This window comes from Acinetobacter gandensis (assembly GCF_001678755.1).
GTDB lineage: Bacteria > Pseudomonadota > Gammaproteobacteria > Pseudomonadales > Moraxellaceae > Acinetobacter > Acinetobacter gandensis.
In genome coordinates, this window is the sequence record NZ_LZDS01000006.1 from 1 (window position 1) to 57671 (window position 57671).

57 protein-coding genes (1 of these 57 running past the window's edge) are annotated in these 57671 nt (G+C 39.0%); 25 read left to right on the forward strand and 32 right to left on the reverse strand.

Annotation, left to right across the window (positions count from 1 at the left end):
- On the reverse strand, positions 1-176 hold a 176-nt coding region (locus A9J31_RS03595), incomplete at its 3' end, for a transposase (protein WP_155857596.1).
- A 303-nt stretch (positions 177-479) separates the two neighbouring features.
- On the opposite strand from A9J31_RS03595, the gene A9J31_RS03600 reads away from it, so the two are divergent.
- Positions 480-893, forward strand: a complete 414-nt coding sequence (locus tag A9J31_RS03600; RefSeq protein WP_067762598.1) for a hypothetical protein — start codon at positions 480-482, stop codon at positions 891-893.
- Positions 894-1094: 201 nt separating this feature from the next.
- Here the strand turns inward: A9J31_RS03600 and A9J31_RS03605 are convergent, their stop codons facing one another.
- Entirely contained in the window at positions 1095-1634 is a 540-nt protein-coding gene (locus tag A9J31_RS03605) for an Mpo1 family 2-hydroxy fatty acid dioxygenase (protein ID WP_067762599.1), read from the reverse strand.
- A gap of 101 nt (positions 1635-1735) precedes the next feature.
- Here A9J31_RS03605 and A9J31_RS03610 point away from each other — a divergent pair, with 101 nt between their 5' ends.
- Positions 1736-2443, forward strand: coding sequence for a Crp/Fnr family transcriptional regulator (locus tag A9J31_RS03610; protein WP_067762600.1), 708 nt, complete (start codon positions 1736-1738; stop codon positions 2441-2443).
- Positions 2444-2539: 96 nt separating this feature from the next.
- Here A9J31_RS03610 and A9J31_RS15695 read toward each other — a convergent pair whose 3' ends face one another.
- On the reverse strand, positions 2540-2710 hold the full coding sequence (locus tag A9J31_RS15695; RefSeq protein ID WP_167348717.1) for a hypothetical protein: 171 nt from the start codon (positions 2708-2710) through the stop codon (positions 2540-2542).
- A 347-nt stretch (positions 2711-3057) separates the two neighbouring features.
- Positions 3058-3537 (reverse strand): hypothetical protein, encoded by a 480-nt coding sequence (locus A9J31_RS03615; RefSeq protein ID WP_067762601.1) that lies wholly within the window; start codon positions 3535-3537, stop codon positions 3058-3060.
- A gap of 103 nt (positions 3538-3640) precedes the next feature.
- Between A9J31_RS03615 and A9J31_RS03620 the strand changes: the two genes are divergently transcribed.
- The 5 genes from A9J31_RS03620 (at position 3641) to dapC (ending at position 10064) form a co-directional block, all read left to right on the forward strand.
- Positions 3641-4393, forward strand: coding sequence for an AzlC family ABC transporter permease (locus A9J31_RS03620; RefSeq protein ID WP_067762602.1), 753 nt, complete (start codon positions 3641-3643; stop codon positions 4391-4393).
- Positions 4390-4737 carry an L-valine transporter subunit YgaH gene (gene ygaH, locus A9J31_RS03625; protein WP_067762603.1) on the forward strand — a complete coding sequence of 116 codons (348 nt, stop codon included), beginning with the start codon at positions 4390-4392 and terminating at the stop codon, positions 4735-4737. The genes A9J31_RS03620 and ygaH overlap by 4 nt, the downstream gene beginning before the upstream one ends.
- Before the next feature lie 222 nt (positions 4738-4959).
- A complete protein-coding gene (purT, locus tag A9J31_RS03630; protein ID WP_171256654.1) occupies positions 4960-6174 on the forward strand; it encodes a formate-dependent phosphoribosylglycinamide formyltransferase in 1215 nt (404 codons plus the stop codon).
- A gap of 29 nt (positions 6175-6203) precedes the next feature.
- A complete protein-coding gene (glnD, locus tag A9J31_RS03635; protein ID WP_067762605.1) occupies positions 6204-8870 on the forward strand; it encodes a [protein-PII] uridylyltransferase in 2667 nt (888 codons plus the stop codon).
- 24 nt (positions 8871-8894) lie between these two features.
- Positions 8895-10064, forward strand: a complete 1170-nt coding sequence (gene dapC, locus A9J31_RS03640) for a succinyldiaminopimelate transaminase (RefSeq protein ID WP_067762606.1) — start codon at positions 8895-8897, stop codon at positions 10062-10064.
- A gap of 81 nt (positions 10065-10145) precedes the next feature.
- Here dapC and A9J31_RS03645 read toward each other — a convergent pair whose 3' ends face one another.
- From A9J31_RS03645 to msrB, 4 genes are all read right to left on the reverse strand, one after another.
- The gene (locus A9J31_RS03645; protein WP_067762607.1) at positions 10146-12335 is read right to left on the reverse strand and encodes a TonB-dependent receptor; all 2190 of its coding nucleotides are present in this window, start codon (positions 12333-12335) and stop codon (positions 10146-10148) included.
- A 292-nt stretch (positions 12336-12627) separates the two neighbouring features.
- A complete protein-coding gene (locus A9J31_RS03650; RefSeq protein WP_067762608.1) occupies positions 12628-13104 on the reverse strand; it encodes a hypothetical protein in 477 nt (158 codons plus the stop codon).
- A 94-nt stretch (positions 13105-13198) separates the two neighbouring features.
- Entirely contained in the window at positions 13199-13684 is a 486-nt protein-coding gene (locus A9J31_RS03655; protein ID WP_067762609.1) for a glutathione peroxidase, read from the reverse strand.
- Positions 13681-14100 carry a peptide-methionine (R)-S-oxide reductase MsrB gene (gene msrB / locus A9J31_RS03660; protein ID WP_067762610.1) on the reverse strand — a complete coding sequence of 140 codons (420 nt, stop codon included), beginning with the start codon at positions 14098-14100 and terminating at the stop codon, positions 13681-13683. The genes A9J31_RS03655 and msrB overlap by 4 nt, the downstream gene beginning before the upstream one ends.
- A 228-nt stretch (positions 14101-14328) precedes the next feature.
- Here msrB and A9J31_RS03665 point away from each other — a divergent pair, with 228 nt between their 5' ends.
- Positions 14329-15759 carry a pyridoxal phosphate-dependent aminotransferase gene (locus A9J31_RS03665; RefSeq protein WP_067762611.1) on the forward strand — a complete coding sequence of 477 codons (1431 nt, stop codon included), beginning with the start codon at positions 14329-14331 and terminating at the stop codon, positions 15757-15759.
- 186 nt (positions 15760-15945) lie between these two features.
- The gene (locus tag A9J31_RS03670) at positions 15946-17124 is read left to right on the forward strand and encodes a YbfB/YjiJ family MFS transporter (RefSeq protein WP_067762612.1); all 1179 of its coding nucleotides are present in this window, start codon (positions 15946-15948) and stop codon (positions 17122-17124) included.
- A 279-nt stretch (positions 17125-17403) separates the two neighbouring features.
- On the opposite strand, the gene A9J31_RS15545 is transcribed toward A9J31_RS03670, so the two are convergent.
- Positions 17404-17565, reverse strand: a complete 162-nt coding sequence (locus A9J31_RS15545) for a hypothetical protein (RefSeq protein ID WP_155857597.1) — start codon at positions 17563-17565, stop codon at positions 17404-17406.
- 345 nt (positions 17566-17910) lie between these two features.
- Entirely contained in the window at positions 17911-19164 is a 1254-nt protein-coding gene (icd, locus tag A9J31_RS03675; RefSeq protein WP_067762613.1) for an NADP-dependent isocitrate dehydrogenase, read from the reverse strand.
- Between the two features lie 194 nt (positions 19165-19358).
- Between icd and A9J31_RS03680 the strand changes: the two genes are divergently transcribed.
- Both A9J31_RS03680 and A9J31_RS03685 read left to right on the forward strand, forming a co-directional pair.
- Complete coding sequence (locus A9J31_RS03680; RefSeq protein ID WP_067762614.1) at positions 19359-20147, forward strand: rRNA large subunit pseudouridine synthase E; 789 nt, start codon at positions 19359-19361, stop codon at positions 20145-20147.
- 154 nt (positions 20148-20301) lie between these two features.
- Positions 20302-21330 carry an ELM1/GtrOC1 family putative glycosyltransferase gene (locus A9J31_RS03685; protein WP_067762615.1) on the forward strand — a complete coding sequence of 343 codons (1029 nt, stop codon included), beginning with the start codon at positions 20302-20304 and terminating at the stop codon, positions 21328-21330.
- A gap of 62 nt (positions 21331-21392) precedes the next feature.
- Here the strand turns inward: A9J31_RS03685 and A9J31_RS03690 are convergent, their stop codons facing one another.
- Positions 21393-23096 carry a M61 family metallopeptidase gene (locus A9J31_RS03690; protein ID WP_067762616.1) on the reverse strand — a complete coding sequence of 568 codons (1704 nt, stop codon included), beginning with the start codon at positions 23094-23096 and terminating at the stop codon, positions 21393-21395.
- A gap of 180 nt (positions 23097-23276) precedes the next feature.
- On the opposite strand from A9J31_RS03690, the gene A9J31_RS03695 reads away from it, so the two are divergent.
- From A9J31_RS03695 to slyD, 3 genes are all read left to right on the forward strand, one after another.
- A complete protein-coding gene (locus A9J31_RS03695) occupies positions 23277-24590 on the forward strand; it encodes a D-alanyl-D-alanine carboxypeptidase PBP6B (protein ID WP_067762617.1) in 1314 nt (437 codons plus the stop codon).
- A 101-nt stretch (positions 24591-24691) separates the two neighbouring features.
- Positions 24692-25993 carry an NAD(P)/FAD-dependent oxidoreductase gene (locus A9J31_RS03700; protein ID WP_067762618.1) on the forward strand — a complete coding sequence of 434 codons (1302 nt, stop codon included), beginning with the start codon at positions 24692-24694 and terminating at the stop codon, positions 25991-25993.
- A 136-nt stretch (positions 25994-26129) separates the two neighbouring features.
- A complete protein-coding gene (slyD, locus tag A9J31_RS03705) occupies positions 26130-26612 on the forward strand; it encodes a peptidylprolyl isomerase (RefSeq protein WP_067762619.1) in 483 nt (160 codons plus the stop codon).
- Positions 26613-26745: 133 nt separating this feature from the next.
- Here the strand turns inward: slyD and A9J31_RS03710 are convergent, their stop codons facing one another.
- The 6 genes from A9J31_RS03710 to A9J31_RS03735 all read right to left on the reverse strand — a co-directional run bounded on the left by A9J31_RS03710 (position 26746) and on the right by A9J31_RS03735 (position 32394).
- On the reverse strand, positions 26746-27525 hold the full coding sequence (locus A9J31_RS03710) for a M48 family metallopeptidase (protein WP_067762620.1): 780 nt from the start codon (positions 27523-27525) through the stop codon (positions 26746-26748).
- Positions 27526-27635: 110 nt separating this feature from the next.
- Positions 27636-27947: a hypothetical protein gene (locus A9J31_RS03715; protein WP_067762621.1), complete on the reverse strand. Its 312-nt coding sequence runs from the start codon at positions 27945-27947 to the stop codon at positions 27636-27638.
- 110 nt (positions 27948-28057) lie between these two features.
- Positions 28058-28861, reverse strand: coding sequence for a M48 family metallopeptidase (locus A9J31_RS03720; protein ID WP_067762622.1), 804 nt, complete (start codon positions 28859-28861; stop codon positions 28058-28060).
- A 203-nt stretch (positions 28862-29064) separates the two neighbouring features.
- Positions 29065-30384 carry an adenylosuccinate synthase gene (locus A9J31_RS03725; protein ID WP_067762623.1) on the reverse strand — a complete coding sequence of 440 codons (1320 nt, stop codon included), beginning with the start codon at positions 30382-30384 and terminating at the stop codon, positions 29065-29067.
- A gap of 64 nt (positions 30385-30448) precedes the next feature.
- The gene (locus A9J31_RS03730) at positions 30449-31615 is read right to left on the reverse strand and encodes an ATP phosphoribosyltransferase regulatory subunit (protein WP_067762624.1); all 1167 of its coding nucleotides are present in this window, start codon (positions 31613-31615) and stop codon (positions 30449-30451) included.
- Positions 31616-31938: 323 nt separating this feature from the next.
- Positions 31939-32394: an Lrp/AsnC family transcriptional regulator gene (locus A9J31_RS03735; protein ID WP_067762625.1), complete on the reverse strand. Its 456-nt coding sequence runs from the start codon at positions 32392-32394 to the stop codon at positions 31939-31941.
- A gap of 144 nt (positions 32395-32538) precedes the next feature.
- Here A9J31_RS03735 and A9J31_RS03740 point away from each other — a divergent pair, with 144 nt between their 5' ends.
- Both A9J31_RS03740 and A9J31_RS03745 read left to right on the forward strand, forming a co-directional pair.
- Positions 32539-33285, forward strand: a complete 747-nt coding sequence (locus A9J31_RS03740; RefSeq protein ID WP_067762626.1) for an AzlC family ABC transporter permease — start codon at positions 32539-32541, stop codon at positions 33283-33285.
- The gene (locus tag A9J31_RS03745) at positions 33282-33581 is read left to right on the forward strand and encodes an AzlD family protein (protein ID WP_067762627.1); all 300 of its coding nucleotides are present in this window, start codon (positions 33282-33284) and stop codon (positions 33579-33581) included. Before A9J31_RS03740 ends, A9J31_RS03745 begins: the two co-directional genes overlap by 4 nt.
- A gap of 88 nt (positions 33582-33669) precedes the next feature.
- On the opposite strand, the gene A9J31_RS03750 is transcribed toward A9J31_RS03745, so the two are convergent.
- Positions 33670-33966, reverse strand: a complete 297-nt coding sequence (locus A9J31_RS03750; protein ID WP_067762668.1) for a hypothetical protein — start codon at positions 33964-33966, stop codon at positions 33670-33672.
- Between the two features lie 195 nt (positions 33967-34161).
- The gene (gene gap, locus A9J31_RS03755; protein ID WP_067762628.1) at positions 34162-35190 is read right to left on the reverse strand and encodes a type I glyceraldehyde-3-phosphate dehydrogenase; all 1029 of its coding nucleotides are present in this window, start codon (positions 35188-35190) and stop codon (positions 34162-34164) included.
- Positions 35191-35365: 175 nt separating this feature from the next.
- Here gap and A9J31_RS03760 point away from each other — a divergent pair, with 175 nt between their 5' ends.
- From A9J31_RS03760 to csrA, 4 genes are all read left to right on the forward strand, one after another.
- The gene (locus A9J31_RS03760; protein WP_067762629.1) at positions 35366-36181 is read left to right on the forward strand and encodes a hypothetical protein; all 816 of its coding nucleotides are present in this window, start codon (positions 35366-35368) and stop codon (positions 36179-36181) included.
- Positions 36182-36531: 350 nt separating this feature from the next.
- Positions 36532-39225, forward strand: coding sequence for an alanine--tRNA ligase (alaS, locus tag A9J31_RS03770; protein ID WP_171256655.1), 2694 nt, complete (start codon positions 36532-36534; stop codon positions 39223-39225).
- Between the two features lie 350 nt (positions 39226-39575).
- The gene (locus tag A9J31_RS03775) at positions 39576-40856 is read left to right on the forward strand and encodes an aspartate kinase (RefSeq protein ID WP_067762632.1); all 1281 of its coding nucleotides are present in this window, start codon (positions 39576-39578) and stop codon (positions 40854-40856) included.
- 254 nt (positions 40857-41110) lie between these two features.
- Positions 41111-41365 (forward strand): carbon storage regulator CsrA, encoded by a 255-nt coding sequence (gene csrA / locus A9J31_RS03780; protein ID WP_067762633.1) that lies wholly within the window; start codon positions 41111-41113, stop codon positions 41363-41365.
- 89 nt (positions 41366-41454) lie between these two features.
- Here csrA and rnhB read toward each other — a convergent pair whose 3' ends face one another.
- Together rnhB and A9J31_RS03790 are read right to left on the reverse strand one after the other, a co-directional pair.
- On the reverse strand, positions 41455-42027 hold the full coding sequence (rnhB, locus tag A9J31_RS03785) for a ribonuclease HII (RefSeq protein WP_067762634.1): 573 nt from the start codon (positions 42025-42027) through the stop codon (positions 41455-41457).
- Positions 42028-42104: 77 nt separating this feature from the next.
- Complete coding sequence (locus A9J31_RS03790; RefSeq protein WP_067762635.1) at positions 42105-42491, reverse strand: hypothetical protein; 387 nt, start codon at positions 42489-42491, stop codon at positions 42105-42107.
- A gap of 212 nt (positions 42492-42703) precedes the next feature.
- On the opposite strand from A9J31_RS03790, the gene A9J31_RS03795 reads away from it, so the two are divergent.
- Positions 42704-43258: a cytochrome b gene (locus A9J31_RS03795; protein WP_067762669.1), complete on the forward strand. Its 555-nt coding sequence runs from the start codon at positions 42704-42706 to the stop codon at positions 43256-43258.
- 71 nt (positions 43259-43329) lie between these two features.
- Here A9J31_RS03795 and A9J31_RS03800 read toward each other — a convergent pair whose 3' ends face one another.
- The 5 genes from A9J31_RS03800 to yaaA form a co-directional block, all read right to left on the reverse strand.
- On the reverse strand, positions 43330-43698 hold the full coding sequence (locus A9J31_RS03800; RefSeq protein WP_067762636.1) for a hypothetical protein: 369 nt from the start codon (positions 43696-43698) through the stop codon (positions 43330-43332).
- A gap of 66 nt (positions 43699-43764) precedes the next feature.
- The gene (locus A9J31_RS03805; protein WP_067762637.1) at positions 43765-44766 is read right to left on the reverse strand and encodes an adenosine deaminase; all 1002 of its coding nucleotides are present in this window, start codon (positions 44764-44766) and stop codon (positions 43765-43767) included.
- An 80-nt stretch (positions 44767-44846) separates the two neighbouring features.
- Positions 44847-46169, reverse strand: a complete 1323-nt coding sequence (locus tag A9J31_RS03810; RefSeq protein ID WP_067762638.1) for an NCS2 family permease — start codon at positions 46167-46169, stop codon at positions 44847-44849.
- A gap of 386 nt (positions 46170-46555) precedes the next feature.
- Positions 46556-46759 (reverse strand): hypothetical protein, encoded by a 204-nt coding sequence (locus A9J31_RS03815; protein ID WP_067762639.1) that lies wholly within the window; start codon positions 46757-46759, stop codon positions 46556-46558.
- Positions 46760-47220: 461 nt separating this feature from the next.
- A complete protein-coding gene (gene yaaA / locus A9J31_RS03820) occupies positions 47221-48000 on the reverse strand; it encodes a peroxide stress protein YaaA (RefSeq protein ID WP_067762640.1) in 780 nt (259 codons plus the stop codon).
- A 125-nt stretch (positions 48001-48125) separates the two neighbouring features.
- Here yaaA and A9J31_RS03825 point away from each other — a divergent pair, with 125 nt between their 5' ends.
- The 3 genes from A9J31_RS03825 (at position 48126) to A9J31_RS03835 (ending at position 49528) form a co-directional block, all read left to right on the forward strand.
- Complete coding sequence (locus tag A9J31_RS03825; RefSeq protein WP_067762641.1) at positions 48126-48752, forward strand: alpha/beta hydrolase; 627 nt, start codon at positions 48126-48128, stop codon at positions 48750-48752.
- Between the two features lie 253 nt (positions 48753-49005).
- Entirely contained in the window at positions 49006-49197 is a 192-nt protein-coding gene (locus A9J31_RS03830) for a hypothetical protein (RefSeq protein ID WP_067762642.1), read from the forward strand.
- Positions 49181-49528 (forward strand): hypothetical protein, encoded by a 348-nt coding sequence (locus A9J31_RS03835; RefSeq protein WP_150923059.1) that lies wholly within the window; start codon positions 49181-49183, stop codon positions 49526-49528. Before A9J31_RS03830 ends, A9J31_RS03835 begins: the two co-directional genes overlap by 17 nt.
- Positions 49529-49593: 65 nt before the next feature.
- On the opposite strand, the gene A9J31_RS03840 is transcribed toward A9J31_RS03835, so the two are convergent.
- From A9J31_RS03840 to pheA, 4 genes are all read right to left on the reverse strand, one after another.
- Positions 49594-49965, reverse strand: a complete 372-nt coding sequence (locus tag A9J31_RS03840; RefSeq protein ID WP_067762644.1) for a hypothetical protein — start codon at positions 49963-49965, stop codon at positions 49594-49596.
- A 115-nt stretch (positions 49966-50080) separates the two neighbouring features.
- Positions 50081-52330: a bifunctional prephenate dehydrogenase/3-phosphoshikimate 1-carboxyvinyltransferase gene (locus tag A9J31_RS03845; RefSeq protein WP_067762645.1), complete on the reverse strand. Its 2250-nt coding sequence runs from the start codon at positions 52328-52330 to the stop codon at positions 50081-50083.
- 3 nt (positions 52331-52333) lie between these two features.
- Positions 52334-53425 carry a histidinol-phosphate transaminase gene (hisC, locus tag A9J31_RS03850; protein WP_067762646.1) on the reverse strand — a complete coding sequence of 364 codons (1092 nt, stop codon included), beginning with the start codon at positions 53423-53425 and terminating at the stop codon, positions 52334-52336.
- 69 nt (positions 53426-53494) lie between these two features.
- A complete protein-coding gene (pheA, locus tag A9J31_RS03855) occupies positions 53495-54604 on the reverse strand; it encodes a prephenate dehydratase (RefSeq protein WP_067762647.1) in 1110 nt (369 codons plus the stop codon).
- Positions 54605-55108: 504 nt separating this feature from the next.
- On the opposite strand from pheA, the gene A9J31_RS03860 reads away from it, so the two are divergent.
- Positions 55109-55645 carry a DJ-1/PfpI family protein gene (locus A9J31_RS03860; RefSeq protein ID WP_067762648.1) on the forward strand — a complete coding sequence of 179 codons (537 nt, stop codon included), beginning with the start codon at positions 55109-55111 and terminating at the stop codon, positions 55643-55645.
- Between the two features lie 91 nt (positions 55646-55736).
- Here the strand turns inward: A9J31_RS03860 and A9J31_RS03865 are convergent, their stop codons facing one another.
- Positions 55737-56879: an acyl-CoA dehydrogenase family protein gene (locus tag A9J31_RS03865; protein WP_067762649.1), complete on the reverse strand. Its 1143-nt coding sequence runs from the start codon at positions 56877-56879 to the stop codon at positions 55737-55739.
- Between the two features lie 172 nt (positions 56880-57051).
- Positions 57052-57671, reverse strand: partial view of a dicarboxylate/amino acid:cation symporter gene (locus A9J31_RS03870; protein ID WP_067762650.1) — the end only. 721 nt of this gene lie beyond the right edge of the window; only the last 620 of its 1341 coding nucleotides appear in the window; its start codon lies off the right edge, out of view — the gene reads right to left on this strand; the stop codon is at positions 57052-57054.

The following is a 57671-nucleotide window of genomic DNA, read 5'->3' on the forward strand; positions in this document are numbered from 1 at the left end:
ATAGAATTTGGTTTTCCAAAGCTAGCAGGTAAATCCCGCCATGGGCAGCCTGTACGGATTCTATAAAGAATAGCTTCAATAAAATTTCGAAGATTTTGTTTGAGATAAATACGAAAATTACGGAAAATGTTTTCTAACTTAGACCAGTGTTGATCAGTCAACATTGTACGAGGCATAGCGAGGAGTAGATTTGGTTTGGCGATTAAATTCTACTTTCTCGCTATTTTTTTTGCACAGTAAATGTCAACAGACCCTAATTTTAAATATGTCATTTATCACTAGTTGCTATTAGGTATTTATTAATTTGTTTGAATCTTAATTGTAGATTAAAAACTTAAAAGCATCTTAAAAACAAAATTATAAAGACAAAGCCACTATCATTTTTTGCTGATGTACAACAACCCAAATATTTATTTTATGAGCGAAACATTTTAAATTCTTTTACAGGCGCTAATGCCTGTTTTCAAAGAAAAATAGCAATGAAAAAAATCAGTACCATCCTAACAGCAGGTATCTTCACAATGCTTAGCGCTACAGCCTTTGCATGTCCTCAAGGCACGACATTAACAGGAGGCACAGGGGCAAATCACAAGAGCGGAACTTGCATCACTGTTTCTAAAGATACTAAACATCAAGCCCATGTAGCACAGCACGCTGCAAAAGTTGCCAACCACGATGCAAAAGCGGCAAAGCATGATGCTAAAAAAGCTGATCAACTTGCACATAGCAAATCACTAAAAGATGAAAAAATGGTGAAACAAGATGCAGCTAAAGCCCATAAAATGGCACAACAAGCCAACAAGGAAGCGAAAACATCTGAAGTAGCAACAAAAGCAAAAGTAGATACGCACAAAATCGCAACTGAACAACATAAAGCAGCCATTAAATCCTAATTCTACTTGGCTTGCCCATTTGACTCATTCAAAGGTATAGCCGGTTTATACAACATGACTCAGAATTGCAAAAACAAAAATTGACTGTAAAAAAGCCGGTAAATACCGGCTTTTTTAAATGTATGTGTATGTATAGATTGAAAGCATTTATCACATAGATAATTTTATCCACATAATGCTTTTACTCTTGTATATCTAATCTTATGGATGTGCAGATTGTAACGATTTAGCATCCATTTCTGCACGTTGCTTACGCGCTTGAGTTAACATGCGTTGTTCAAGTTCTTTACGGAAGCCCATTAAAAATACTAATTCCGCCAATACAAACAGTGGACCAATCGCTAGACCAATGACATCATCCATAAAAGCTGGTTTTTTCTTTTCATAAAAATGGCCAATAAATTGGATTACCCAACCGACAAAGAACAAGCCAACACTCCAGCCTAACCAAGCACCCAAAGACATCTTAGCGATCATCAACGATAAAGGATAAACAGCAGCAAAGATCACTAACATGATAAAACCAAAGACTTTATCTAAACGCAAGTAATACACCACACTGGCAATAATCAGCACTAAGGCGATTGTAATTTCAAAACCCTCAACTGTGATACCTAGACGCGCCGTTAAACACATAATTGAAAAGACAATCAGCGGAATACCAACAAAATGTGTTAATACATTTTTATGGTCAAGATGATATGCCGCATACTGACTTAATAAAGTTTCTAATTTACTCATGAGACCACTCCTTGTTCACTTTCTCATTTCACTATATAAAATGCAGAACAATAAAGTTGTCAGCCAGCTGACAAATGCAGTCGTAAAAATAAGGATATGATGTGCTCAATGCCCAACAACTCACGCAATTAAAGAATAATTATTGGTTCGCTGGCCTAGCTGAATATTTTCAACACTATATTATTCAACATGCTCTCGTTTTCGAAAAAGACAAAGAGCAACGTATTTTCCTGTCTGGCGATCCTTTTGATGGCATCTATGCAGTGCTCGATGGTGCCATACGTTTAGGCCATATTGATATACATGGTAAGGAAGCCGTAGCTGCGATTGCTGAACCAATTATGTGGTTTGGCGAAATATCCCTAGTGGATAAATTGCCCCGCTCTCACGATGCGATTCCCACTCGTAAATCCACTATTTTGCAACTTCCAGCACATGCTATACAGCAACTACTCGAGCAATACCCCGAATTTTGGTATCACATTGCTCAATTGACCAGTCAAAAACTGCGTTATGCCTTTATGGAACTCATTTCTTTACAAACACAAAACTTAAGCCAGCGTCTAGCACAGCGTTTAATGTATATGCTGAATGGTTATGGCAACCACCTCGAAATACAACAACGCACTATTCAAATTTCACAGGAACAATTGGCGCAACTTTTGATGTGCTCACGACAAAGTATAAATCAAGAATTGCAACAGCTTGAGAAAATGAATGTGCTTAAAGTTGCTTTTAAGAAAATTGATATTTTAGATCTGCAACAACTGCATCAGATTGCTCATGCACTTCCTGCGCATGATCACTGATACCGAGTAGTTTTGGTGCAACTTAACGCACCATTATTTATCGTTATATTTGTTATGCTTCTATATGGAACATTCTTTTTGGTTCATGCAGACACATTAAGATAATAATTTGCACACATCTACACTATCAAAACCATTAGTACATGCAGCAACTTCTTGGCTCACAACATGTGAGTTTGTATCTTTAGTAACTTCATTAGTTTTTTGGATATTTTGACATGCTGTTAATGCCATCATCATACTGATTACAACGAATACTTTTTTCATCTTAATACTCTTTCTTAATTAAATAATTTACTTTTACACACCTTGCTTTATGAGTACTATTTTTACACATTTTATCAAATAGTGATAATTTTCAATTTTTATCACATTATTGTTATTTTGTATTATTAATATTCTAAACATCTAAGTTAAAGATAAATTTTCGCAGTAAATATTATAAAATTGATAATAAATCAATACCTTAAATTAATAAGAGAAAACTATTTCAAGTATTTACCTATTTAAAAACGCCTAAGCAATGGCAAACTTAGCGAATGTTTTTAAAGGTTATTTTTTAATTAAAAAAAGCAGCGGATGAGATTCCACTGCTTTTTTAGGATTATAAAAATTTAAACACCTACTTTTTTCGGATCCGTGTTACCCAGCGCTGGGTTATCTATTGCATCCTTACATTGTGCTTTGTCACGCTCATAATCTGCTTGCTTTTGCGCTACAGACGAACTGTTGTCTATCGTTTCACGCGCCCAGATTTCTAAACTGGTCAATGCTTTACGACACAGTGCATATTTACCTTCTGTCACGGAGTCGGTCATTTTCACATTGATACGCCAATCTGTACTTAGCTTACGTGCTGGCTTTCGTACTTTTTCTTCAATTTGATCAATTTGCTTTGCATAAACAATCGGATCGACGTCATTTATAAATTTCCATGCTTCACCAGCATAAATAGTTGCATCATTTGTGAGCTTTGGTGCGGGCTTAATTTCCGCCTTGGGTTCATTCGTATTGTCATTGCCACAGGCCTGTAACAACACTGTACTGCACAATAATGAAACAATCAGCATCCCACGCATATTCAACCTCTGCATATCAGGCTCGTATCAATAAACATATTCGGCAATATGCTAGTAAATTCACGTACAATACTCAATCATCATTTGACCTGTTGTTCAACTCTTTCAAAGGTGTGTCGTGTCTGAACACAATATTCCGGTAGTTAAGCCTGCGGGTTTTTGGCAAGGCGCTAAAGATAGTCAGGCGATTATTTTTACCTATCTTCCTGTTTCTTTTGCTTTTGGTGTCTCTGCGACTCAGTTTGGTTTCAGTGCGTGGGAAGCTTTATTTCTTTCTTGCTCAATGTATGCCGGCGCGAGTCAATTTTTAGTGGTTGCACTTTTAGGCAGTGGGACTTCTATCTGGATGACCGCACTGACCGTGATTGCCCTCGATATTCGCCATCTATTGTATGGCCCTGCTTTGCAAAATTTAATTCAAGATCGACTCAATCTTAAAAAGACTGCGGTTTGGTCTTGGGGTCTCACCGACGAAGTTTTCGCTTCAGGCATGATCAAACTGTCACAGCGCCGTCAAGAATGGTCTGAGTCATGGATGTTAGGGCTGAGTTTATTTAGCTGGCTGTCGTGGGCAACAGGCTCTTTCTTGGGTGGTTTATTCGCTGATCAAGTCAGCAACCTTCCACAATTTTTACAAGCAGCGCTCGACTTTTTACTTCCTGCATTGTTCCTCAGCTTCTTGCTCGCTGCATTTGAGAAAAAACATACATTTGTGGTTGCAGTAACGATTATTGTCTCTGCGATTGCCTGTTACTTTATTGATTTATCTGCGGCAATTTTCATTGGTATTTCATCCGGTATTTTTGCTGGATTGTTTAAACATTACATTCTTAAACAACCAGACCCAGAACACATGGGAGAAGCTTCATGAATCTCGAAATCATTCTGGTTGGCATATTAGTCGGTATAGCAAACTTTGCTTCTCGTTTTGGGCCATTTTATGTCATTCAGAAGTTCCAGCAAGGTTCACAAAAGCGTGGCGCTTTATGGCTCAAAATCGCTTTGGGCTCGATTGGTATTGCCGCAATTAGTTCAATGTTGGTGGTTGCAACCTTACCGCCTCTGCTTGAGACACCAAATAAAAGCTTTGCCATGTTGGTTGGATTTGCTGTGCTTGCAGGCTTGTATTTCAAGTTTAAAAAAATTGTACCTGCTACGCTAACTGCGGCACTGACATATGGCTTAGTCTATACCTATATACCTTTTCATTTCTAAGACAAATCAACATATCGTCAATAGAATAAAGCCTAAAGTTCAGATTTTCTTTAGGCTTACTTTCACTAAACTGAATTCACACTACGCCATAATATTTAAAAGTCTATTTTCAAATACAACGATATAAAAAAAATTGTTGGACAATATCATTTATTTATGTGAATGAAATCTAAACTCGGCAAACAGTTCTGCTATGCTAAAACCCCATAAAATCAAGCATGGATGATTTACATGAGCGTAACTATTGGTACTCCACTTCAGTCTTCAGCTTTTAAAGTCTTACTGTTAGGTTCTGGTGAACTTGGTAAAGAAGTTGTGATTTCACTACAACGCTTAGGTGTCGAAGTTCATGCTGCTGATCGTTATGACCATGCGCCCGCTATGCAGGTTGCACATTTTTCCCATACCTTAAATATGGCCGATCCTGAAGCATTAAAAGCCTTAATTACGCAAGTAAAACCGAATTTAATCGTTCCAGAAATTGAAGCTATTGCAACACAAGTTTTGGTCGAAATAGAAGAACAAAATATTGCAACTGTGATTCCTTCTGCTAAAGCTGTCAACTTGACCATGAACCGCGAAGGTATTCGTCGTCTTGCTGCAGAAGAGCTAGGCTTACCGACTTCTGCTTATCGCTTTGCAAGTACATTAGATGCTTTTCGTGCTGCCTGTGACGACATCGGCTATCCCAACTTTGTAAAGCCAGTTATGTCTTCTTCAGGAAAAGGACAATCTCGAGTAAAGAGTTTCGGTGAAGTTGATGCTGCTTGGGAATATGCACAAACCGGTGGTCGCGTGAATCAAGGCACGGTGATTGTTGAATCACAAATTGATTTTGATTTTGAAATTACCCTACTTACCGTTCGTGCTAAAAATGCCGAAACTGGTGAAATTGAAACCTCATACTGCGACCCAATTGGTCATCGTCAAGATGCTGGCGACTATGTCGAAAGTTGGCAACCTCAGGCCATGACACCTGTGGCACTTGAAGAAGCAAAACGTATTGCCAATAAAGTAACCATTGCTTTAGGCGGCTGTGGCATATTTGGCGTGGAACTGTTTGTCAAAGGCGATAAAGTATGGTTTAGTGAAGTATCACCTCGTCCACACGATACCGGTTTAGTCACCCTTGCATCTCAATTCCAAAGTGAATTTGAATTACATGCACGGGCTATTCTTGGCTTACCTGTCAACACAGCTCGTCACAGTACCGCTGCCAGCGCGGTTATTTATGCAGGCGTGGATGATAAAAATTTATCCTTTAATGGCTTAAATCTTGCATTGGCTAACCCCAACACCGATTTACGTCTTTTTGGTAAACCAGAAGGCTTTAAACGCCGCCGTATGGGGGTAGCAACAGCACGTGCCGAAACAACCGATCAAGCACGCGAACTTGCTCAACATACTGCGCAACAAGTTAGTGTTCAACAAAACTAAGTTTGTAACACCATAACGGACCACTGTTCATGATTAATACGCTTCCTCTGCTGAATTACATTAAAAGTAACCACGACATTCAGGCCATCAACCAATGGCGAACAGATGTTGAAAATCAGCTTCAGGAATGTTTTGAAAATGGACAGTCCATTCGTGACGTGATTTTGGCACGTTCAAATCTGATTGATGAAGCATTAAAATTTCTTTGGACACATGCTGAATTAGAAAATACAGACTTAGGCTTATTTGCAGTCGGTGGTTATGGCCGCCGCGAAATGCTGCCTTATTCTGATGTCGATATTATGATTTTGTCAGAAGATGAAATCAGTCCAGAACAAGAAAAACTCATCTCAACCTTTATTTCATCACTTTGGGATGTCGGCAATTTCAAACCGGGCATTAGTGTTCGTACCATTAACGACTGCGTTGCTCAAGCGACTAATGATTTAACTGTTGCAACAGCCTTAATTGAAGCACGGTTAATTGTCGGTAATGAGCATTTAGCCAAATGGCCACGTCGTATCGTATCGCAAACATGGACTGACAAAACCTTCTTTGATGCCAAAATGCAAGAGCAAGCCAAACGCTATGCTCAACACAACAATACCGAAAGCAATTTAGAGCCCGATATTAAAAATGCACCAGGTGGTATTCGTGACATTAACCAAATTGGCTGGATTGCGAAGCGCCATTTCCGTGTTAACCGCATTTACGACCTTGTACATTTAGGTTTTATTTCTGAATTCGAACTAGGTGTACTTGAAGAAACTGAAAGTTTCCTCTGGGAAATTCGTCATCATCTACATCGTTTGACCAAGCGTGATGAAAACCGCTTATTGTTCGATTATCAACGCGATATTGCGGCTATGTTTGGCTATCACCGCGAAGAAGGTAAATCGCCAAATTACCCAATCGAACAATTCATGAAACGTTACTACCGTAGTGCCCAGCAGGTTTCAACGCTTAATGAAATGCTGTTGGCCTATTTCAATGAATCGGTGATTACTCCTCGTCTGCCTGACTACGAACGTAAAATTGAAGAAATTAACGAGAACTTTAAATTGGTGGATGGCAAACTCGCTGTTCAACACCATAAAATTTTCTCAGAAAATCCAAGCGCAATTTTAGAAATTTTTTATTTATTAGCGAATCGTCCTGAAATTGAAGGCATTCGAGCACGTACCTTACGCCTACTGACATTGGCTGCAAAACGCATCGATCAAAATTATCGCGATAATCCTGCGCATCAAGCTTTATTTATGGCAATCATTCGCTCACCATATCGCTTGTATGACACGATGGTTGCCATGAAACGCTATGGCGTATTAGGCAACTATATTCCTGCCTTTGGGCAAATTATGGGCCTGATGCAATATGACTTGTTCCATATCTACACGGTCGATGCTCACACACTATTATTACTGCGTAATCTAAATCGTTTTAAAGAACCTGAGTTCGCTAAAGACTTCCCTGTCGTAAGCTCTGTATTCCAACGCCTAGCACGTCGTGACATTGTCTATCTTGCTGCCATTTTCCATGACATTGCCAAAGGTCGTGGTGGCGATCACAGTGAGCTCGGTGCTGCTGACGCGATTGAATTCTGTCGTGCCCATGGCTTTACTGAACGTGAATGTAATTTAGTCGCGTGGCTAATCCAAAGTCACTTAGTCATGTCTGTAACTTCTCAGAAAAAGGATATTTCCGACCCAGATGTCGTGCAAGAGTTTGCAGAAAAAATGGGGGATATGGAGCATCTTGATTATCTTTATACATTGACTGTTTCAGATATTAATGCAACCAACCCAACCCTGTGGAACACATGGCGTGCATCGCTTATGCGCCAACTCTACACCCAAGCACGTGATGTGATTCGTTCTGGCTTAGGTCGTCCAGTCGACTATCAAATGCTCATTGAGGACACAAAATTTGCCGCAAGCGAGTTATTGGTGAATGACTTCGCTTTGGCAGATGTCGAAAAAGTCTGGCAAGAATTAGGCGATGAATATTTCATCAAAGAGTCTGCCGATGAAATTGCATGGCATACCCGTGCCATTTTACAACATGGCAACAATGCTGAACCATTAGTACTGATGCGTGCTCATCGTAAATTTGCTCAAGATGCAGTACAGATCTTTATTTACACACAAGATCAGCCAAATTTATTCGCTACGACGGTTGCCATTCTTGACCGTATGAATCTCGATGTTCAAGACGCAAGAATTATTACAGCTTCAACAGCATTTAGTTTAGATACTTATGTGGTACTAGATCGCTTCGGGACATTACTTACCGACCCTGAACGTGAAAATACTGTAATTGAAGCATTGAAAAAGGCCTTGAGCCAATCAGATAAGTATCCAGGTTTAATGCAGCGCCGTATTCCACGTCAACTGCGTCACTTTGACATTGAAAATACCGTTAGCATTACAGTAAACGAAGCCCTACAGCAAAATATGGTTGAAATTGCAACGCTTGACCACCCTGGCTTACTTGCCAAAGTTGGTGGTTTATTTATGATGCAAGGCCTAGATATTCACTCTGCGAAAATTGCAACATTGGGTGAACGTGCTGAAGATATTTTTTATGTCACCAAAAAAGATGGCTCACCAATGAGCGATGCTGAAGCTGAAACCTTTGCTGCACAATTAAAGTTAGCTTTAGACGAAGCATCAAATCAAGTTTGTAGTCATCATTAACTTAAATTGATCGGTATCAATTCCATGAACTCCAGTTTGTCATTATTGCACCCTTATCCTTTTGAAAAGCTCAATAAGTTATTTCAGGATGTGAAGCCAGCAGATTTGCCTTTAATTCCGCTTTCAATTGGTGAACCAAAACATCCTGCACCCGAGTTTGTGAAGCAAGCAATTATTGACAACTTCCAGCACTTATCGACTTATCCAAACAGTAAAGGTTTGCCTGAGCTTCGCACCAGTATTGCCAATTGGTTAACGCGTCGTTTCAAACTGAATACCATTAGTGCCGATAGCAACGTTCTGCCTGTTTCAGGGACACGTGAAGCGATTTTCTCATTTGTACAAGCTTTGGTTAAACGCGAAGATGCACCTTATGTGGTGATGCCAAATCCGTTTTACCAAATTTATGAAGGCGCAACTTTACTTGCAGGTGCTGAACCATACTTCATTAACTGCACAGAAGAAAACAACTACTTAGGTGACTTTGATGCAGTTCCTACAGAAGTTTGGGAAAAAACTGCGTTGTTATTTGTCTGTACACCGGGAAATCCAACAGGTGCAGTTCTGTCAAAAGAGCAGTTTAAAAAACTCATTGCCCTTTCAGACAAATACGACTTTGTGATTGCTTCGGATGAATGTTATTCAGAACTTTGGTTTGATGAAGCACCGATAGGATTACTCGAAGTCTGTGCAGAAATCGGTCGTGACGATTTTAAAAACTGCGTGGTCTTCCACTCATTGTCTAAGCGTTCAAACTTACCAGGTATGCGTTCTGGCTTTGTTGCCGGTGATGCTGCATTGTTAAAACCTTATCTTCAATACCGTACTTATCACGGCGCAGCCATGCCTGTACAACACCAAATTGCATCTATTGCCGCTTGGGATGATGAAGCACATGTTGAAGAAAATCGCGTCCAATACCGTGCTAAATTTGATTTATTCCAACGTGAGCTAGGTCACCTACTACCTTTGCAAAAACCCGATGCAGGTTTTTATTACTGGTTAAAAGTCAACAATGACGAAGCTTTTGCCAAAATGTTAATGGAAAAAGCACATGTTAAGGTATTACCAGGCCGTTATCTGTCACGTGATACAGCACAAGGTAATCCAGGTGAAAATCATGTCCGCTTAGCATTGGTTGCTGATATTGCTCAATGTGAAGAAGTCATTCGTCGCTTAAAAGCTGTACTTTAAACAGTTTAAATCAATCTATTTGATATAAAAAATGCCCCACATTTGGGGCATTTTTTACTTTTAAGTCGACATTATGCAGACTTAGAAGTCAAAACTTGCACTGAGTTTAAAAGTTCGAGGCTCACTAATTGATAAATACGTGTAATCATTGACTGAAGCAGAAGCCCAATAATCTTTATCCATTACATTGGTGACACTAAAATTCAAAGTGGTAGGCACTGTATTAAATTGAGTTTTATAGTTTGCCCCGACATCAACACGTGTCCAATCGTTTAACTTCAACGTGTTTGCATTGTTCGCGTAGGTTGAACCGGTATACACCACACGACCATTTAAACTGATGTCCTGCTCAGTTGGTAATTTCCAGTCCGCTTCTACATTCGCTTGGAACTCTGGCACACCAATCACTCGATGCCCTTCAAATAGTCCTTGATAGGTGTCTTTTTGTTCAGTATCAATCCATGTTGCCCCACCCAATATTTTGATTGAATCAGTCAGTTGACCATAGGCATTAAACTCAATACCTTGGTGAATATTGGTCGCTTGACTAATTTGTGCAGAACCCGAAGTATTGACTGAAGCCTTTTGTCGATCTGTATAGAAATAATTCAGTGTTCCACCCACCAAACCGTTTTCGTATTTCAGACCAAGTTCTTTTTGTTTCGACACAAATGGATCTGCAAGATAATTATTACCTTCACTATCTAAAATTGCTTCACCTTGTACCAAAGCTTCAATGTAATTGGCATACATTGATAATTCTGGTGTTAATTTATAGCTTAGCCCTAATGCTGGAGTGAGCTGATGCTTATTAATGTTGTATTTATATGTCCCGTAAGAATATACATCTTGATCCACGTCTTGATAACGCGCACCGAGCATGACGGTCAAGCGATCACCTAGCATTGAAATATTGTCCCCCAAGGCAATACTTTTAAATGTACTTAAACCAGCTTTTGGATATGCTCCAGCCTTGCCTAACCATTTATCAATATTAGAGTTTTCAGGATAAATTGGATCGTAAAAATTATCGTTCAAACTGGTCGCATAACCATAGCTATAACGCTTATCAGCACGGTAGATCGAACTAGAAGCTACTACTTGGTGTTTAAAAGCACCGGTCTCAAATTTAGATTTTAAGCCAATTTCAGCACTATGATTGGTGTCTTTACGTGGAATCATTGATGCAGAAAGTTTTGCTGGGCCTGCTTCGGTGTCACTTAATTGCTGACTAGAATAGACACCTGCTTCTTCAGATTTACGAAAACCATAGGCTGCATAGGTTGTAGTTGCATCGCTAAGATCATATTCTGCGCGTACACTCCCGAAGATGTCCTCCTCGTTTGAATACGTCCATGCTTGACCATGATAATTGGCATATTGTGAAGCACTCGGAATCTGTGCAACTGCATTGGTTAAACGTAAACTCGGACGGTTTTCAGAAAGACGGTTATTGTTATAGCCTAAATCGCCAGATAAACGGAATCGGTCACCTTTATAATCGGCAGAAAGAGCAGCCAACCCCAAAGTTTTATTTTCTTTATCAACTTCAGTTCCACCATCATGGTAAGCAGTATTTACACGGACACCGAATTTATCATCAGTACCAAAACGACGGGATACATCCGAAGCTACATAGCCACCATTAAAGTTTGTACCTATAGTAACGCGAGTTAAAGGATCATTACTGGCACGTTTAGGCAGTAAGTTAATTGATCCACCAATCCCTGTTCCACCCGGAATTGCTCCATTTAAAAATGCTGAGGCACCTTTAAACACTTCAACACGTTCAAAGAGTTCTGTTGGAATGTATTGTCGCGGCAATATGCCATAAAGGCCGTTATAAGCTGTGTCATCTGATGCGAGTGCAAAACCACGGATAAAATACGCTTCTTGAAAATTTCCATACCCTTTTGCAGTTCGAACCCCTGCATCTGCTTGCAGAACTTCCCCGACACTTTTTGCTTGGCGATCTTGGATATATTGATTGGTATAGCTTGTGATATTAAATGGCGTTTCTAAATTTTTCTGATTACCAAAAATACCGACTTTACCTCCAGTAGCGACTTGCCCACCTGCATAAGGCTTCATTAAGCCATTTGCAGATGCATCCGCACTCACAACCACATTAATTGCATCTAAAGTTTGCACAGCAGTGTTATAAGCATTTGCAATTGAATGAGTCGTTTCAGTCCCTTCACTGGCATAAGCATATGTAAACCCCTGAGTAATGCAGGCCATCATCACACAAAGCTGCTTCATTTTTAACATTGGGAGAATTATCCTAAAAAATACGCCCACATAATAAATGATAATTATTAGCATTTATCTTTTCATTTTAAATTTCTCTATGTGATTTTTTTATTAACTTATATTTTTTGATTGTAATTTTTTATTAAGGTTTACTTAACTTAATTGCGTTAGCTAATGACTTAACTGATATTTTTTAATGCTTTAAACTTAGCAATACAATATAAATCTGTTTTAGAGCCGTACACTAAAACTGATCAGGGCTTTAAATCCCCTTATTCATAAACGTCAAAAATAACACTCGGCAAGCCAATTATTGCGGTGGAGTCATACTAAATTCATGTTCAACTGTATAGCTAAGATTTTTATCAACCATGGGGATTGGCTCAAGTCGTGCAACCAATAGAGACTTCTGAACTTTCAAATCAAAACTTTTCGAACCAGAACTTGCAATAATCTTCGAGCTGCCAATATAACCTGTTGATGCAATGACAGTGAGTTCAATTTTTACAGGATGTTTATAGTCTTTTTTCTCAATTAGAGAACCTTTATATAGCGGTGCATTCACCCAAGAAACAACATATTTTTTTCTCTTAAGTTTAGGATCAACAACATCTGCAACACGTGTTGGTTCATATTCTGCTACAGGCGTTTTCAACAGTTTTAATAGCTCACTAACCCGAGTATCTTTTGTGCGATCAAGATTGGTTTCTGCCCAAGCTGCACTGATACATAAAGTTGAAACATACAATACGATAAAAATGTGATATTTAATCCGTCGCTTAAACAATTTTATGGCCTTCAAATAAACAGAAGTCAGTATAAAACATCTAGATAAAAATAAAGGCGCTAGCGCGCCTTAATCATAAAATTTACTTAAGCCGTTAAGCTTGAGCTAAGGCTTTTTCAATATCTTCGGTTAATGTTTCAGGTTTAGTTGTCGGTGCATAACGGTTAATAACTTGCCCATTTTTGCCAATTAAAAACTTGGTGAAGTTCCATTTAATACCATTACCCAATACACCCTTAGAATTATTGGTTAAGTATCGGAAAATCACATGCGCTTCAGGCCCCTTTACATTTACTTTGGCAAACATCGGAAAAGACACGCCATAGTTCTTTTGACAAAAAGCCCCTATTTGATCGTTTGAGCCCGGATCTTGCCCACCAAATTGGTTACACGGGAATCCCAAAACCTCTAAGCCTTGATTTTTATATTGTTCGTAAATTTTCTCTAGACCCGCAAATTGCGGTGTAAATCCACATTTACTGGCTGTATTTACAATTAATAAAACCTTGCCATCATAATCAGCAAAGGACTTATTTGTACCGTCCAGTAATTCTGCTTCAAACTGGTGAATGGTGGTCATGGATAAGTTTCCTCATCATTTTTTTCTTTTGTTTCTAATTCTAATGACGCCGAATTGATACAGTAACGTAAACCTGTCGGCTGTGGTCCATCAGGGAAAACATGCCCTAAATGTGCGTCACAATGATGACAAACAATTTCAGTTCTGACCATACCGTGCGTCGTATCTACATTTTCATCAACCACTGAAGGCTCAATTGGCTTATAAAAACTTGGCCAACCACATCCACTATCGTATTTGGTTTCCGAAGAAAATAACGGCTCACCACAACAACGACAGGTATAAGTTCCTTGTTGCTTAGTATTCCAATATTTGCCTGTGAATGCTTGCTCAGTCCCCTTCTGACGCGTAATGCGAAACTCTTCAGGCGATAATTCTCGTTGCCATTCTCTTTCTGTTTTATTGAGTTTTCCCATGATGACGTCCCTTTATATCGTGCTATTTAAAATAGGATAATCCTATATTTACGTCATCCAATCCTAAATTTCTAGTCTTTATTCAACAATTTACAAAATCTATATAATGTCTTTAAAAGCAAAAAGTAAGCAAATAAAAAACCAAGGTGAGCAAATATAAAAAATAAATGCTTTTTTGTCAGAAAATTTAGTGTTAGGCTTAGTCCTACTCTTGCTCAGGATTAAAAAATGTCGCAGAAAAAAAGCGTAATTTTTAAAAATCTACTGCCCATGATTAAACAATATCAACAGGCAGGGTTTACGCATGAAAAAATTGTTGCCCTACTCAGAGATGAACATCATCTCGATTTAGTAACAACCGAGACATTTAAAAGCTATTTATATCGTTATGCAAAAGTGACCTCCACTCCTTCCGAGACTATAAAAATGCCGAACATTATCAACACCCCACGCGAAATTAAGAAATCGTCTAAGCTCGAGCACGTTTGCTACGACATTCGCGGGCCAGTGTTGCGAGCGGCCAACGAAATGGAAGAAGCTGGGCATAAAATTATTAAACTGAATATCGGCAACCCAGCCCCATTTGGTTTTGAAGCACCACAAGAAATTATTAACGATGTGGCATTAAATCTGCCAAACGCTATCGGCTATACCGACTCAAAAGGGATTTTCCCAGCGCGTAAAGCGATCTGCCAGTATTACCAACAAAAAGGCATTCTCAATATGCACGTCAATGACGTGTATGTAGGAAATGGTGTTTCTGAACTTATCGTTATGGCAATGCAAGGCTTATTGGATGATGGCGATGAGATGTTGGTTCCAATGCCTGACTATCCACTATGGACAGCAGCAGTCAATCTTTCAGGTGGTACAGCTATTCACTATAAATGCGATGAAGAAAATTTCTGGTATCCAGACATTGCAGATATGGAAAGCAAAATCACGCCAAATACACGTGGTATTGTCATTATTAACCCGAACAACCCAACGGGTGCTGTATATCCACGTCATGTACTTGAGCAAATTGTTGCCCTTGCTAAAAAATACGACCTGATTTTATTCGCTGATGAAATTTACGACAAAATCGTATACGACGGCATTGAACATGTTTCTGTCGCAGCTTTAGCTGGTGATCAGCTTTGCGTATCATTTAATGGTTTATCAAAAGCGTACCGTATTGCAGGCTATCGTTCAGGATGGATGGCTATTACCGGTGATAAATCACGAGCGCTTGATTATATCGAAGGTTTAGACATGTTGGCTTCTATGCGTCTATGTGCCAATCATCAAGCTCAGTATGCAATTCAAACAGCATTAGGTGGCTATCAGTCAATTAATGACCTTATTCGCCCAGGTGGCCGTTTATACGAACAACGCAATATCGCATGGGAAATGCTAAACGATATTCCGGGTGTATCATGTGTTAAACCTGAAGGCGCAATGTACTGCTTCCCTAAATTAGATCCTGAAATTTACCCAATTCAAGATGATGAGAAATTCATGTTGGATTTCTTGAAAGCTGAAAAAGTTCTTTTAGTACAAGGCACAGGTTTCAACTGGCCAACTCCAGATCATTTCCGTGTGGTGTTCTTACCTGCTGAAAATGAACTTCGTGAAGCAATTACTCGTTTAGGTCGTTTCTTGGCAAAAATGCGTTAATAGACACATTGCTTTAAGTATTTACTTAAAAATACCGCACTCTAGTGCGGTTTTTTTATAGCCTTGATTTTTACCATGTCGCACATAGACTCACTCAGACTTTAGTCAAATTTTGAGCTTGGTTTACTTTTCAATATCTTATTTATGTTATTTTTTAACCAATCATAAAAAATTCATGAGTACAGGATGTCCTCAAACAAAATAAGACTCAGTCTATTTCTTTGCCTTAGCATGTGCCTAGGGATTGGTATTCTTCGCTTTTCATATACTGCATTACTTCCCTCAACCCGTGAAGCTTTTGGCTGGAGTGCGAGTTTCGCGAGTATTCTAGGTAGTGCCAATTTATTAGGCTATCTTGCTGGTGCTTTTTGGGCAATGAAACTCCCTCAAGATCGAAGTATGATGTGTTACATTCAGGTTGCCGCTATTGCTGGAACAATCAGCTTATTAAGCTGCGCTTTCTCAGGTTTTTCTGAATACTGGTATATGGTATGGCGTATCATTTCAGGTATCAGCGGTGGACTATTAATGATCCTGTCACCGAGCGTAGTTGCCCAATGCTGTGAACTTAAAGATCGATTCAGAATCAATTTTATAGGTTTTAGTGGTATCGGTTTAGGTGTACTCATGGCCACCTTATTCCTTCCTTATATTCACGACATTTCCACACAGTACGCATGGATCATTTTATTTTCTTTTGCCACATTCATTTGCGTAATACTCAGTTATTTACTAAAAGGCTTTAAACAATATTTAAACGCACCAACGCTGGCACAACAAAATTCAGAAAAGATTAGCGCTTTGTACTATTGCCTACTCATCGTATATAGCACCAGTGCATTTGCATACGTGCCCCATTCACTATTTTGGATTGATTATCTCACCAATACCCTACATTTATTTCCACTTGGAATTAATCTCAATTGGATTTTATATGGCACAGGGAGTGCGCTGGGCGCATTTTCGGCTTATTTACTCGCTCAAAGGTTAGGTAATATTGGTGCATTAAAGGTGCTGTATAGCCTATATGTACTTGGAATATTTGTTGCAGTTTTGAATGACAGCCCACTATTCACCTTTATGTCATCGTTTTTTACAGGCTTATTAAATCCTGCGGTAGTCTTTCTTACTTCTTATACCATTCTACAAATTTATGGCACTGCATATAAAAAGCTTTGGAGTATTGCGACACTGTGTTTTGCAAGTATTCAACTTTTAGGTGGACTAAGCTTTAGCTTGTTACAACATTATGGCGTGAGTTATCACCAGCAGTTCATTATTGCCGCTACAGTCCTTCTTATGGGTACACTGCAATTGTTTTACTTCACACGAAAACACCGACACTCTGAACTTAAAAATAGTTAATGTACTTTGAATAATATAGTGCAAACCTATAAGAAAAGCCTGCGATAGGCAGGCTTTTCAGTTGATGAATGGTTTAGGACTATAACTTTTTCAGTCGTTTTTGTAGTTTCTTCAAAACAGAATTATGTTTTGAAATTTTGTTTAACCTCGCTTTAATTTCCTTTTTAAGAGATTTCTTTTTCTGAGACAAATTACTCTCCTTCTCGTCCGCCATAAAGATTGTTGCTATCGATAAATTTAAAAGCACTCGCGAATGATTGAAATGACAGCTCAGTCAAATCAATAATGTTGCTGTTTTTGATTTCGTTGATGTGGTTGCTGTTTTTGTTTCTTTTGCTGCTGGTTGTCTTGTTGCTGTTGCTGTTGCTGTTGCTGTTGCTGATCATTTTGTTGTTGCTGCTGATCAGATTGCTGGTTTTGTTGATGCTGTTTACGAGACATTTCATTTCTCCTTTTTCATCATGATGAGTCATCAAGTATTTCTACTGAAGAACATCAACCAATGTACCCCCAATCCCTGCAAAGCCAAGCCAGTAAATGTGTCCAAATACTTCATTGTAAAATCGTCATGAAATTTTTACTAAGAAATCAATATCACAGCTTTTTTGTAATTACGAATATTCACGGGATAGGTGCTTTTCAAAACGTCTTGTTACATTCTAGCAATGTGAAAATCTATTTCTGTATGTAGCTACATACACTTCCCATCCTCTTTTTAAATGAATATTTAAAATTTGAGATAAAAAAAGACCCGCCTAAACGAGTCTTTTCACGCTATGTAAGCATTTATTCCATATTTTCAATCACCGCTTGCCCAAACTCTGAGCAACGCAATAACGTTGCATTTGGCATTAAGCGCTCAAAATCATAAGTGACCGTTTTTGCTGCAATCGCACCAGATATACCTTTGATAATTAAATCGGCAGCTTCAATCCAGCCCATATTACGGAGCATCATTTCCGCAGACAAAATAATCGAACCTGGATTCACTTTATCTTGTCCTGCATATTTTGGGGCTGTACCGTGCGTTGCTTCATATACTTGCACCGCCCCACCAATATTTGCACCTGGAGCAATACCTATTCCACCCACTTCAGCCGCCAAAGCATCTGAAATATAATCACCGTTTAAGTTTAATGTCGCAATGACTGAATAATCGGCAGGACGCATTAAAATTTGCTGCAAGAATGCATCCGCAATAACGTCTTTAATAATGATATCTTTGCCAGTTTTTGGGTTTTTAATTTTCACCCACGGCCCACCATCTAAAAGTTCACCACCAAATCGCTCTAGTGCAACCTCATAGCCCCACTCTTTAAATGCACCTTCAGTATATTTCATGATATTACCTTTATGCACTAAAGTGACACTCGGTTTGTCATTATCAATAGCAAACTGAATGGCTTTACGCACCAGTCGCTGTGTGCCTTCTTTAGACACCGGTTTAATGCCTATCCCGCAATTTTCTTCGAAACGAATATTGGTAACACCCATTTCTTCTTTTAAAAATTTAATAATTTTTTTCGCTTCGGGTGAATCTGCTTTCCACTCAATCCCCGCATAAATATCTTCTGAATTTTCTCGGAAAATCACCATATCGGTTAATTCAGGGTGTTGCACTGGTGAAGGCACACCTTCAAACCAACGAACTGGACGGACACATACGTATAAATCCAATTCTTGTCGCAGTGCAACATTGAGTGAACGAATCCCACCACCGACAGGTGTGGTTAATGGCCCTTTAATAGAAACCACATAATCCCTTAAGGCATCTAGTGTTTCTTCAGGCATATACGTGCCATAAATTTTGTTGGCTTTTTCGCCGCAATAAACTTCCATCCACTCAATAGAGCGCTTACCACCGTATGCTTTTTGTACAGCAGCATCTACCACTGCTTTCATTGCTGGTGTAATATCCACACCAATTCCATCTCCCTCAATAAATGGGATAATTGGATTTTTTGGTACATTCAGTGATAAATCTGCATTTACGGTAATTTTACTACCATCCGCAGGAACAACGATCTTCTGATAACCCATTATGTAGGTTCTCCCTCTATATCTCGCGATTTTGAAAATATTTACCGATTAGGCAATACTTTCCTCCTTTCTTATCGCATAATAGATTAATTGAAATTACCTTTTTTGGAGATTTATATGAGAAATAACATCATTTCTCTGTTTAATAAATCACCATATTTTCCATATTCATACATTTAAAGAAGTCATTTTTTATGAAAATCGTCATTCTTAACAAGCCATATGACGTGCTCTCCCAATTCCGTAAAGACGAAGCACACATGACCATGTCGGACTTCGTAGACGACCCTACTTTGCGTTTAGCAGGTCGCCTAGATATGGACTCGGAAGGTCTGGTTTTCCTCACAGATCATGGTGGTCTCAATCAATACATCACCAACCCTGCCAATAAAAAATTTAAAACGTACTTGGTGCAAGTTGAAGGTGATGTTACTGAAGAAGCTTTAGAGCAACTTCGTAAAGGTGTTGAGCTTAAGGATGGCATGACACTTCCAGCCAAAGCACATAAAGTTGAACAGCCTGAATGGTTATGGGAGCGCGATCCTCCTGTTCGTTTCCGCGCTTCAGTTCCAACGTCTTGGGTTGAAATTTCTATTTGTGAAGGTCGAAATCGTCAAGTACGTCGCATGACTGCTGCTGTTGGTTTCCCAACTTTACGTTTAATTCGTACGCAAATTGGTGGCATTAGTTTAGTTCAGATGCAACTAAAGCCAGGTGAAACAAAAGAGATCGAACCGTTACTTTATCCAGACTTCCAAAATGTGCCTGCCGAAGAACCATATCGTTCACGTTCTTATGTGAAAAAACCTGGTGGTACAGGTGGTAAGCCAATGGTTCGTAAGAACAAAGATGGTTCTGTTAAAAAGTCTGGTACTAAACGTATTTGGCAAATGGAAGAACATGAAAAGCCAAAACGTCGCACCAATGGTACAACCCGCCCAAATACCAAAGCGCCACGTGCACGCGGACGTAATGGTCGTTAATCCAGTCATTTAAAAACTATTAAAAGCTCACATTCGTGGGCTTTTTTATTTTTCACAAAAGTTTAGGAACGTAACAATTATTTAAGATTATTTTCATATTTTATGTTTAAAATCAGTTATAACAATTTAAACGTTGAATATTTAAACAGAAATTATGAACACGCCATTTAATCGCGATAGAAATAAAGTGCTTGTAATTCATGATAACCGTGTTGGTCATTTGAATCCGTCTATTGCTGTGTCTGAAATGATTGAAAAAAGGTTTTTCCTGCAAGCTGAATTATTTCAGATTCCATTTTTATCAAAACATCTTGTAAGTCTTTTTAAAAAACTATCGAACTTCCCACGTTTATATACAGCTGCGGCGCGTCTTATTTTTAAATTTCCAACACCAAATTTGGAGCATACAGATGTTATCGTATGCTCAGGTATGCCGAATTTAATTTATGCAGCATACTTGTCGCAACGCTTTAACATCCCTCTCATCTATGCAGGTGGAACACGAAAATTTAATTGGCGTTTAATTGATTGGACCATAACGACTATCCCTGAAAATCATGCGGGGAGACAGATTATTATTCCAACGGGTGCTGTACCTTTTAAAATCACAAGTTTAGTCAATATCCCTTCAAATCATGAAGCGTGTTTGCTCATTGGCGGTCCTACACATGAATATCCATTTAATGAAATTGATTTCATTCAAATGATTGAAAGTTTTGTTCAATTTTCGGAAATACATAAATTTAAAGCGACGGTGGTATGCTCACGGCGTACACCAACACTGACTTCTGAGACCATCAGTTATTTACAAAGTAAAAATATTGAGCTCGTATGCCCTCAATCCTCAACCTCAATTTGTGATGTATTCAAACGTAGTGAATTCATATTTGTCACTGAGGACAGTGCAACCATGTTGTCTGAATCAATCCAAACCGGTCGAGTTGTTATTTCTGTTTGCCGTGAGGATTCAAAAACAGATGCCATCATTCAAGGTTATTTGGATCACCAATTCATTCAAAGAAAGACAATTTCACAACTCAAAGATGTTGAATTAACTTCGATTAAAATTGATCCTAAGCTTATAGAAACGATTATTACCCAACAACTTGCAGATGATTTAAAAGCACAATCAAAAAATCTAAGTTTTTATCAAAGCCATGTGAGCAAGTTAAAAATGTTATGACGCTCAATATATAATAAAAAACCCATAAAAATATGGGTTTTTTATTTCGTTAATTGATTGAATTAAATATTCAACCACTTTTCAGCTTTGGCCTGATCATCAACCTTTAATTCAACTTCTGCAAGTTCAGTAATACCACCTTGAAGTTCAAACTGCATCAGCTCATCTCTTCGGAATGCAAACACTGTAAAGCGACCTTCACGTTTAGCAAATTTTTCCAATAATTTCGTTGTAGCTTTTATACCATCAATAGCAACAATTACATCATTTGCAGAAAGCCCTGCTTTTGCGGCCACGCAGTCGCGGCGCGCCTGTTGCACCAATACACCTTCTGGCTTATCCGCAAGTTTCAAACCGAATGGGAGCGATTTTTCCTGCTTGAATGTATATGACACCCCAAACTCAGGGAATAATTGGTCAAGTGGCAGCTCATCAGTAGTGTTAATCAGATGGTTGATTTGCTCCAACCAGTTATCGCCCGTCAATTCATTACATAAATTGAAAATTGTACGTTCATTTACCTGAATGCCATTTTGCGCATTTTCAAACAACTTACGCATTAAAGCATCAAGGCTCGAACCACGTAAGCGTAAGCCAAGGTCTAAGCAAAGTGCAACTAAACAGCCTTTGTTGTAATAGCTCGTGCCCGCATTATTTGAGTTCTCATCTTGACGGTAGAATTTCACCCAAGCATCAAAACTCGACTCAGCCACCGTTTGAATTCCACGGCCTGGATTTTGCAAATAACAATCAATCTGTGCTTTTAACAATTTCAGATATGAATCTTGATTAATCACACCACTACGCAGCAAAATCAAGTCATCATAATATGAAGTAAATCCTTCAAAGATCCATAACAAAGACGTATAACTTTCCTTGTTAAGATCATAATTCACAAAATTTTCTGGACGAATAAATTTTACCAACCATGAATGGAAGTATTCATGACTGCATAAACCTAGGAAACGTTGATAATCTGCAGATGGCTCAACGGGTTCATCTGCTTTAGGCAAGTCATCACGCGGACTAATCAAACTTGTGCTATTTGGATGCTCAAGCCCACCATAGCTATTGCCTGTCGCCATGGTCATAAAGGTATAGTCTTTGAATGGTGCTGAACCAAACATGCTAATTTCTGTAGTACAGATTTTTTCAATGTCTTGCTGCATACGCTCAGCATTCATTGCATGCTGACCAGATACCACAAACTCATGCGGAATACCGCTAGCTTCAAAGCTAAAACGCGTTTGTTCTGCTAATTCAAAAGGTGCATCAATTAATTGAGCATAATTATCCGCATATAAAGTATAGCGACCTTTTACAAAGCTCTTCGATTTTAGACCAGTTGCCAATTGGAAATGCTTGAGTTCTGGTGGTAAAAATACTTCGACTTCAATAGGTGTATTTTCCTGCCCATCCAAACCTAAACATGCACATGCTGGATTGACATACAAACGTGTTTGATCAACATAAGCACCACGTACAGACAAGTCATAAGCATATACATCGTATTCAACTGTAATTAACTCATGGTCGGTATTAAATAAGCGCCATTTATTCTTTTCAAATTTTTCAATTTGTAATAATCGACCATCTTCATCATAAGCACGAACAGCTTCAATATGCTTTGAAAATTCGCGAATCAGGTAGCTTCCCGGTATCCAAGTAGGCAAAGAAAGCACTTGTGTAGGGTTCGCTAGAAAACGCGCAGTCACATGGACTAAATGCTGACGATAATCGTCGAATTCGATTTGATAATGCAACATCATGGGCAATATAAAATAATTGAAAGATAACTTATCAATTAGCTTAACATTTTTTACAACTGAATGCGGAACTGTCGCAATTGTCTACAATTTTGACTAGTCAGCAGAAAAAAAAAGGCATAGCATGCCTAAAAATTTTTTCGTTTTACCACCAACGGAATGGTTGGTTAAGGAACCTCATTGAAACCCGTGATCTACCTCATCGCGTTGCTTAGTTTTCTATGCTCCACGATAGCAAATGCCACCCTATTAAATGTTATGCCTGAAACTGTCGAAGCAGAAGCTTGGACCATTTTAGACCCTCAATCTGGCCAAGTGATTGCGGAGCATAATAGTCATGTGCAACGTGCACCAGCATCCCTAACCAAAATGATGGTGGGTTATATCGCATTAAAAGAAATTCAAGCTGGCCATCTACGTAAAGATGAAATTTTAACCGCAACGCCTGTGGTACAAATCGTGCAATGGGATGAATCGCAAATGTACCTTAAACAAGGTGAGCAAATCTCTGTAGATCAGTTGCTTGCTGGTTTAGTGGTTATGTCTGCAAATGATGCAGCCGTTACTTTAGCGGAACGTATTTCAGGTGATGTTCCTCGCTTTATTGATCGCATGAACAAAGAAGCAAAAGCTTTAGGTATGAAGGATACACACTTTCAAAATCCAGCTGGCATTACCATGCCTGATCATTACTCTTCAGCAGCTGATCTTGCGCGTTTAGCTCAAGCACTGGTTACCGAAACACCAGATTATCTTTATTATTCAAAACAACAAAGTTTTAGCTATAACCAGCGATTTCATCGCGCCACCAATATTTTACTCAAACAAGATCCTTCAGTAGATGGTCTTAAAACGGGCTTTACAAAAGCAGCTGGCTACAATTTAGCACTTACCGCCAATCGACCTATGGCAAATATAGAAGCACCAGAGCGTCGTTTAATTGTGGTAGTCATGGGTGCTAAAAGCGGAATTAAACGTGCTGAAGTTGCTCATCGTTTAATGAACCTAGCTTATACCTATACACGTAATGAAGTTGCGATTAAAGATAAACAATTGATTGCTGAATTGCCTGTAGTGAAATCAACCTTGAAAATGTTTAAAGTTGAAACCAAAAAACCTAAACTTATCACCACCTCTCTATACGATCAGGCTTATGCCATTGATCTTCAAGCATTTGATCAACTTCAACAACGCATTATGCTCAATACAGGCAATGGACAAATTCAAGCTATTGAACCACTGCATGAAACGCAAACCAAAATGAATGTAGAAATGAACAAACAGGAACTCACTGCGCCACTTGCTGAAGTGATGAAATTAGCCACTGTTTCGGTCTATCAAAATAATAAATTAATCAATACCTTTGATATTGAAGATAATGTTCAAATTGAAGAAGCTAATATTTTTGAACGTTTCTTTATGTGGATTAAAAGCTTATTCAGTATTTTTTCAAATGAAACTACTGAACTGAAAACCTACCCAATTGGTCAATGATGTGATTATGTAACTTGTAAGACAATTCGTTATTCAGCTAAAAAAGAAGATGGCATACTCTTGTCATCTTCCTTTTCTTAAAATAATAAATAGGTATATCAATGAATAACGCGGATAATTCCAAGTTACATCATATCGTTATTGTCGGTGGTGGTGCGGGCGGTCTGGAGCTGGTCACACAACTAGGCGACTTACTCGGTAAGAAAAAAAAAGCACGTATAACACTGGTTGACATGAAACTGACCCATGTTTGGAAACCACTGCTACATGAAATTGCAGCAGGAACGATGTCAATTAGTGATGAAGAAATTAACTACTATGCACATGCGGCAAAACATCATTATGAATTTGTTTTAGCTAAACTTGAAAACGTTGATCCATCCAAAAAAACAATTCAACTCAGTAAAGTCCAGCAAGGTAAATACGAAGCCCAAAATGAGCAACTTGATTTAGCTTATGACACACTTGTGCTTGCGGTAGGCTCTGTTTCAAATGACTTCAACACACCAGGGGTTTATGAACATTGTCATTACCTCGACAGCTTGCAACAAGCTGAAGTTTTTCAACAAGACCTTCTACAGCTGTATCTAGATGCACAAAATAGCGATGCTCAACGTGAACTTAAAATTGCCATTATTGGCGCAGGCGCGACTGGCGTAGAGTTGTCAGCAGAACTTGTGCAAGCCAAGCACAATTTTTATAAATATGGTTTAAACAAAATTCATCCGAAAAGTGTTCAAATTAATCTGATTGAAGGTGCAGATAGAATTTTACCTGCCCTGCCGGAAAAAATGGCTGAGCATGCCAAACAACAACTAGAACGCATGAAAGTTGAAGTATTAACTGCGAAGCGTGTTGAAAAAGTAGATGCTGAAAAAGTTTATTTTAATGATGGCAGCAGCATTAATGCTGAACTCAAAGTATGGGCAGCTGGTATAAAAACCCCTGAAGTAATTCATAAATTAGATGGCTTTGAAAAAGATCGTATGGGCCGTCTCAGTGTTTATGCCACCTTACAAACCAAAGCACATCCAGATATTTTCGCCTTTGGTGATTGTGCACACTGCCAACCGCGCGCAGATGAGCCTGTATTAGGCCCGAGAGCGCAGGTTGCAAGTCAGCAAGCATCGTTCTTAGTAGACTGCTTAAAGGCACGTTTACGCGGAGAACAGCTCCCTATGTTTGTATTCTCAGACAAAGGTTCGTTGGTTTCACTGAGTAAACATAAAGCGGTCGGTGAATTATTAGGTCAAGTCAATGTACAAGGCTTTGTTGCAAAATCAATGTACGTTTCCCTTTATCGTATGCATCAAGCGACGATTTATGGTTATACCCATGCAGGTTTGCTGACAGCTAAAGATTTTGTTACACGAAAAATTGCACCAAAAATAAAATTGCATTGAAATTCAAATAATCGTCCCTATTTAAGATGAAAGCATTATAAATGTCCAAAAATTGCATTTTTTTGATAAATTTAGTCTACAAAAATGCAATTTCACTTTATGATGTAACCCTTAAAAAATTGAATGGATCAATAACATGACTGCTATTGCAAATAACTCTGTGGTTTCTTTCCACTACACATTGACTAATGCTGAGGGTGAAACTCTTGACCAATCTCAAGGTGAACCACTAGCGTATTTGCACGGCGCTGGCAACATCATCCCAGGTCTTGAAAAAGCACTTGAAGGTAAAACAGTTGGTGAAAAATTCACTGTAAATGTACCTGCTGCTGAAGGTTATGGCGAATACAACCCAGACCTAGTTCAAGAAGTTCCTGCGCAAATGTTCCAAGGCGTAGACAACATCCAAGCGGGCATGCAATTCCAAGCTCAAACTGATGATGGCGTTCAAATCGTTACTGTTAAATCTGTTGAAGGCGACAACGTAATCGTTGATGCGAACTTCCCACTTGCTGGCCAAGATTTAACTTTCGAAGTTGAAATCGTTGAAATCCGTGAAGCTTCTGCTGAAGAACTTGACCACGGTCACGTACACGGTGCAGGTGGTCACCACCACTAAGATCTTTTAGATCTACACCAAAAAGGCAAAGTTTTTACTTTGCCTTTTTACTGCTTTCAAAAAAGCAATTCAATGTTAGACGATTTATAAATAAAAAAAGCAGACCGATGCCTGCTTTTTTTACACAAAACAATTATTTACGTTGGTTATAGAGTTGTTGTGCCGCTGGCAAGTTTTTACGCATAGCTTCTATACGTTGTGAGTTTGAAGGGTGAGTAGAAAGGAAAGACGAACCACCAGCCCCTTCAAGTTTGTTCATTTTTTCCCAAAGTGTAATTGCCGCTTGCGGGTTATAACCTGCACGTGCCATCAACATTAAACCACCTTGGTCAGCACGACTTTCTAATGAACGTGAATATGGCAAACCTACACCGATTTGACTACCCAACTGCGCAGCAGCTGTCCCCAATTGACCAACATTATTACCTGCTGCACTTAAACCAATATTCAAAGCTAAATCCGTTAAGGCTTGTGCACCCAACTTGCTTTTCGCATGTTCTTCTAAAGCATGCACCATCTCATGTCCCATAACTGCTGCAATTTCAGCATCAGTCAGGTTTAATTTATTTACAATACCTGTATAGAACACCACTTTACCGCCTGGTGCTACAAAGGCATTAACTTGATCTGATTTCATCACAGCCAGTTGCCATTGGAAAGCTTGACCGGTTTGATTCATTTGATCGGCATAAGGACGCAGTTTTTGGAATACAGTATTAATGCGCTTATATGTACTCGAAGAGGTATCGAGCTGATTTTTAGAACGTGCGTCGGTAACCATTTGGTTATAACTTTGAGTTGCCTGAGCATTTAATGTCGCAGTATCAGCACCTGCCATATCTGCAACAGTTGCACAACCAGAAACAGTCAATACGCCTGCTACGCATAAGCTTGTTAGAATTATTTTCTTCACTGAAATTACTCCAGACCGTTAAAATATAAGTAAATAATTGTGACATTATATTCTGAAGGTCAGAAGCAGAAAACGAAGATATAGCGACTTATAATAGTATTTATGTAACTTTATTTAGCCAAAAACTGAATGATCAACCAATACGCCAAGCAAATTACATTCAACGCCAAATATACATGTAACACGGGCTTAATTTTTTGCTCAAGCACGACGTCATTACGTTTAAGAAATAGATAAGCATTTTGAATTAAAACCATAGGCACCAAAATACAAGCAATAATGACAGATAAACCAATTAATGCTTGATAGATCACTTGTGGATCTTGTGTTTGTCCACGAATAATCATCATGGCGATGGTTGGTGCGCCGCCCATCGCAAACAATAATGAGTAAAAAATTGTGGTGGAAATATTTTTCTGCATCCTGCACTACACTCCTCTTTCAAGTTTGCATTTTAGCAAGTCCACATACCGTGTATAGCTCACCAAAATGCAACTTTAGTCTCGAAACTTTAGACAATCATCAAAATAAATTAACGACGTACCACTGCTGGCGATGCATTTTTATAATATTGCTGCGCTTCAGGCATCATTTTTTTCATGGCTGCAATCCGGTCATTGTTACTTGGATGCGTTGACATAAACTTGCTCAGTGCGTCATTACCACGATTGTCATTCGCGTTCATTTTTGTCCAAAGTGAAATTGCAGCTTCTGGGTTATAACCCGCTTTCGCCATCATCACGAGACCGCCTTTGTCTGCGCGGCTTTCTAAATTACGTGAATATGGCAGTCCAACGCCAAATTGACTCCCCAAGTCCAATAAGGTCGCACCATAACCACCTGCTGCATTTCCAACGTATTGCGCACCAATACCGACAGCAAGATTCGTTAATGCAGTTGCACCAATTTTATTTTTTGAATGCTCTTCTAAAGCATGAACCATCTCATGCCCCATAATGGCTGCAACTTCATCATCCGTCAGTTTTAAGGTTTCAACGATACCAGTATAAAACACCACTTTTCCGCCCGGAGCGACATAGGCATTAATTTCTTTTGATTTAATTACTGCCACTTTCCAATCAAAAGCCTGCCCAGTCTGGTTCATTTGATCAGCGAAAGGTTTCATTTTCAGGAAGACGCGATTTACTTTTTGATATGTTGCAGACTTCGTATCCAATACTTGTTTACTTTGCGCGTCCTTTAACATCGCATTATACGACTGTGTTGCTTGTAGATTTAAAGTTGCAGAATCTGCACCTGCTAAATCGGCAATCGTGGTACAACCGGTAAATGATACTGCTACAGCTAAACATGCCAAAGTTTTCTTATAATTCATAATGATCTCTAGTTATTTATAAAGAATGTCAAATATATACAAAAAAATTAATCTCTCAATATTTTTACATATTTTTTTAAAATCTTTTTGAATCAATATGTTTTATTTAACAATTCAATTTATTATTCATTTTAACTAAAACAATTTATATAAAAAAAGCCTCGCATGAGCGAGGCCTTTCAACGTCTGAGTTCTAATGCGTATTAAGCATCGAATGGGTGACGTAGAATAATCGTTTCATCACGGTCTGGACCAGTTGAAATGATGTCGATTGGACATTCAATTAACTGCTCAAGGCGTTTAACGTAGTTTATAGCTGCTTCAGGCAATTGATCAATTGATTTTGCACCGAAAGTAGACTCAGACCAACCTGGCATAGTTTCATAGATTGGTTTTAAAGTTTCAAATGCAAGCGCATCAGAAGAACCGATACAACCCGAATCTGCTGCTTCGTAACCTACACAGATTTTCACTTCTTCTAAACCATCAAGAACGTCAAGTTTAGTTAAGCAAATACCAGAAAGTGAGTTCACTTCTACAGAACGGCGAAGGATTTCAGCATCGAACCAACCACAACGACGTTGACGACCAGTAGACGCACCAAATTCTGAACCAACAGTACCCAAGTGTTTACCGATTGCATCACCAACATCATTCGCTGCATCGTAAACAAGTTCTGTAGGGAATGGACCAGCACCTACACGAGTTGTGTATGCTTTAGTAATACCCAATACATAGTCAAGGTGCAAAGGACCAAGACCTGAACCCGAGCTTACGCCGCCCGCAGTTGTGTTTGAAGACGTTACATATGGATATGTACCATGGTCAACGTCAAGAAGTGAACCTTGAGCGCCTTCAAACATGATATTGTCACCGTTTTTACGGTATTTATGCAATTCGCCTGTTACATCCATCACTAATGGAGCAACCACTTTACGCCATTCGTCACAAAGCGCGATTACGTCTTCTAATTTAACTGCTTCTACGCCGTAGAATTGAGTCAATTGGAAGTTATGGTATTCAAGCAGCTCTTCAAGTTGAGCTTTAAGATGATCACCACCACGTACCAAGTCCGCAACACGTACTGCACGACGAGCCACTTTATCTTCATACGCTGGACCAATACCACGACCTGTAGTACCGATTTTCGCATTACCACGTTTTTTCTCACGCGCTTGGTCAAGTGCAATGTGGTTTGGAAGAATTAAAGGGCAGTTTGGAGAAATACGTAAACGTTCTTTAACTGGCACGCCTTCTTTCTCTAAAACATCCATTTCATGGATAAGTGCTTCAGGAGAAAGAACAACACCGTTACCAATTAAGCACAATACGTTTTCACGTAAAATACCAGATGGAATGAGGTGTAATACAGTTTTCTTACCACCAACCACAAGTGTATGACCTGCGTTGTGTCCGCCTTGATAACGAACTACCGCAGCCGCTTGATCTGTGAGCAGGTCGACGATCTTACCTTTACCTTCGTCGCCCCATTGGGTACCAAGTACCACAACATTCTTGCCCATAATAGCCTCATTGCATCATGCTGTTAAAATTGAAAAACGTTTATGTGAGATACACATCACGCGATTAAATTTGTTTGATTGTCCACTCGCCATTTGCATTCACCAATTGATGGCTTGCAGATGAAACTGAGCTTAAATCATCATTACCTAACAATTGAACCACACTGAAACCTTCGTTTCGTGCTGATGCAATTGCATTTAATAAATCTGCGTCAATACCTTTGGGTGCAACCAAAACTTTAGCACTCTGAACTTGACCCGCAGTTAATGCATATAAGTCACAAGAGAAGCCTGTTGCTGGACGTGCACGACCAAAATGTTCACCAATACCATCATAGCGACCACCTTGAGCCAGTGGTGCAGCACGGTTTGGCGCATAAACGGCATACATTAAACCAGTGTGATAATGGTATGAACGAAGTTCTACAACATCGATACCAATATGTAGTTCTGGCCAACGCGCCTGAATTGCGGCTTGTGTCGATTTCACTGCATCAAATGCAAGTTTAAATGCTTCGTTATTTAAAACTTCAGCACTTAAATTTGCTTGTAACGCATCTAAATCACTTGCAAAACGACCTAAGGTATAAAAATCTTGACCGAATGGAAGCGTTTGTGTGAATTCAGCCAACTCAGGCAAAGCTTTACGTTGATACAAGTCAGAAAGCTGACGTTCAATCGCTTTACTTAAACCTGCTTGCTTAACCAAGCTACGGAATAAACCGACATGCCCTAAATCTAGATGGATACCGTCTGAATGACCTGCTGTTTGAAGCAAGTTAATCATGACATCGATCAACTCAACGTCAGCATCAATGCTGTCCGAACCAAAAAGTTCTGCACCTAATTGTAATGGTGCACGTGTGGTATTAAATCCCTGAGGCTTAGTATGTAACACTGTCCCAGCGTAGCAATAACGAGCTACACCTTCAACAGGATGTACATGCGCATCAATACGAGCCACTTGTGGTGTCATATCGGCACGCACACCAAGTAAACGACCAGACAACTGATCGATAACTTTAAAAGTGGCTAAGTCTAAATCTTGATTCGATTCTGAAAGAGAAGATAGAGATTCTATGTATTCAATGAATGGCGTGTACACCAACTGATAACCTCGAGATGCGAGGAAATCTAATGCTTTACGACGCAAAGACTCAATCACTTGCGCCTGTTCTGGCAGTACATCAGCTACACCATCAGGTAATAACCATGTCTCTGAAATGGGCATGTTGTAAACCTAAATTCATGTCAGCGCGGAACGAATCCGCATAAAAAAATCGGGAGCACACCCGATTTCTCCTAGTTTAGCACGATAGTTTTCAGCTTGCACATGACTTTTTTATAAAAGATGCATAACTACTTATAGAATAATCAGACTTACTTCTTAATATTCATAAATAATTGTTTATTATTACCTTTTAAATTTCACAACCAAATTTATTTCAACCATTTGATAAAATATCATTCACTAATCTATACAATAAATACACTTTGAGGGATTATTTACAAAAATTCTTAGCGTTCAAACATTTAGCTTTAAAACCTAAAAATTTATTCCAATGGCAATGCCGTGGTCTTTTTCACCGTCTGTAAAGGAATTTCAGTTTTGACATTTTGCACACATTCAATTTGTGTTAAATGATGAATTTGAAACTTACGATAAGCTTCCAAATCGGCAACTACAATTCTTAAAAAGAAGTCACAATCGCCTGCCATGAGTTGACATTCCACTACTTCTGGCATGGTTTGGATCGCATCCACAAAACCATTCACTGTTTTTGCATCCTGCCCTTTCAACCAAATACGCGCAAAAACCGTCAGCCCAAGATTTAGTTTATTGGCATTTAACAGTGCAACATATTTTTCGATATAACCGTCATCTTCAAGCTGTTTGACCCGACGCAAACATGGCGATGGAGATAATCCTACCAATTGCGCAAGTTCATTATTTTGCAATTTTCCATTTATCTGCAATTCCTGCAAAATGCGCTTATCAATCTGATCCATCTTTTAACACTAAATTCCAAATTTATTTATATTTTAGCAATATTAGTTTAAATATAAAGCTAAAGATGCAAAAATCAGCGCCTAATTTCCATAAAATCCACCTAAAATAGCTGTTCTAATTATTTTAATGCAAAGAGCTTAAGCATGTTGTTGTTTAGAAACACCACATCACACTCAACTTCGTCACCGCAAGTGCACGAGTTTAAGCGTGGACTCAAAACATCAATTCCTTTGCTCTTAGGCATCACACCGTTTGCATTGGTTTTAGGCACTCAAGCCATTCAAAAAGGCTTCAGTACACTCGAAGTTCCATTACTCACAGGTTTAAACTTTGCTGGTGGCTCTGAATTTGCCATTTTAGAAATGTGGACTAATCCCCCCAATATTTTGATGTTGGTTTTCATTACATTTTTAGTGAATTGTCGACATTTATTGATGGGAGCAAGTTTAGTACCGTATTTACGTCATCTCCCGAATAAAACTGTTTTTCCAGCCTTATTCTTTATGGTGGATGAAAGTTGGGCCGTGGGTTTAGCAGATGCACAAAAAAAAGCACAATTGGTCGGTTATCACCGCGCATTTAGCATGATGTTTTATGCGGGTTTGTGCTTTGCCCTTTATTTAATGTGGGTCGGGTTCACCACTTTAGGTGCTGTGATCGGTCCTGTATTAGGCGATATCAATCGCTTCGGATTTGACATGGCATTCCCTGCTGTTTTTTTAGTGCTGTTACGCAGTATGTGGAAAGGCATGAGCGCAGCTCGTCCATGGCTGATTAGTCTCATCACCGCAGCACTTGCCTATTTGTATTTACCTTCGGGCTGGTATGTTCCAATTGGTGCTATCAGTGGCATTGTCTCTGCCTTTTTCTTGATTGGAGATGAGGCATGATTCACACACCGACCGTAATCGCTATTCTATTCATTGCTGCGACAACCTATCTCACCCGCATATTGGGCTATGTTTTATTGAAAAATCGCAGCTTAACCAATAAGCAACGTCAAATCATGGAAGTTGTACCTGGCTGTGTGCTCATTTCTGTGATCGCGCCATATTTCGTGAGAGATAATCCAGCAGATATGATTGCCATAATTATTACGCTGATTGCCGCTTCACGCTTTTCACTTTTACCAACCGTTGCTATCAGTATGGCTTCTGCCGCACTTTTGCGTTTGGTTTTAATCTGAAAATCAAAAAACACCATAGCGGGGCTCGTCATGGCATTTTAAAAGTGTGTGCTTTCTTTTCAACATTTGCTCATAATTGAGATAAATATCAATCCGATTTCACCATTTGACTAAGCAATGTCACGAGTTCGGCATTTTGCAATTCAACTTTTTGTAATTTTTGCGTGGTCTGATCAAGTACTTCTTGTTGCGTATGCATTTTTTTCGCCAGATCTTGCATAATTTCTAGAGTCTTTTTTAAATTCGCTTCTAAATACACCACTTTTTCTTCGAGTGGTAATGTTTCATGTGCAGTGGATTGTGAAACGTCACGATTAAATTGCAGCCAAATCAAAAATATGACAGCCAATGACAATAATAAAATGAATCCCCAAAGTAACATCAGCATCATGCGTAAAACTCTTATTACATTTATTTGTATTTCATCTTACTAAAATCAATTGATATTAAGTAAAGAATTTAATGTTTTTCAATATTTTTTAGGTCATTAACTTGCGAAGATGTATTTCAATTATCAATGAAAAATCTAAGCGTCATGTAAAAAAGCACCTCCTTTGAGATGCTTTAAACTTATTTTTCTTTATGCAGCATGAAAACTTTCACACAGATCAAGTAAACGATTTGCATAGCCCCATTCATTATCATACCAAGCAAAAACTTTCACTTGATTACCCACCACCATGGTTTGGGTTAAATCCACAATTAGTGAGTAAGGTGAATGATTAAAGTCGGACGATACTAAGGGCTCATCCGTCACTTGCATGATTTCTACATAATCGTGCTGTGCAGCCTTTACTAAGACTTCATTGATACGGTGTACTGTTACAGGCGATTGTGCAATAAAAGTTAAATCAATTGCGGCCACATTGATGGTTGGTACGCGAATTGAATATCCATCTATACGCCCTTCCATTTTAGGCATCACGCGTTTAAGTGCACCCAAAGCCGAAGATGTGGTCGGAATAATATTTTGACCTGAAGCACGGGCACGACGTAAATCACGATGTGCGTGATCCAAAACAGATTGATCAGCGGTGACTGCATGGATTTCAGTCATCAATGCCGTTTCTATACCGAAGGCATCATCAATAATTTTCACTAAAGGTACTAAGGCTTGCGTAGTACATGACACACTAGAAATAATTTGATCACTGGCTTTGACTTCGTAATGATTTACACCATAAACAATCGCAGCATCAACGGTATCAAAAGGCGCTGCACCAATAATCACGCGTTTAGCACCCGCAGTTAGATGTTGAGTGGCTGCTTCGCGTGAGCGAAATAGACCTGTACATTCAAGTACCACATCGACACCGAGTAACTGCCAAGGCAAATTCTGCGGTTTGGCTTCATTCAATATTTGGACATTTAAATGTGCATCTGCATAACGAATATCGAGAAAAATTTTGTTATTTTCTTCAATAATTTCAACATTCCCAGCAAAGCGGCCATGTGTTGTATCGTATTTAAACAAATGCACCATGGTCTCAACATCAGCAATATCATTAATGGCAACAATTTCATAATGAAATTCTTTAGGATTTTCAAACCATGCACGTAAAACATTACGTCCGATTCGACCAAATCCGTTAATTGCCACTCGTTGCATGACTTACCCTTCATTTTGAAACAGTTATAAAGCGCTTATATATTAAAGGATTTCAACAATAATTCGTAATCATTAATTCTCTTAATACTTATTAAAATGGGTGTTGAGTGAAAACATTCAAAATAGCTTTTCGACTTTATAATGAAGAAAAATATTCTATAGACCATAAATCACAATGATGAAGCAAACACTACAACCATTTTATTTGTTCTGGCAAAAGCTTAAACCTACAAAGCTCTTTTACGCTTCCATCTCAATATTTTTGATATTTTTATTAGGTTCAACCGAGACTACAGCGCAAATATATCAACACTGTTCATCAGCGGATATACAAAAATTACAGCGCCTATTCTCAGACAATAATTCCGCCAATACCAATAAACCTGTATTTCAGGACTGCATTCAACTTCAGCATAGTCGTCGATTATTAGCCCTTTCTAGTAATGCGACTGACGTGATTCAGGACAATGCGGGCAATTATGATCTAAATCTTTATCTTATAGATAAAGGCACATTTCAAGTACTAAAAGTATTTAAGTCACCTAAAGGCATTGTGCCTACGACACGTTTAGATAAGGTTCAATTTGATCTCACCCCCTATGCAAAAGATCAGGACTTGGTGGGTATTGCTTTAAAACAATCGCACATAGGCGGTATTCATTCATCAAGACGATTGCTTTACCTATATGCCATTCAAACTGATTCAAAAATTTTAGCTGTCTTAAATGGACTAATGACCAACTACAACAGCAGTACACAAAGTGCTTGTGATGACTGGAATACTGAAGAATTGAAGCGCACCTTGCACATCAGCAATCAAACCCATAAGGGCTTCCCTATTTTCTTAATCAAAGAGTCGAGCATTAGCAGCCATTACAATCACAAAAACTGCAAAGCGTCCGCTGAACATGACCAAGGTCGTTATCAGCTCAAATTTGATGGCAAGGAATTCCCCATTCAACACATAAAAAAGACAGATCCTGACTTATAAGCTGATTCATTCACGCCTTTAAAATTTGAAAATGCGTTTAGGATTTAAGTAAAATTTCATCTCAAATTTCATCTCAAATTTCATCTTAAATTTCACCCTAAATTTATAAATAAACCAAAGTACCATTGAGTAAAAACTGCCAAAATTTTCACAACCATAATGAAAATGAATCAATTCAAATGAATTATATAAAAAGTCATATAGTTCATTGAAAATCATTGGTCGCTACGCCTTTTTCCGTTATAATTTAGCGTTTTTAAATTTTATGTCAGCATCTCAAGCCAGCTTTAAAATTTTGTAAGACTTGCTTGATATGCTATTACCAAATCGAAATTAGGAGAGACTTGGTTGTGAGTACTCGTTTTATGACATCAGCTGAAATTCGCGAAGCTTTTTTAAGCTACTTTGAATCGCAAGGGCATACACGTGTCGCGTCGAGTTCTCTGGTACCTGCCAACGACCCAACATTATTGTTCACCAACGCGGGTATGAACCAGTTCAAAGACTGCTTCCTTGGTCTTGAAAAACGTGACTACGTTCGTGCTACATCTTCACAAAAATGTGTACGTGCAGGTGGTAAACACAACGATTTAGACAACGTTGGTTATACAGCGCGTCACCATACATTCTTTGAAATGTTGGGTAACTTCTCATTTGGTGATTACTTTAAACGTGATGCAATCAAATTCGCATGGGACTTTTTAACTGGCGAACAATGGTTAGCACTTCCAAAAGATAAACTATATGCCACTGTTTACCATACCGATGATGAAGCTTTTGATATCTGGAACAAAGAAATTGGTCTAGATGCTTCTCGTATCATCCGTATTGGTGATAACAAAGGCGAAAAATACGCATCAGATAACTTCTGGGCAATGGGCGATACAGGTCCATGTGGTCCATGTTCTGAAATCTTCTTTGACCATGGCGATCACATTTGGGGTGGCTTACCAGGCACGCCTGAAGAAGATGGCGACCGTTTCATTGAAATTTGGAACAACGTATTCATGCAGTTTAACCGTACTGCTGATGGCGTATTACACCCGCTTCCTGCACCTTCTGTAGATACAGGTATGGGCTTAGAGCGTATTTCTGCGGTTTTACAACACGTAAACTCAAACTACGAAATCGATCTATTCCAAAACTTACTCAAAGACGCTGCACAAATTATTGGTTTAGATACATCTGAACTTGAAGCGAAAGCACAAGCAGAAAATAAACCTGTTGAATACCCTGCTTCTCTTAAAGTGGTTGCTGACCACGCGCGTTCATGCTGCTTCCTGATTGCAGATGGTGTTAACCCATCAAACGAAGGTCGTGGTTATGTACTTCGCCGCATTATTCGCCGTGCAGTGCGTCACGGTAATAAATTAGGTGCGACTGGTTCATTCTTCCACAAAATGCTTCAACCATTAATTAATGTAATGGGCGCTGCATACCCTGAGCTTGAAGCACAAAAAGCGCGTATCGAAGCACAGCTTTTGAAAGAAGAAGAACAGTTTGCTAAAACACTTGAGCAAGGTTTGAAATTGCTTGAAGGTGAATTGGCTCAACTGAAAGGTTCAGTGATTCCAGGCGAAACCGTATTTAAACTCTATGACACTTATGGCTTCCCAACTGACTTAACTGCTGACATCGCACGTGAACGTGATTTAACGATTGATGAAGCTGGCTTTGAAGTTGAAATGGCTGCTCAACGTCAACGTGCACGTGATGCTGGTAAATTTGCAGTTGACTACAACAGCATTGTTAAGGTTGATGGCGAAACTCAATTTGATGGCTATGAAGCAACTCAAGGTCAAGGTCAAATTGTTGCGATCTATAAAGATGGCGAACAAGTTGACGAAGTGTTTGAAGGCGACGAAGCGCTGATCGTACTGAACCAAACACCGTTCTATGCAGAAAGTGGTGGTCAAGTTGGCGATACAGGTATCTTCAAAAACGAAACTGGTATTTTTGAAGTACAAGACACCAAAAAATCTGGTGGTGCTTTTGTACACCAAGGCATCGTGACCATGGGCAACTTAAAGGCTGCTCAAGCGGTAGAAGCAATTGTTAAAGCTGATTTGCGTGACGCAACTGCCCGCAACCACTCTGCAACTCACCTTCTACATGCAGCGCTCCGCAAAGTACTGGGTACACATGTACAACAAAAGGGTTCATTGGTTGCAAGCGAACTATTACGTTTCGACTTTGCTAATGACCAACCTGTGTCATTTGAACAACTGCAAGAAATCGAACGTATTGTTAATGCTGAAGTGATTGCTAACACTGCTGTTTCTACTGAACTTTTAGACATCGATGCTGCCAAAGAAAAAGGCGCAATGATGTTGTTCGGTGAAAAGTATGGCGACGAAGTACGTGTATTGTCTATGGGTTCAATCTCTGAAGATAAAAACTTCTCCATTGAACTTTGTGGCGGTATTCATGTAAAACGCACCGGTGATATTGGTCTATTCAAAATCACGTCTGAAGGTGGTGTTGCTGCTGGCGTACGCCGTATAGAAGCTGTTACAGGCACAAAAGCAGTTGAAGTAGCACAAAAAGCGGATCGTGATATTCACGCAATCAACGATTTGTTAAAAGCACAAAAAGATCAAACTTTAGAAAAAGTTGAAGTGCTTTCTCACACTGCATCTAGCTTGCAAAAACAAATTGAACAATTGAATCAAAAACTAGCGAGTTTCCAAGCTGCTGAGCTTTTAGGTCAAGTTCAAGACATCGCAGGCCGCAAAACATTAATTACAACAGTAAACAATGTAGATGCGAAATCACTGCGTAACTTACATGACGGTGTTAAATCTAAGTTAGACAATGCCGTTATCGTGATTGCTGCTGTAGATGCCGACAAAGTCAGCTTGATTGCTTCAGTGGCGAAAGAATACACAGCAACTGTAAAAGCGGGTGACATCATCAAGCACCTTGGTCAAGAACTTGGTGGTAAAGGTGGTGGTAAACCTGACATGGCTCAAGGTGGTGCGCCATATAGCGACAAACTTGAAGCTGTAATGACTGACCTTGTTGCATGGTTAGCTGCAAAATAAGACCAAAAGTCCTATCGCCTAAGGTGACTCTCCTTACCTTAGGCCAATCAACCGGTTTAAGTAGTGTGTTTTTTAATGCTGGATCCTACTTAAACCACGTTGATGCGTATACACGCAAACTCAATCATTCATGTTGAAAGCAACATTCAACCTCTGGTTATATGATGAAGATGGAGTCTAAAAGGCTGTGTTCACTTGAACCACCTGCGGACACAAAGTATCTATTGAACAAAACCTACCTCGGCATTGTTCAGGAGCTACGTGGTATATTAAAACCGCACTCAATTGTGGTCTTAAAATATGTGTAAGTGCTTTAAGTCTTTAGACTTATTTACTTGGTAAGGATAGTTATGGCATTAATCGTTCAAAAATATGGCGGTACCTCAATGGGTACTCCAGAGCGCATTTTAAATGTTGCTCGTCGTGTAAAGCGTTGGCATGATCACGGTCACAAAGTTGTGGTTGTTGTATCTGCAATGAGTGGCGAAACCAATCGTCTACTTGCTTTAGCGAAAGCCATTACCGAAACCCCTGATCCACGCGAATTAGACCAAATGGTGTCTACAGGTGAACAGGTAACGATTTCTATGTTAGCAATGGCACTTAACTCAATTGGTGTTGAAGCTAAATCTCTTACAGGCCGTCAAGTTGGTATTAAAACCGACAGCGCGTTCAATAAAGCACGTATTGAATCTATTGACACAGATGTCCTCACCTCAAACCTAGATGCCGGTCGTGTACTTGTTGTTGCTGGTTTCCAAGGTTTTGATGCTGATGGCAATACAACCACTTTAGGTCGTGGCGGCTCAGATACTTCTGGTGTGGCACTTGCTGCAGCACTCAAAGCAGATGAATGCCAAATCTACACAGACGTTGATGGTGTTTACACCACTGACCCACGTGTCGCTCCAAAAGCGAAAAAAGTTGATCGTATTTCTTTTGAAGAAATGCTGGAAATGGCATCACTTGGTTCAAAAGTCCTTCAAATTCGCTCTGTAGAATTTGCAGGTAAATACCAAGTGCCTTTACGCGTATTATCAAGTTTTGATAATGACGATGATGGCGCATTCGACGAAGACTTTAAACAAAACGTCGGTACACTAATCACCACAGAAGCGGAAGATAACATGGAACAACCAATCATCTCAGGCATCGCATTCAACCGTGATGAAGCTAAATTAACAATTCTTGGTGTTCCAGACGAACCAGGTATTGCAGCAAACATTTTGTGCCCAATTGGCGATGCAAACATCGAAATCGACATGATCATCCAAAATGTTGAAGAAGATGGTACAACTGATTTTACGTTCACTGTTAACCGTAGCGAACTTGCAAAAGCTAAATCAATTCTTGAAGCAACTGCTCAAGAAATTGGCGCACGTGAAGTTGCTACACGTTCAGACATCGTTAAAGTATCAATCGTTGGTGTTGGTATGCGTTCGCATGCTGGTGTCGCAAGCAAAATGTTTACAGCACTTGCAAAAGAAGGTATCAACATTTTGATGATCTCTACATCTGAAATCAAAATTTCAGTGATCATTGAAGAAAACTACTTAGAACTTGCTGTACGTGCACTGCACACAGCATTCGGTCTTGACCGCGAAACTGGTGAATCAAGCGTTCGTGCTTAATTAACCATGCAAGGTGTCAATTTTTGTCATTGTTAGACAGATTTTGAAAAACATCGTAAAAATACAGAGCCACTATAGTTTTTTTTATAGTGGCTCTGTTATATTAACCCTGAGGATTTTGAAAAAATTTAATTAGAATTGTATCTGTCACAATGAATGTTTCAGATGTTCTGTTAAAATTTTTTTGCTTTTACAGGTTATGAATTTTACATAATTGATCAATTGCAGGTTTTGCATTTTGCAAGGAGATAAACATGCTGATTCTGACTCGTCGTGTCGGAGAAACATTAATGATTGGGGACCAAGTCAGCGTGACTGTACTTGGGGTTAAAGGTAATCAGGTTCGTATTGGTGTGAATGCACCAAAAGAAGTATCTGTACACCGCGAAGAAATCTACCAACGCATTCAACATGAACGTGCGATGCACGAACATCTCCAAAATATTGATCAAGAATATCAACCTTCTTTCGAAGAAGGTGATTTTCCACAGAACAATTATAATCGTTAAGATTAAATGCGTTTCAAAAATAAAGCGGCTTATTAGCCGCTTTAAATTTATCTAAAATATTCTTCTCAAATCTCACAATGAGATAAAGCTTAAGCTTTCGCCTCTAGAACTTTACGTACCGGACCAAAGCTACGACGGTGCTCATCAATAACACCAAACTCAGCTATCGCTTCAAAATGCGCTTTAGTCGGATAGCCTTTATGCTTTGCAAAACCATACTGCGGATATTTTGCATCAAGTTCTACCATTTCATGGTCTCGAGTAACTTTTGCTAAAATACTGGCAGCCGAAATTTCAGCATGTATTGCATCACCACCAACCACGGCATCACAGCTCATGCTAAGCCCTTGTGGGACTTTATTGCCATCAACCAGCACGTGATCAGGTTGAATTGCCAATTGCTCAACAGCACGACGCATTGCTAAGAGAGAAGCTTGCAAAATATTGATCTCGTCAATTTCAGCAGCCGAACTTTCAGCAATCGCCCAAGCCAATGCTTTTTCTTTAATTTCGACAAACAGTTTTTCCCGTTTTTTTTCGGTGAGCTTTTTAGAGTCATTTAATCCCTCAATTGGATTATTTGGATCTAAAATAACAGCTGCCGCCACAACTGAACCCACCAATGGGCCACGCCCTGCCTCATCTGCACCAGCTACTTTCATTTCTTTTCTCACACAATAAAAAACGACCCTCTTGCGCCAAAACCAGCTCAGCGTAGAGGATCGTTTTATTTCAATACTTAGTTTTTGAGTGTTTCAACTACGCATGCATTTAATGTATTCGTAACAATTTTAGCTGCAAGATTTGCTTGTGATGTTTTATCCATTGCCGCAACAACTAAATCTGTTGCAGTAACACTGGTCGTCGCTTTTTCACCGACACATGAACATACTTCAGTTTGAAGTTCAGACTTTTGAGTCTCAGTTAAAACTTTAGAAGCAGTTTTCCAATATGTATTATTATTTAATTCAGTTACGCATTTCGCTTGCACGCCTACTTTAACTGCCATCATTGCAAGACTATTGGTCGTTGTTGCAGCCGAAGTACCTGTACCAGTGGTACCTGTTGCAGCACATGCAGAAAGAACTAAGGTAAGTGGCGCTAGAACTGCAGCTAATTTTTTCACGGATGAATCCTTTGTTATGTTAATCAGTGGGCGTATTGTGCACCAACTCGCCCTATAAACGGTAAGTCTATTTAAAAATAATGCTGTAATTGTGTAGTTTAACAGCAAAATCAGTGTTGCAAATTCTCAACACTGTGTCTCAATTACATGTATGTTTTCAAGCACTAGAATACTTTAATATCTTTCATCGTATAAATTTTTTACTTTTCAAAATGAACAATAATTCGCAATATTACACGCGTACTGCTCAAATTCTACATTGGTTAATGGCTATTATTTTTATTGGTGCATGGATCATTGGCTTTTATAGTGGAAACTTTTTAAGTTATGACGTCGATGGTAGTTTTAAAGGTCAAGTCATTACCTTACATAAAAATATTGCAACGACCATCATTTTCCTTGTAGTCATTCGTATTTTTTGGCGATACACCCATCCTGCCCCTGAACTCCCAAATACAATGTCTAAAAATATGAAGACATTAGCTCACTTTGGCCATTTAGCACTGTATTTTATGTTACTAGCACTTCCAATTACTGGTTGTTTATTTAGTTGGAGCGCTGGACACCCTGCGCCTGTGCTGTATTTATTTGAAATTCCACGTTTAGTACAAGACAATCCCGAATTACTTGCGATTGTTAAACCTTTACATATTTGGATTTCTTGGGCTGCTGGAGTACTGTTAGTTGGCCATATTCTTGCAGCATTAAAACATCACTTTATTGATAAAGACCACGTACTCAAAAGCATGACGCAACAACCGAAATAGAGTATTCGAACTTTATTTTTTTCCAAAATTTAAAAAGCCACTTTATCGTGGCTTTTTAAATCCTAATAGTCTTAATTTAGTGCCTGCTGCGCACAACCACGTAGACTATTTAAAACCGCTTTTGAAATTAATTTATTTTTTTCAGATTCACTTACCGCGGCTGTCATCAAATCTTTAGCTGTCATTTCATCCATTGCATGTTCACTCACACACTGGCAAATGGCTGTTTGATTGTCTTTCTTTTGCGCCGCACTCATAAACATAGATGCTCCTTTCCACACTTTAGATGCATTCAGTTCTTGCCCACACTGATATTCGATAACAGGTTTCAACATTTTTTGACTGAGACTTTGCGACTTTTCCGCCATTGCAGCAGAGCTCAATCCCACTGTTAAAACAGCAACGATTAAGTTGAAAGAAAAAATTGACGATGATTTCATGACAGATAACTTAGACAAATAAAAAAGGCAGTGAGGATTCACTACCTAAGTAGTATACGCCGATGTTTAATTCAACGCCTTGATCTTTTCTACCCAAGTTTGCTTATCTTCATCTGATATGAATGACGCTTCAAATGAATTAATAGCAAGCTGTTTCAATTCATCATTATCTAATGCTAGCGCTTCTGCAATAGCAATAAAATTATCATTCATATAGCCACCAAAATATGATGGATCATCTGAATTGACAGTGACATGTACACCTTGCTGCAATAAGCGACGAATATTATGATCAGCCATATCATTCACCACACAAAGTTTTAAATTACTCAGTGGGCAAACGGTTAATGGCATTTTTTCAGCAATGAGACGCTGCATCAATTTAGGGTCTTCTTCAGAACGAACGCCATGATCGACACGGTTCACTTTTAATAAGTCTAGCGCTTCCCAAACGTATTCTGCGGGACCTTCTTCACCAGCATGTGCAACCACCAAGAAACCTTCTTCACGTGCTTGTGCAAATACACGCTCAAATTTAGAAGGTGGATGTCCAACCTCACTCGAATCTAAACCCACACCAATAATTTGATCTTTATATGGCAATGCTTGTTGCAATGTTTCAAATGCCGCTTCTTCTGACAAATGGCGTAAGAAGCACATAATCAAATGTGAGCTAATTCCAAATTTTGCTTTTGCATCGTCACAAGCACGTTGCAAACCATTTATAACTGTCGCAAATGCAACACCACGATCGGTATGGGTTTGTGGATCAAAGAACATCTCAGTATGAACCACATGATCTGCTGCACATTTTTTAAAATATGCCATCGCTAGATCATAGAAATCTTGTTCAACAATCAGGACATTTGCACCCGCATAATAAATGTCGAGGAATGATTGTAGATTGTGAAAGTTATATGCTTGTTTTACTTCCTCAACCGATTTATACGGGATTTCAATCTGGTTGCGCTGTGCTATAGCAAACATTAACTCAGGCTCAAATGTGCCTTCAATATGTACATGCAATTCAGCTTTAGGCATGCGTTGAATCAGCTCAAGTTGGTTCATATCCTAACCTCGTAAAATTCATGTTCAGAAAATAAAAAAGGGTGTAAACAACGTTTACACCCTCCTGTGTTTAGGGTGTATTAACCACCAAACAACGCAAATTTAAGTGCCCAAAGTACAGCAATAATCCATACCATATACGGTACAGTTGCTGCTTTACCTGTGAACAATTTCACTAATGCGTAGCTAATAAAGCCCATCGCAATACCGTCTGCAATTGAGTATGTAAACGGCATGAAAATAATCGTTAAAAATGCTGGAACGGCTTCAGTAATATCATCCCATTCAATGTGAACGATACCTTGAATCATCAACACACCAACGAACAGTAGTGCTGGCGCAGTCGCAAAACCAGGTACAGATTGTGCAAGCGGTGCCAAGAATAAACACAGCAAAAACAACACTGCAACAACAACAGCAGTTAAGCCAGTACGACCACCCGCAGCAACACCTGCAGAAGATTCAATATAAGGTGTTGTTGAAGATGTACCTAATGCAGCACCTGCAACAATCGCTGATGAGTCAGCAAATAACGCTTTTTTCAGACGTGGTAATTTTCCATCTTTTAACAAGCCTGCACGGTGAGAAACACCCACCAATGTACCTGTAGAGTCAAACAAATCGACTAAGAAGAAGACAAAAATTACACCAATCAAGCTTGCTTCAAACAAACCAGAGAAGTCCATTTGCATAAATGTCGGTGCAATTGATGGAATATGACCAACAACGCCTTGGAATTCATTAAAGCCAAACATGGTTGCAATAGCAGTAATTGCAAGGATACTGATGATGATCGCACCACGCACCTTGAACTGATGCATAATGACAATCAATAGGAAGCCAAGCAAAGCCAACAGTACAGATGGTTGACCCAAATCACCCAAGCCAACTAGAGTTGCTTCATTCTTCACAATAATGCCAGCATTTTTTAATGCAACTAAAGCAAGGAACAAACCAATACCACCGCCAATCGCAAGTTTAAGTGACATTGGGATTGAATTGACAATCGCCTCACGAATCTTAAACATACTGATTGCGATAAAGATTAAACCTGATACAAATACTGCTGCTAATGCAGTTTGCCAAGGTACACCCATTCCTAAACATACAGAATAAGTAAAGTACGCGTTTAATCCCATACCGGGCGCAAGTGCAATTGGATAGTTAGCTACAAGCCCCATAACCAAACAGCCGATAGCTGCGGCTAAACAGGTTGCAACGAAGACAGCCCCATGATCCATCCCTGTAGCGGACAAAATCATTGGATTGACAATAATGATGTAACACATCGTAAGGAATGTAGTTACACCTGCAATCACTTCTGTTTTAAACGTCGTTTTGTTTTCACTCAGTTTAAACAGGCGTTCAAGCATATTTTCGGAAGATGGATTAGGAGTCGTCATGACCTAGCCCCTATTAAGTAAACTTTATGCCTTTGGCATTCCACAAAATTAATCATGATGTTTTCCCATCATTAATTTTGTAGAAATTCTAGCAATGTACATGCCAGCAAGGCTGATTTAGGGTTTAAAACAATCCTTTTTTCAGCATATTACACACTGAAAAATGCAAACAAAAAAGCTGCATAACCATATGCAGCCTTATTTTAACTCCATTTAATCAGACTTAAATTCAATAAAATCTGACCAAATGTATGAGCAGCAAAATTATAACACATTGATTTTTTAATGTTTCCACAATTTCATCGCAATATTAATCTAGTAAATTTAAATCACTGTTTTAATTATATGTTTATGTATTATTATATATAAAAATAATGTATCTTGACCTATAAGCTATTATTTATGTCTTGTTTAGACATTGTTTCAGAATAAGCAAATTTTGCTTGTTCAGTACGATTAAAAGTCTGATCATCATATTCATTGAATACTTGATCAGCTTCCTGTTGCTTTTTTAATTCAGCATTTTTATAAACAGAAAACCCTAGATAGCAAACACTCAACATTAAGATTGGTATAATTAGTTTTTTCATAACTAAAAATTATTCTTGATTAAACTTTGAATTATCATAACAAAAATTACACATCATTATGTGACATAAATCACACTATTTTGAATTATTTTTAATATTCTTTGCTGTTTTGTGTATAAACCGTAAAAAATGTAATTCAATTTTCACGTTAAGTTTGTGTGATCCATGCCAAGATTCAGGTATTTTAGTCTTTTTTATTTATTAAAAAATTATAAAAAACAATTATATTCAATGACTTAATCTTATTTTTAAGATTCTATTATTTTTGAATGGTATAAACGCATTTTATATTCTGATACACAACTTGAGAATTTTGCGATCAATGTCATTTTATTTGTCTTCTTATCGAAAAATTTACTTTCCGATAAGTGGCTGATCAGCACTCAACACAAATCGCTAAAAAATACCACACCTCAAATTTATTAATAAAATTCAAAGTGTGGCATTGCTAAAATGTAAAATTAAGCTGCTTGTTCATCACGCTTAAAGACCAATTCACCTTTAAGTGAACTCTCCGCATCAAAATAATAACCATCAGTATTGAAGGATTTGATGTCTTCTGCTCGTTCAATTTTATTTTCGAGTAAATAACGCGCCATGAGTCCGCGTGCTTTTTTAGCATAGAAACTAATGACTTTATACTTTCCATTTTTTTGATCAAGGAATACAGGCTTAATAATTTCAGCTTTGATCTTCGACTCTTTCACAGACTTGTAGTATTCATCAGAGGCAATATTCACCAGAAGTTCTGATTCAGCCTGTGCCAAATCTGTATTAATGGTCTCTGTAATCGTATTACCCCAAAACTCATATAAGTTATTGCCGCGAGTATTTTTAAGTTTGGTTCCCATTTCCAAACGATAAGGCATCATTAAATCAAGCGGTCGTAATAAACCATAAAGGCCTGACAACATACGTAAATGTTTTTGAGCATAATCAATATCTTGCTTCTCTAACTGATATGCATTTAAGCCTGTATACACATCACCTTTAAAGGCAAAAATAGCTTGACGGGCATTCGCAAAATTAAATTCAGGTTGCCAATCACGGAAACGCTCTGCATTTAGAGTGGCTATTTTTTCGCTTACGCTCATTAAACTGGCAATTTCACTTGCGGATAATTTGCTAGCCACTTCAATTAATTCTTGAGAGTGATCAAGCAACCGTGGTTGGGTAAATTTTTCTGTCGGTAATGCAGTTTCATAATCCAAAGTTTTTGCAGGAGAAATTAAAGCGAGCATAAACAACCTGATTAAATTTTAATTAAATAAACTATAACAGTTGCGTTATTTCAAAGCCAATCTGTGTTTTTGATAAACATAATCTGTAAACTATGCGACTCTCCCGCTTTCACATTTTAGTCATTATGTCAGAACAACTGTTCATTCAAGGGCCTGTTGGTCAGCTTGAAATTTTTATTGATTATCCACAGGGTGAAGTGAAAGGATTCGCGGTAGTTACACACCCTCACCCACTGCAAGGTGGCACACCACAGCACAAAGTCCCTGTACTTTTAGCGCAAATGTTTTTAGAACGTGGTTATGTGGTTTATCGTCCTAGTTTTCGTGGTTCTGGCCAAAGTGCTGGAATACATGATGAAGGTAATGGTGAAACCAAAGACACCATGCTAGTGATTGAATATGCACGCAGCCAACATCCTAACTTGCCATTTTATGCAGGTGGTTTTAGTTTTGGTGCGAATGTAATGACAAAATGCTATGCGTTGTTACCTGTCGAATTACAACCTGTACAGACCATTTTATGTGGTTTACCAACCACGACAGTTGCAGGTGTTCGTCACTATGTAACCCCTCATATTAAGGGTGATATTCTCTTTATCCATGGTGAAGAAGATAATGTAACCCTGTTGTCTGATTTAATTCAGTGGGCTAAACCTCAGCGCCATTTAATTACCGTTTTACCGGGTGCAAATCATTTCTTTACGGGTTACTTAAAACAGCTCCGTATTGCAATTTCGCGCTTTTTGGTTTGATCCAAACGCTTATCAGAATGGATAAAATTAAAAGTCAGCGCCGCTGGCTTTTTTATTGTTAATTCTCTGTCATTTCTTAAAATCTCTAACTTTCAAACTGAACTTGATTGAATGTTTAATTGCTGATGGCAAAGCAAATAGAAGAACAAGACTAAAAGACATTTATAAAATGTCAGAATGAGATATTGTTTTAAATATAACTTTTCATTAAAAATACAGAAAAATATACAACAATAATTTTCCGAGGGGAAACATGAAATTTATCATCGCCATAATAGCCAGTATGGTCATTGCAGTGTTGGTTTATTACTTTAATTCAAAGTCAGAAGCCCCAACAGTTGTTCCAGCCTCCACTGTCTCTGCTGAAAGTGGTCCTAAAGCTTATTTAACCGCATCTTATAAAATGAATACAAGGTCGAGACTTCAACTTGAAGATGGTATATGACTTTCCAAATACAGATATATGCCAAGCTCAATTCAATAGTTCTGAATCAAGTAGCATGATTTCAACATTCAAACAGCGCTGTGACAACGATTCAGTTTGCCAAGCTGCTGAAGTTTCTTCGTGTTCAACGTTTACCGATCAAAAATACAAAGACATGCTCGATAAAAATTATCATGATACGCACTATATTCATATTAGTGATCCTAAAATCTCTAATCAGCGTGGTGTGATTGTATTTTGGGGTTTGAATGAAAGTGAAGCATCAGGCATGTGTGACCATATGAAAAAAGGCAATCGTACAATTAACCCTCTGATTATTGAATGTTTATAAAACGCTCTTCAACAAATAAAAAAAGCAGCTGATTGCTGCTTTTTTTGATTTCTGTTCTTAACACGCTACTTATTAATGGTTTTCCATTGAAATTCGCTATAGCTTTCATTTTCCTTTAAAGTATTTTCAACCGCTTGTGCTAATTGATTCAGCAAACTTTGTTCAGTAATTCTATCTAGCCAGTCTTGATCTTCATCTGGATAAGAGGTGATTTCACAGACCAAACGACCCGCCTCGTCTTTGCCTTGGCACATGACAGAAAGTGGCAATTCATGTTGATCAACACTTACTGCAATTTGGTCACCACTTTGCGAAAGGGTTTGAAAACCATATTTCTCAAGCTTACTTGCTAAAAACTCAGCCACTTGAGTTTGAGTATCCACCGTCGTATCCGCAAGATCTTGTTCACTGTTTGCAGTAAATTGTAGTTTTCTCATTACGCTATCCAAAGGCTTTATTGTTGTATGGTTTTAGCATAAGCAATAAATACAAAACAGCCAAGCATTTGCTTGGCTGTTGTCTAACAAATATACAATTTCTGTGAAATATTTTTTATTCACTTACTGCAATTTCAAGACCTGCTTGCGTTGTAAGCTCAGTAAATGTTGGGAAACTTGTTGCAACAGTTTCTGTACCCAGAATATTAATTTCACCAGAAGTTCGTAAACCTGCCATAGAGAAGCTCATGGCAATACGGTGATCATGATGTGATTCAATTTGACCACCTGTGAAAATAGCACCCCACTCACCAGACTTACCTTTACCTTCAATGATAATGCCATCGTCAGTCGGTGTGCATTCAATACCCATAATTTTCAGGCCATCCGCCATCACTTGAATACGGTCTGACTCTTTTACGCGCAGTTCAGCTGCACCTGTTAAAATTGTTTGACCTTCCGCACATGCAGCAGCAATAAATAATGCTGGGAATTCATCAATCGCCAATGGCACTTGATCTTCTGGCATATGAATGCCTTTGAGTGTACGTGAACCACGAATACGAATGTCTGCAATTGGTTCGCCGCCTGCAATACGTTCATTCTCTACCGTCAGGTCAGCACCCATTTGTTTTAAAATTTCAATCACACCAGTACGTGTCGGGTTAATCCCCACCGCTTCCAGAGTGACATCCGAACCTTCGGTAATTGCTGCACCAACCATAAAGAATGCAGCTGATGAAATATCTGATGGAACTTGAATATCAGTACCCACCAGCTTTCCACCGCCTTGCAGTGAAATACGGTTACCCTCAGTTTTCACTTCATAACCAAAAGCACGCAGCATACGCTCTGAATGGTCGCGTGTAGGTTCAGGTTCAGTCACAACTGTTTCACCATCAGCCCATAAACCTGCCAATAAAATACCTGATTTTACTTGTGCAGATGCCATTGGCAAGTCGTAATGAATCCCCTTTAGCTTTTGACTTCCTGAAATCGAAACTGGTGGTGTACCACGTTCACCTGTAGTCTGAATTTGCGCACCCATTTCACGTAAAGGTTTTGCAATACGTTCCATTGGGCGTTTAGACAATGAAGCATCGCCCGTCATAACCGAGTCAAACTGTTGTGCAGATAACATGCCTGAAAGCAGACGCATTGAAGTACCCGAGTTACCCATATATAACGCACTTGCAGGCGCTTTTAAGCCATGCATGCCTACGCCATGAATGGTGACTTCACCATTTTTCGGGCCTTCAATACTCACGCCCATATCACGGAAAGCTTGTAATGTTGCTAACGCGTCTTCACCTTCAAGGAAACCTGTTACATGGGTCGTTCCCTCTGCAATAGCACCAAACATGATGGAACGGTGTGACACAGATTTATCACCTGGCACAGTAAATTTACCTTGGAATTTTTTAGCGCCCGGTAAAATTTTGAATTGCTGTGTCGTCACTTTGTTTTTCTCCATCAGTGGTTTCTTTGCGAGCATGTGATTGAAATGCTGACGTGCTGCTTGTGCATGCCCCAGCAATCCCATCAATGCTTGTGAATTTTCATCTTCAATCAGTTTACGTAGAACGGCCAATTGTCTTTCAAAGCCATCCACCGCATTTAAAATTGCCTTTTTATTAGCAAAAAAGATGTCATGCCACATATGTGGGTCGCTTGCAGCAATTCGTGAAAAATCACGAAAGCCACCAGCGGCATAACGGAAAATATCTAAATTGTCTTCTCGGTTAGCCAGCTGCTCTACCAAGTTAAATGCCATTAAATGTGGAAGATGACTGGTATGGGCCAACACTTCATCGTGTTTTTCCACATCCATACAAATCACTTCCGCTTTGGCAGCTTGCCACAATCGAATCAGTTTCTCTACTGCCCAGTCTGCACTGCTTGGTAACGGCGTCAAAATGACTTTGTGATTTGCGAATAAATCAACCTTACCTGCGTGTACACCAGTATGCTCAGCGCCTGCAATTGGATGACCTGGAACAAAACCAGCTGGCAATTGCTCACCATAAACCGCTTTGGCAGCATCAACAACATTGCCCTTGGTGCTACCAACATCTGTAATAATGGTCTGTTCAGACAAATACGGTTTGATAATTTCCAAAACTTTTTGCGTTGCACGGACAGGCAATGCAAGAACCACTAGGTCTGCACCTTTGACCGCTTCAGCAGGATCACTATAACCCTGTTGAATTAGACCTAAAGTTTTGGCATCTTCCAAAGTTTTTTGTGAACGCGTAGACGCCACAATTTCTTTGGCTAAGCCTTCTGCAACAATGACACGAGCCAAACTTGAGCCAATTAGCCCAAGCCCAATAAAAGCAACTTTTTCGAATAGTGGCACAGACATAACTTACGCTTTTGCCTCTAGGCCCAACACTTTATCCAATGCAGCGAGGAATTTTGCATTTTCAGCTTCAGTGCCAATAGACACACGAAGATGTTCTGCAATACCTACAGGACGTACAATCACACCTTCTTTTAATAAAGCGTTGAATGTTTGTGCAGGATCTGCTTTTACATTCACCAAAATGAAGTTGGCACGTGAAGGTACATAGTCCAAACCTAAAGCCTCAAAACCTGCTTCAAGTTGAGCCATACCTGCTTTATTGACAACACGTGATTTTTCAATAAACGCGTCATCTTTAAGTGCAGCAACCGCAGCAACCATTGCTAAATGGTTGACGTTGAACGGCTGACGAATACGATTTAAGAAGTCCGTCACTTCAACTGACGCGAGTGCAAACCCAACTCGTAGTGCAGCCAGGCCATAGCACTTAGACATGGTGCGGCTCACAATTAAGTTTGCGTATTGATCTAAGAATTTTAAGCTGTTGAAGTTTTCTGGGAAATATTCCACATACGCTTCATCGAGTACCACAATCACATTTGCAGGCACATTTTGCATGAACTCTTCAAATTCAGCTTCTTCAAACCAAGTCCCTGTTGGGTTATTTGGATTGGCAATGAAGATCAATTTAGTATTAGCTTTAACCGCAGCAGCCATTGCCTCTAGATCATGTGAGAAGCCTTTCGCAGGGACTTCAATTGCTTCAGCATTAATTGCTTGAGTCACCAAACTATAAACAGCAAATGCATGTTGGCTATAAACAACTGAATCATTTTCAGAAACGAATGCGCGAGCAAAAATTTCCAGAAGATCGTTTGAACCATTACCCAAAGTAATACGGTTATGCGCTACACCAAATTGTTTTTCAACTTGGTCTTTTAGAATAAAACCGCCACCATCCGGATATCGACCAATTTCAGCAAGTTCAGCAGCAACAGCTTCTTTAACTTTACCTGAACAACCCAATGGGTTTTCATTTGATGCGAGTTTGACGATATCAGTAATACCCAACTCACGCTCAAGTTCACTAATTGGTTTACCTGGTTGATAAGGCTTTAACTTTGCAATGCCTTCATTGGCTGGGACAAACGTCATTTTACACTTCCGGTTATTTCAAGTGATGAAGGTGATCAACTCCTGTTGAAGCTGATCACAGTTGTGATCTTAAAGAACAGCAATCGGATATGAACCCAATACACGAATTTCTTTTACTAACGGACGAATTTCTTCAATTGCCGCTTTCACGTTTTCTTGCTCAACATGACCTTCTAAGTCCACAAAAAATACATAAGCCCATTTTTCAGGCAATGCAGGACGGGTTTCGATACTGGTTAAGCTGATGTTGTGCTTGGCAAACGGTGCAAGAATTTCAAGTAATGCCCCTGCACGGTCATGTGCAGAAATCAACAATGAAGTTTTATCATTGCCCGATTGCGGTACTTTCTCACGGCCAATCACTAAGAAACGTGTGGTGTTTTCTGGGTTGTCTTCAATATTGCTATGCAAAATTTCTAGATTGTAGATATTCGCTGCCACTTCAGATGCAATTGCAGCAGAGTGCCATTCATTACGAATACGACGCGCAGCTTCTGCGTTTGAGCTTAAAGCCACACGTTCTACACCTGGATAATGTGCATCTAACCAACTACGGCATTGTGCTAACGTTTGTTGGTGCGCATAGATTTGCTTAATGCTGTCTTTACGAGTGTTTTCAGACACCAGAAATTGGTGATGAATACGAAGTTCAACTTCACCAATCACATTGAGATGTGAAGATTTGAAGCAATCTAGGGTATGGTTCACTACACCTTCAGATGAGTTTTCAACTGGCACTAAACCATAGTGTGCACTGCCTGCTTCAACTTCGCGGAATACTTCATCAATCGTTGGAAGTGGGCGAACAACAGCATCTTGACCAAAATGTTTTAAAACAGCCGAATGCGTATAAGTTCCAACTGGACCTAAGAACGCAATACTTTGTGGTGCTTCAAGTGCAAGACACGCCGACATGATCTCACGGAATAAACGTGCCATAGTCACATCAGACAAAGGCCCTTCATTACGATCCATAACTTTACGTAAAACTTGTGCTTCACGTTCAGGACGATAAAACAGTGGATTCTCTTCAGCAGCAAATTTTGCTTTTGCAACTGCTTCTGCCAGTTTCGCACGACGGTTGATAAGTTGTTGAATCTGCATATCAACAGAGTCAATATCATCACGAATCTGAACCAAGTCAAGAGAAGTCGTAGTGTTCTGATCATCGTGGATCATTGTTATGTCGCCCTTCAAAAATATTTTGCAAACAGTATAACAATAGTTAGCTTTCAATTGTTGCGCAATACGACTTTGATTGATTCAGTCTTAAAAACATACAGTTGATTAAACCATCATCAGTTCAACTGAAGAACCAAAACAGGTAAATTGATCAACTTAGCAATTTTTGTTGAATATGAATTGAAAGAACCATCATTCGGAGAATTTGGACATTTTTAAATAAAATTTCTTAGCAAAAGTTCAAGCCAAATAATCTTTAAAACAAACCTAAGTAATCTGTGCCACATACCAGCTAAAAGACTCTACATACTGCAATAACTTGAAACGAATACAGGTGATTTAAAACAAACTGTCATTGGTCATCTTTTCAGTGATTTATGCTTTACCATCACCTAATATTTACAGACGTTGACGCATTGATAACAAATAAGACAGACATTTATCTGAATTTAGATATAGTCGTTTAGAACTAAAACAAAAATAGTCTCAAAGGGTACGGTTATGCACAAAAGAATTGCTGTGTTGGTGACCTATGATTTTGAAGATGTCGAATATATTGAACCTGTAGAGGCATTCAGAGCTGCTCGACATAGTATTATCAATATCGAAGAACAGGTCGGTAAAATTGTTTATGGGATGAAACGCCAATCCCAAATCACCATTGATCAAAGCATTGATGATGCTTCCGTACATGAATTTGATGCGCTGTTTATACCGGGTGGATTTTCACCTGACAAACTCGCTTTGGATGATCGATTTTTATATTTCGTTCGTCACTTTGCTGATAGCCAAAAACCTATTCTGACCAGCTGTCATGGCCCTTTACTGTTATTAGAGGCAGGTGTCGTCAAAGGTCGACATTTGGCTAATATTCAAACATTAAATGAAGACTTATTAGAAGCAGGTGCTGTTTTATCCGATTTACCTGTCGTCAATGACTGTAATTTATATATTACCTCACGCAGCACATCGGACACACCTAAGTTTATAGATGTGTGTTTACAAGTGTTGGGGCAACCACACCCGCCTATTCAATAATTTCAGTCTTATATTGAACAAAAAAAAGCGGAACTGAATCCGCTTTTTTATTCACAAAGACTAATTCAAAGAAACCTTTATCTGCTGTTACTTAACGACCTAAAATACTACGTGCAACAATCTCTTTCATAATTTCATTCGTACCGCCGTAGATCTGTTGGATACGTGCATCTACAAAGAAACGTGATATCGGATATTCCGTCATGTAGCCATAACCGCCAAATAACTGCAACAAATTATCGGCAACTTTCATTTGCATATCCGTAGCGAAACTCTTCAACGCAGCCGCAGTTTCAACATCAAGTTTACCTTGCATATACAATTCTACGTTTTGGTTATAAAAAGCTGCTGTTGCCAGTTCATCAATTTTTGCTTGCGCCAAAACAAAACGTGTATTTTGGAATTGACCAATTGCCTGCCCAAATGCTTGGCGTTCTTTTACATATTGCGTTGCCACATCAATTGAACCACGAATAGCACCAATTGCAGTCGAAGCAATTGCTGTACGTTCTCGTGGAAGCTCTTGCATTAAATATGCAAAACCATGCCCTGCCTGCCCTAAAAGTTGTTCCTTTGGTACTTTGACATTGTCATAGAAAAGCTCAGATGTATCTTGTGCATGTAAGCCAATTTTGTCTAGATTCGTGCCTTTCTTAAAGCCTTCTAAATGCGTATCGACCAATAACAGCGATACACCTTTGGCACGTGCTTGAGGATCTGTTTTTGCGGCTAATACTACTAAGTCAGCATGCTGGCCATTTGAAATAAAGGTTTTTGAACCATTTAAAAGATAATGATCACCTTGCAAAATTGCACTACTGCGCATGGACTGTAAATCTGAACCTGCACCCGGTTCAGTCATCCCAATTGCGCCCACCACTTCACCGCTAACCATTTTCGGTAGCCAATATTGCTTTTGTTCTTCATTGGCAATATGCAGAATATATGGCGCCGCAATTTCAGAATGACATGAAATACCGGTAGATAGAGCACTAAAGCCAGCACGAGCAGATTCTTCCACCAACATGAGTGAATAATGTGTCGGAACGCCATAACCACCATATTCTTCAGGAACATCTACACATAAGAAACCATTTTCACCCAACGCACTCCACACAGAACGCGGCATGATGCCCTCTCGTTCCCATTGCTCATAATGTGGTGCGACCTGCTCAGCTAAAAAGCGGCGGAAATTATCACGAAATAATTCTAAATCTGCATCATACGCCAGCATATTATTGCTTCCTTGTATTTCAATTTGTTGTTTTGTTGAGCCACATCCTATTGCACTTTTAAGGTAGCGTCATGCTGAAAAACTAAAGCGTTCAAAATTATTCATCATCATTTAAGCTTAAAAAAAAGGAAGCCGAAGCTTCCTTTTATCACAGCACAATCAGCATATGCTTTTATGCATGATTTGCTTCACTTGCCATTTGCTTATCAATTTCTTCAGGGTTAGCCAAAGCATAGTCCAATTTTTCTTTGTCTAATTGACCCACCCATTTTGCAACCACCAATGTTGCTAATGAGTTACCCACAAGGTTAGTCAACGCACGAGCTTCTGACATGAAACGGTCAATACCAAGAATCAATGCCAAACCAGCAACAGGAATATGACCAACAGCAGACAATGTTGCAGCCATAACAATGAAGCCTGAACCTGTTACACCAGCAGCACCTTTAGATGAAATCAATAACACCAATAACAAGGTAATTTGGTGAGAGATATCAAGTGGTGTATTTGTTGCTTGTGCAATAAAGATCGCAGCCATGGTTAAGTAAATTGAAGTACCGTCTAAGTTAAATGAATAACCTGTTGGAATAACCAAGCCTACAACTGATTTTTCAGCGCCTGCAAGCTCAAGTTTTTTCAACATACGCGGCAGTACAGATTCAGAAGATGATGTACCCAATACAATCAATAACTCTTCACGAATCATACGAATCATTTTCAAAATACTGAAACCGCAAATACGTGCAATCGTACCCAGTACAAGGAAAATAAACAGTAAACAAGTAATATAGA

Excerpts from the sequence above, each read along its gene's own strand:
- A9J31_RS03600 (WP_067762598.1), top strand. The coding sequence starts at position 480 with ATGAAAAAAATCAGTACCATCCTAACAGCAGGTATCTTCACAATGCTT.
- A9J31_RS03605 (WP_067762599.1), bottom strand. The coding sequence starts at position 1,634 with ATGAGTAAATTAGAAACTTTATTAAGTCAGTATGCGGCATATCATCTT.
- A9J31_RS15695 (WP_167348717.1), bottom strand. The coding sequence starts at position 2,710 with ATGAAAAAAGTATTCGTTGTAATCAGTATGATGATGGCATTAACAGCA.
- A9J31_RS03615 (WP_067762601.1), bottom strand. The coding sequence starts at position 3,537 with ATGCAGAGGTTGAATATGCGTGGGATGCTGATTGTTTCATTATTGTGC.
- ygaH (WP_067762603.1), top strand. The coding sequence starts at position 4,390 with ATGAATCTCGAAATCATTCTGGTTGGCATATTAGTCGGTATAGCAAAC.
- purT (WP_171256654.1), top strand. The coding sequence starts at position 4,960 with ATGATTTACATGAGCGTAACTATTGGTACTCCACTTCAGTCTTCAGCT.
- glnD (WP_067762605.1), top strand. The coding sequence starts at position 6,204 with ATGATTAATACGCTTCCTCTGCTGAATTACATTAAAAGTAACCACGAC.
- dapC (WP_067762606.1), top strand. The coding sequence starts at position 8,895 with ATGAACTCCAGTTTGTCATTATTGCACCCTTATCCTTTTGAAAAGCTC.
- A9J31_RS03645 (WP_067762607.1), bottom strand. The coding sequence starts at position 12,335 with ATGTTAAAAATGAAGCAGCTTTGTGTGATGATGGCCTGCATTACTCAG.
- A9J31_RS03655 (WP_067762609.1), bottom strand. The coding sequence starts at position 13,684 with ATGACCACCATTCACCAGTTTGAAGCAGAATTACTGGACGGTACAAAT.
- msrB (WP_067762610.1), bottom strand. The coding sequence starts at position 14,100 with ATGGGAAAACTCAATAAAACAGAAAGAGAATGGCAACGAGAATTATCG.
- A9J31_RS03665 (WP_067762611.1), top strand. The coding sequence starts at position 14,329 with ATGTCGCAGAAAAAAAGCGTAATTTTTAAAAATCTACTGCCCATGATT.
- A9J31_RS03670 (WP_067762612.1), top strand. The coding sequence starts at position 15,946 with ATGTCCTCAAACAAAATAAGACTCAGTCTATTTCTTTGCCTTAGCATG.
- A9J31_RS15545 (WP_155857597.1), bottom strand. The coding sequence starts at position 17,565 with ATGTCTCGTAAACAGCATCAACAAAACCAGCAATCTGATCAGCAGCAA.
- icd (WP_067762613.1), bottom strand. The coding sequence starts at position 19,164 with ATGGGTTATCAGAAGATCGTTGTTCCTGCGGATGGTAGTAAAATTACC.
- A9J31_RS03680 (WP_067762614.1), top strand. The coding sequence starts at position 19,359 with ATGAAAATCGTCATTCTTAACAAGCCATATGACGTGCTCTCCCAATTC.
- A9J31_RS03685 (WP_067762615.1), top strand. The coding sequence starts at position 20,302 with ATGAACACGCCATTTAATCGCGATAGAAATAAAGTGCTTGTAATTCAT.
- A9J31_RS03690 (WP_067762616.1), bottom strand. The coding sequence starts at position 23,096 with ATGTTGCATTATCAAATCGAATTCGACGATTATCGTCAGCATTTAGTC.
- A9J31_RS03700 (WP_067762618.1), top strand. The coding sequence starts at position 24,692 with ATGAATAACGCGGATAATTCCAAGTTACATCATATCGTTATTGTCGGT.
- slyD (WP_067762619.1), top strand. The coding sequence starts at position 26,130 with ATGACTGCTATTGCAAATAACTCTGTGGTTTCTTTCCACTACACATTG.
- A9J31_RS03715 (WP_067762621.1), bottom strand. The coding sequence starts at position 27,947 with ATGCAGAAAAATATTTCCACCACAATTTTTTACTCATTATTGTTTGCG.
- A9J31_RS03720 (WP_067762622.1), bottom strand. The coding sequence starts at position 28,861 with ATGAATTATAAGAAAACTTTGGCATGTTTAGCTGTAGCAGTATCATTT.
- A9J31_RS03725 (WP_067762623.1), bottom strand. The coding sequence starts at position 30,384 with ATGGGCAAGAATGTTGTGGTACTTGGTACCCAATGGGGCGACGAAGGT.
- A9J31_RS03730 (WP_067762624.1), bottom strand. The coding sequence starts at position 31,615 with ATGCCCATTTCAGAGACATGGTTATTACCTGATGGTGTAGCTGATGTA.
- A9J31_RS03735 (WP_067762625.1), bottom strand. The coding sequence starts at position 32,394 with ATGGATCAGATTGATAAGCGCATTTTGCAGGAATTGCAGATAAATGGA.
- A9J31_RS03740 (WP_067762626.1), top strand. The coding sequence starts at position 32,539 with ATGTTGTTGTTTAGAAACACCACATCACACTCAACTTCGTCACCGCAA.
- A9J31_RS03745 (WP_067762627.1), top strand. The coding sequence starts at position 33,282 with ATGATTCACACACCGACCGTAATCGCTATTCTATTCATTGCTGCGACA.
- gap (WP_067762628.1), bottom strand. The coding sequence starts at position 35,190 with ATGCAACGAGTGGCAATTAACGGATTTGGTCGAATCGGACGTAATGTT.
- A9J31_RS03760 (WP_067762629.1), top strand. The coding sequence starts at position 35,366 with ATGATGAAGCAAACACTACAACCATTTTATTTGTTCTGGCAAAAGCTT.
- A9J31_RS03775 (WP_067762632.1), top strand. The coding sequence starts at position 39,576 with ATGGCATTAATCGTTCAAAAATATGGCGGTACCTCAATGGGTACTCCA.
- csrA (WP_067762633.1), top strand. The coding sequence starts at position 41,111 with ATGCTGATTCTGACTCGTCGTGTCGGAGAAACATTAATGATTGGGGAC.
- rnhB (WP_067762634.1), bottom strand. The coding sequence starts at position 42,027 with ATGAAAGTAGCTGGTGCAGATGAGGCAGGGCGTGGCCCATTGGTGGGT.
- A9J31_RS03795 (WP_067762669.1), top strand. The coding sequence starts at position 42,704 with ATGAACAATAATTCGCAATATTACACGCGTACTGCTCAAATTCTACAT.
- A9J31_RS03800 (WP_067762636.1), bottom strand. The coding sequence starts at position 43,698 with ATGAAATCATCGTCAATTTTTTCTTTCAACTTAATCGTTGCTGTTTTA.
- A9J31_RS03805 (WP_067762637.1), bottom strand. The coding sequence starts at position 44,766 with ATGAACCAACTTGAGCTGATTCAACGCATGCCTAAAGCTGAATTGCAT.
- A9J31_RS03810 (WP_067762638.1), bottom strand. The coding sequence starts at position 46,169 with ATGACGACTCCTAATCCATCTTCCGAAAATATGCTTGAACGCCTGTTT.
- A9J31_RS03815 (WP_067762639.1), bottom strand. The coding sequence starts at position 46,759 with ATGAAAAAACTAATTATACCAATCTTAATGTTGAGTGTTTGCTATCTA.
- yaaA (WP_067762640.1), bottom strand. The coding sequence starts at position 48,000 with ATGCTCGCTTTAATTTCTCCTGCAAAAACTTTGGATTATGAAACTGCA.
- A9J31_RS03825 (WP_067762641.1), top strand. The coding sequence starts at position 48,126 with ATGTCAGAACAACTGTTCATTCAAGGGCCTGTTGGTCAGCTTGAAATT.
- A9J31_RS03830 (WP_067762642.1), top strand. The coding sequence starts at position 49,006 with ATGAAATTTATCATCGCCATAATAGCCAGTATGGTCATTGCAGTGTTG.
- A9J31_RS03840 (WP_067762644.1), bottom strand. The coding sequence starts at position 49,965 with ATGAGAAAACTACAATTTACTGCAAACAGTGAACAAGATCTTGCGGAT.
- A9J31_RS03845 (WP_067762645.1), bottom strand. The coding sequence starts at position 52,330 with ATGTCTGTGCCACTATTCGAAAAAGTTGCTTTTATTGGGCTTGGGCTA.
- hisC (WP_067762646.1), bottom strand. The coding sequence starts at position 53,425 with ATGACGTTTGTCCCAGCCAATGAAGGCATTGCAAAGTTAAAGCCTTAT.
- pheA (WP_067762647.1), bottom strand. The coding sequence starts at position 54,604 with ATGATCCACGATGATCAGAACACTACGACTTCTCTTGACTTGGTTCAG.
- A9J31_RS03860 (WP_067762648.1), top strand. The coding sequence starts at position 55,109 with ATGCACAAAAGAATTGCTGTGTTGGTGACCTATGATTTTGAAGATGTC.
- A9J31_RS03865 (WP_067762649.1), bottom strand. The coding sequence starts at position 56,879 with ATGCTGGCGTATGATGCAGATTTAGAATTATTTCGTGATAATTTCCGC.